General features: G+C 68.8%; 55 protein-coding genes, 1 tRNA gene and 1 pseudogene (1 of these 57 running past the window's edge). 22 read left to right on the top strand and 35 right to left on the bottom strand.

The annotated features are described in order from the left end of the window. Positions 1-35: 35 nt before the first annotated feature. The 3 genes from ASG37_RS06370 to purD all read right to left on the bottom strand — a co-directional run bounded on the left by ASG37_RS06370 (position 36) and on the right by purD (position 2,888). Positions 36-860 (bottom strand): serine aminopeptidase domain-containing protein, encoded by an 825-nt coding sequence (locus ASG37_RS06370; RefSeq protein WP_055757066.1) that lies wholly within the window; start codon positions 858-860, stop codon positions 36-38. Between the two features lie 69 nt (positions 861-929). Beyond that, positions 930-1,610, bottom strand: a complete 681-nt coding sequence (locus ASG37_RS17890; RefSeq protein ID WP_055757064.1) for a hypothetical protein — start codon at positions 1,608-1,610, stop codon at positions 930-932. A 9-nt stretch (positions 1,611-1,619) separates the two neighbouring features. Then, positions 1,620-2,888 (bottom strand): phosphoribosylamine--glycine ligase, encoded by a 1,269-nt coding sequence (purD, locus tag ASG37_RS06360; RefSeq protein WP_055757062.1) that lies wholly within the window; start codon positions 2,886-2,888, stop codon positions 1,620-1,622. Here purD and xseA point away from each other — a divergent pair. The 5 genes from xseA to ASG37_RS06335 all read left to right on the top strand — a co-directional run bounded on the left by xseA (position 2,887) and on the right by ASG37_RS06335 (position 7,227). Then, entirely contained in the window at positions 2,887-4,383 is a 1,497-nt protein-coding gene (gene xseA / locus ASG37_RS06355; protein WP_055757060.1) for an exodeoxyribonuclease VII large subunit, read from the top strand. The two genes, purD and xseA, sit on opposite strands and share 2 nt — an antisense overlap. A gap of 163 nt (positions 4,384-4,546) precedes the next feature. Then, on the top strand, positions 4,547-4,744 hold the full coding sequence (locus ASG37_RS06350; RefSeq protein WP_055757058.1) for a DUF2093 domain-containing protein: 198 nt from the start codon (positions 4,547-4,549) through the stop codon (positions 4,742-4,744). Next, entirely contained in the window at positions 4,741-5,556 is an 816-nt protein-coding gene (locus tag ASG37_RS06345; RefSeq protein ID WP_055757056.1) for a M23 family metallopeptidase, read from the top strand. The genes ASG37_RS06350 and ASG37_RS06345 overlap by 4 nt, the downstream gene beginning before the upstream one ends. Positions 5,557-5,593: 37 nt before the next feature. Beyond that, positions 5,594-6,112: a superoxide dismutase family protein gene (locus tag ASG37_RS06340; protein WP_082448614.1), complete on the top strand. Its 519-nt coding sequence runs from the start codon at positions 5,594-5,596 to the stop codon at positions 6,110-6,112. 35 nt (positions 6,113-6,147) lie between these two features. Beyond that, complete coding sequence (locus ASG37_RS06335) at positions 6,148-7,227, top strand: lactonase family protein (protein WP_055757055.1); 1,080 nt, start codon at positions 6,148-6,150, stop codon at positions 7,225-7,227. A gap of 117 nt (positions 7,228-7,344) precedes the next feature. Here ASG37_RS06335 and ASG37_RS06330 read toward each other — a convergent pair whose 3' ends face one another. Then, positions 7,345-7,950, bottom strand: coding sequence for a 5'-methylthioadenosine/S-adenosylhomocysteine nucleosidase (locus ASG37_RS06330; protein WP_055757054.1), 606 nt, complete (start codon positions 7,948-7,950; stop codon positions 7,345-7,347). Positions 7,951-8,295: 345 nt separating this feature from the next. On the opposite strand from ASG37_RS06330, the gene acnA reads away from it, so the two are divergent. Then, positions 8,296-10,971 (top strand): aconitate hydratase AcnA, encoded by a 2,676-nt coding sequence (gene acnA, locus ASG37_RS06325; protein WP_055757053.1) that lies wholly within the window; start codon positions 8,296-8,298, stop codon positions 10,969-10,971. 328 nt (positions 10,972-11,299) lie between these two features. Here acnA and ASG37_RS06320 read toward each other — a convergent pair whose 3' ends face one another. From ASG37_RS06320 to ASG37_RS06310, 3 genes are read right to left on the bottom strand one after another with little or no spacing between them, the layout of a single operon-like run. Beyond that, a complete protein-coding gene (locus ASG37_RS06320) occupies positions 11,300-12,046 on the bottom strand; it encodes an HAD-IIB family hydrolase (protein WP_055757051.1) in 747 nt (248 codons plus the stop codon). A 58-nt stretch (positions 12,047-12,104) separates the two neighbouring features. After that, a complete protein-coding gene (locus ASG37_RS06315; RefSeq protein ID WP_055757049.1) occupies positions 12,105-12,476 on the bottom strand; it encodes a hypothetical protein in 372 nt (123 codons plus the stop codon). Further along, positions 12,443-13,168 (bottom strand): EI24 domain-containing protein, encoded by a 726-nt coding sequence (locus ASG37_RS06310; protein WP_055757047.1) that lies wholly within the window; start codon positions 13,166-13,168, stop codon positions 12,443-12,445. Before ASG37_RS06310 ends, ASG37_RS06315 begins: the two co-directional genes overlap by 34 nt. A 133-nt stretch (positions 13,169-13,301) precedes the next feature. Here ASG37_RS06310 and ASG37_RS06305 point away from each other — a divergent pair, with 133 nt between their 5' ends. Then, positions 13,302-14,300 (top strand): adenosine kinase, encoded by a 999-nt coding sequence (locus ASG37_RS06305; RefSeq protein WP_055757045.1) that lies wholly within the window; start codon positions 13,302-13,304, stop codon positions 14,298-14,300. A gap of 162 nt (positions 14,301-14,462) precedes the next feature. On the opposite strand, the pseudogene ASG37_RS06300 reads toward ASG37_RS06305, so the two are convergent. The 9 genes and pseudogenes from ASG37_RS06300 to hisB form a co-directional block, all read right to left on the bottom strand. Next, positions 14,463-15,985 (bottom strand): annotated as a pseudogene (locus ASG37_RS06300) (amino acid permease); the annotation flags it as partial. A gap of 107 nt (positions 15,986-16,092) precedes the next feature. Continuing rightward, positions 16,093-16,470 carry a histidine triad nucleotide-binding protein gene (locus ASG37_RS06295; RefSeq protein ID WP_055757415.1) on the bottom strand — a complete coding sequence of 126 codons (378 nt, stop codon included), beginning with the start codon at positions 16,468-16,470 and terminating at the stop codon, positions 16,093-16,095. Positions 16,471-16,475: 5 nt separating this feature from the next. Beyond that, positions 16,476-16,793, bottom strand: a complete 318-nt coding sequence (locus tag ASG37_RS06290; RefSeq protein ID WP_055757042.1) for a phosphoribosyl-ATP diphosphatase — start codon at positions 16,791-16,793, stop codon at positions 16,476-16,478. A 2-nt stretch (positions 16,794-16,795) separates the two neighbouring features. Further along, positions 16,796-16,942: a hypothetical protein gene (locus ASG37_RS17885; RefSeq protein ID WP_200909856.1), complete on the bottom strand. Its 147-nt coding sequence runs from the start codon at positions 16,940-16,942 to the stop codon at positions 16,796-16,798. Further along, positions 16,939-17,703 (bottom strand): imidazole glycerol phosphate synthase subunit HisF, encoded by a 765-nt coding sequence (gene hisF / locus ASG37_RS06285; RefSeq protein ID WP_055757040.1) that lies wholly within the window; start codon positions 17,701-17,703, stop codon positions 16,939-16,941. Before hisF ends, ASG37_RS17885 begins: the two co-directional genes overlap by 4 nt. Further along, entirely contained in the window at positions 17,700-18,428 is a 729-nt protein-coding gene (hisA, locus tag ASG37_RS06280) for a 1-(5-phosphoribosyl)-5-[(5-phosphoribosylamino)methylideneamino]imidazole-4-carboxamide isomerase (protein WP_055757038.1), read from the bottom strand. Before hisA ends, hisF begins: the two co-directional genes overlap by 4 nt. Beyond that, positions 18,416-19,015, bottom strand: coding sequence for an imidazole glycerol phosphate synthase subunit HisH (hisH, locus tag ASG37_RS06275; RefSeq protein ID WP_055757036.1), 600 nt, complete (start codon positions 19,013-19,015; stop codon positions 18,416-18,418). Before hisH ends, hisA begins: the two co-directional genes overlap by 13 nt. Then, complete coding sequence (locus ASG37_RS06270) at positions 19,012-19,317, bottom strand: YciI family protein (protein WP_055757034.1); 306 nt, start codon at positions 19,315-19,317, stop codon at positions 19,012-19,014. Before ASG37_RS06270 ends, hisH begins: the two co-directional genes overlap by 4 nt. Before the next feature lie 2 nt (positions 19,318-19,319). After that, positions 19,320-19,907 carry an imidazoleglycerol-phosphate dehydratase HisB gene (gene hisB, locus ASG37_RS06265; RefSeq protein WP_055757032.1) on the bottom strand — a complete coding sequence of 196 codons (588 nt, stop codon included), beginning with the start codon at positions 19,905-19,907 and terminating at the stop codon, positions 19,320-19,322. A gap of 81 nt (positions 19,908-19,988) precedes the next feature. Here hisB and ASG37_RS06260 point away from each other — a divergent pair, with 81 nt between their 5' ends. The 6 genes from ASG37_RS06260 to gmk all read left to right on the top strand — a co-directional run bounded on the left by ASG37_RS06260 (position 19,989) and on the right by gmk (position 23,526). Then, positions 19,989-20,471, top strand: a complete 483-nt coding sequence (locus ASG37_RS06260; RefSeq protein ID WP_055757030.1) for an SspB family protein — start codon at positions 19,989-19,991, stop codon at positions 20,469-20,471. Further along, positions 20,468-20,884 carry a GNAT family N-acetyltransferase gene (locus tag ASG37_RS06255; protein ID WP_055757028.1) on the top strand — a complete coding sequence of 139 codons (417 nt, stop codon included), beginning with the start codon at positions 20,468-20,470 and terminating at the stop codon, positions 20,882-20,884. The genes ASG37_RS06260 and ASG37_RS06255 overlap by 4 nt, the downstream gene beginning before the upstream one ends. 23 nt (positions 20,885-20,907) lie before the next feature. Further along, complete coding sequence (gene fumC, locus ASG37_RS06250; protein WP_055757026.1) at positions 20,908-22,293, top strand: class II fumarate hydratase; 1,386 nt, start codon at positions 20,908-20,910, stop codon at positions 22,291-22,293. A gap of 56 nt (positions 22,294-22,349) precedes the next feature. Then, positions 22,350-22,565, top strand: coding sequence for a hypothetical protein (locus tag ASG37_RS06245; protein WP_055757024.1), 216 nt, complete (start codon positions 22,350-22,352; stop codon positions 22,563-22,565). Further along, entirely contained in the window at positions 22,562-22,768 is a 207-nt protein-coding gene (locus tag ASG37_RS06240; RefSeq protein ID WP_055757022.1) for a hypothetical protein, read from the top strand. Before ASG37_RS06245 ends, ASG37_RS06240 begins: the two co-directional genes overlap by 4 nt. 98 nt (positions 22,769-22,866) lie before the next feature. After that, a complete protein-coding gene (gene gmk / locus ASG37_RS06235) occupies positions 22,867-23,526 on the top strand; it encodes a guanylate kinase (protein WP_055757021.1) in 660 nt (219 codons plus the stop codon). 206 nt (positions 23,527-23,732) lie between these two features. Here gmk and ASG37_RS06230 read toward each other — a convergent pair whose 3' ends face one another. The 4 genes from ASG37_RS06230 to ASG37_RS06215 all read right to left on the bottom strand — a co-directional run bounded on the left by ASG37_RS06230 (position 23,733) and on the right by ASG37_RS06215 (position 27,238). Beyond that, complete coding sequence (locus ASG37_RS06230) at positions 23,733-24,971, bottom strand: SDR family oxidoreductase (protein WP_055757019.1); 1,239 nt, start codon at positions 24,969-24,971, stop codon at positions 23,733-23,735. A 65-nt stretch (positions 24,972-25,036) separates the two neighbouring features. Then, complete coding sequence (locus ASG37_RS06225; protein ID WP_055757017.1) at positions 25,037-25,246, bottom strand: DUF1289 domain-containing protein; 210 nt, start codon at positions 25,244-25,246, stop codon at positions 25,037-25,039. Between the two features lie 4 nt (positions 25,247-25,250). Next, positions 25,251-26,657 (bottom strand): DEAD/DEAH box helicase, encoded by a 1,407-nt coding sequence (locus ASG37_RS06220; protein ID WP_055757015.1) that lies wholly within the window; start codon positions 26,655-26,657, stop codon positions 25,251-25,253. Between the two features lie 92 nt (positions 26,658-26,749). Continuing rightward, the gene (locus ASG37_RS06215; protein WP_055757014.1) at positions 26,750-27,238 is read right to left on the bottom strand and encodes a hypothetical protein; all 489 of its coding nucleotides are present in this window, start codon (positions 27,236-27,238) and stop codon (positions 26,750-26,752) included. 75 nt (positions 27,239-27,313) lie between these two features. Between ASG37_RS06215 and ASG37_RS06210 the strand changes: the two genes are divergently transcribed. From ASG37_RS06210 to ASG37_RS06200, 3 genes are all read left to right on the top strand, one after another. Beyond that, positions 27,314-28,756: an FAD-binding oxidoreductase gene (locus tag ASG37_RS06210; protein ID WP_055757013.1), complete on the top strand. Its 1,443-nt coding sequence runs from the start codon at positions 27,314-27,316 to the stop codon at positions 28,754-28,756. A 79-nt stretch (positions 28,757-28,835) separates the two neighbouring features. Further along, on the top strand, positions 28,836-29,621 hold the full coding sequence (locus tag ASG37_RS06205) for a SapC family protein (protein WP_055757012.1): 786 nt from the start codon (positions 28,836-28,838) through the stop codon (positions 29,619-29,621). Then, on the top strand, positions 29,621-30,139 hold the full coding sequence (locus ASG37_RS06200; protein ID WP_055757011.1) for a cytochrome b: 519 nt from the start codon (positions 29,621-29,623) through the stop codon (positions 30,137-30,139). Before ASG37_RS06205 ends, ASG37_RS06200 begins: the two co-directional genes overlap by 1 nt. Positions 30,140-30,313: 174 nt before the next feature. On the opposite strand, the gene ASG37_RS06195 is transcribed toward ASG37_RS06200, so the two are convergent. Next, positions 30,314-31,162, bottom strand: coding sequence for an N-formylglutamate amidohydrolase (locus ASG37_RS06195; protein ID WP_055757010.1), 849 nt, complete (start codon positions 31,160-31,162; stop codon positions 30,314-30,316). Positions 31,163-31,264: 102 nt separating this feature from the next. On the opposite strand from ASG37_RS06195, the gene cpdR reads away from it, so the two are divergent. The 3 genes from cpdR to ASG37_RS06180 all read left to right on the top strand — a co-directional run bounded on the left by cpdR (position 31,265) and on the right by ASG37_RS06180 (position 33,071). Beyond that, positions 31,265-31,642 carry a cell cycle two-component system response regulator CpdR gene (gene cpdR / locus ASG37_RS06190; RefSeq protein ID WP_055757008.1) on the top strand — a complete coding sequence of 126 codons (378 nt, stop codon included), beginning with the start codon at positions 31,265-31,267 and terminating at the stop codon, positions 31,640-31,642. A 74-nt stretch (positions 31,643-31,716) separates the two neighbouring features. After that, a tRNA-Val gene (locus tag ASG37_RS06185) sits at positions 31,717-31,791 on the top strand. A gap of 113 nt (positions 31,792-31,904) precedes the next feature. Continuing rightward, positions 31,905-33,071 carry a nucleotide sugar dehydrogenase gene (locus tag ASG37_RS06180; RefSeq protein ID WP_055757006.1) on the top strand — a complete coding sequence of 389 codons (1,167 nt, stop codon included), beginning with the start codon at positions 31,905-31,907 and terminating at the stop codon, positions 33,069-33,071. Here the strand turns inward: ASG37_RS06180 and ASG37_RS06175 are convergent. The 12 genes from ASG37_RS06175 to ASG37_RS06120 all read right to left on the bottom strand — a co-directional run bounded on the left by ASG37_RS06175 (position 33,043) and on the right by ASG37_RS06120 (position 48,529). After that, on the bottom strand, positions 33,043-34,257 hold the full coding sequence (locus tag ASG37_RS06175) for a glycosyltransferase (protein ID WP_055757005.1): 1,215 nt from the start codon (positions 34,255-34,257) through the stop codon (positions 33,043-33,045). The genes ASG37_RS06180 and ASG37_RS06175 overlap by 29 nt on opposite strands. Continuing rightward, a complete protein-coding gene (locus tag ASG37_RS17610; protein WP_156349265.1) occupies positions 34,257-35,264 on the bottom strand; it encodes a glycosyltransferase family 2 protein in 1,008 nt (335 codons plus the stop codon). Before ASG37_RS17610 ends, ASG37_RS06175 begins: the two co-directional genes overlap by 1 nt. Next, complete coding sequence (locus tag ASG37_RS06165; protein WP_082448608.1) at positions 35,264-36,469, bottom strand: Coenzyme F420 hydrogenase/dehydrogenase, beta subunit C-terminal domain; 1,206 nt, start codon at positions 36,467-36,469, stop codon at positions 35,264-35,266. Before ASG37_RS06165 ends, ASG37_RS17610 begins: the two co-directional genes overlap by 1 nt. Next, positions 36,466-37,629, bottom strand: coding sequence for a polysaccharide pyruvyl transferase family protein (locus tag ASG37_RS06160; RefSeq protein WP_082448606.1), 1,164 nt, complete (start codon positions 37,627-37,629; stop codon positions 36,466-36,468). Before ASG37_RS06160 ends, ASG37_RS06165 begins: the two co-directional genes overlap by 4 nt. Further along, positions 37,626-38,237 (bottom strand): CatB-related O-acetyltransferase, encoded by a 612-nt coding sequence (locus ASG37_RS18225; RefSeq protein WP_055756999.1) that lies wholly within the window; start codon positions 38,235-38,237, stop codon positions 37,626-37,628. Before ASG37_RS18225 ends, ASG37_RS06160 begins: the two co-directional genes overlap by 4 nt. Next, the gene (locus ASG37_RS06150) at positions 38,234-39,541 is read right to left on the bottom strand and encodes a lipopolysaccharide biosynthesis protein (protein ID WP_162233485.1); all 1,308 of its coding nucleotides are present in this window, start codon (positions 39,539-39,541) and stop codon (positions 38,234-38,236) included. The genes ASG37_RS18225 and ASG37_RS06150 overlap by 4 nt, the downstream gene beginning before the upstream one ends. Next, a complete protein-coding gene (locus ASG37_RS06145) occupies positions 39,528-40,826 on the bottom strand; it encodes an O-antigen ligase family protein (RefSeq protein WP_055756995.1) in 1,299 nt (432 codons plus the stop codon). The genes ASG37_RS06150 and ASG37_RS06145 overlap by 14 nt, the downstream gene beginning before the upstream one ends. A 10-nt stretch (positions 40,827-40,836) precedes the next feature. Further along, entirely contained in the window at positions 40,837-42,006 is a 1,170-nt protein-coding gene (locus ASG37_RS06140) for a glycosyltransferase family 4 protein (protein ID WP_055756993.1), read from the bottom strand. Positions 42,007-42,064: 58 nt separating this feature from the next. Continuing rightward, positions 42,065-43,372, bottom strand: coding sequence for an SGNH/GDSL hydrolase family protein (locus tag ASG37_RS06135; protein ID WP_055756991.1), 1,308 nt, complete (start codon positions 43,370-43,372; stop codon positions 42,065-42,067). After that, positions 43,369-43,794: a hypothetical protein gene (locus ASG37_RS06130; protein ID WP_055756990.1), complete on the bottom strand. Its 426-nt coding sequence runs from the start codon at positions 43,792-43,794 to the stop codon at positions 43,369-43,371. Before ASG37_RS06130 ends, ASG37_RS06135 begins: the two co-directional genes overlap by 4 nt. Positions 43,795-43,896: 102 nt before the next feature. Then, on the bottom strand, positions 43,897-46,353 hold the full coding sequence (locus tag ASG37_RS06125; RefSeq protein WP_055756988.1) for a PepSY domain-containing protein: 2,457 nt from the start codon (positions 46,351-46,353) through the stop codon (positions 43,897-43,899). A gap of 16 nt (positions 46,354-46,369) precedes the next feature. Further along, positions 46,370-48,529: a TonB-dependent siderophore receptor gene (locus ASG37_RS06120; RefSeq protein ID WP_235525313.1), complete on the bottom strand. Its 2,160-nt coding sequence runs from the start codon at positions 48,527-48,529 to the stop codon at positions 46,370-46,372. Positions 48,530-48,924: 395 nt separating this feature from the next. Here ASG37_RS06120 and ASG37_RS06115 point away from each other — a divergent pair, with 395 nt between their 5' ends. Next, complete coding sequence (locus ASG37_RS06115; RefSeq protein WP_082448596.1) at positions 48,925-53,226, top strand: beta strand repeat-containing protein; 4,302 nt, start codon at positions 48,925-48,927, stop codon at positions 53,224-53,226. A 55-nt stretch (positions 53,227-53,281) separates the two neighbouring features. Beyond that, the gene (locus ASG37_RS06110; protein ID WP_055756983.1) at positions 53,282-53,524 is read left to right on the top strand and encodes a hypothetical protein; all 243 of its coding nucleotides are present in this window, start codon (positions 53,282-53,284) and stop codon (positions 53,522-53,524) included. Between the two features lie 133 nt (positions 53,525-53,657). Here the strand turns inward: ASG37_RS06110 and ASG37_RS06105 are convergent, their stop codons facing one another. Further along, positions 53,658-53,903 (bottom strand): hypothetical protein, encoded by a 246-nt coding sequence (locus tag ASG37_RS06105; RefSeq protein ID WP_055756981.1) that lies wholly within the window; start codon positions 53,901-53,903, stop codon positions 53,658-53,660. A gap of 171 nt (positions 53,904-54,074) precedes the next feature. Next, the gene (locus ASG37_RS06100) at positions 54,075-55,442 is read right to left on the bottom strand and encodes a M20/M25/M40 family metallo-hydrolase (RefSeq protein ID WP_156349264.1); all 1,368 of its coding nucleotides are present in this window, start codon (positions 55,440-55,442) and stop codon (positions 54,075-54,077) included. A 178-nt stretch (positions 55,443-55,620) separates the two neighbouring features. Here ASG37_RS06100 and ettA point away from each other — a divergent pair, with 178 nt between their 5' ends. After that, positions 55,621-56,648, top strand: the 5' portion of a protein-coding gene (ettA, locus tag ASG37_RS06095) for an energy-dependent translational throttle protein EttA (RefSeq protein ID WP_055756979.1). 652 nt of this gene lie beyond the right edge of the window; 1,028 of the gene's 1,680 nt are visible here — the first part of the coding sequence; its start codon is at positions 55,621-55,623; the stop codon falls past the right edge of the window.

Raw genomic sequence — 56,648 nt, 5'->3', positions numbered from 1 at the left:
GGAACCCGCCTGCGTGCGGGTCCCGGAGGCTCCTACTACCGCCGCGTCCACGCCTCCTGCGCGGTGTCGGCTTTCCGCGCCAGCGTGCGCTTCGCCGCCTTGTCGTCCAGACCATATGCTTTCAGGAACAGCACGCTGTTGGCGATCGCGGCGGCATGGCCCGGCGCATCGGCCTTGCCGACCAGTTCATGGCCGCCGCCGCGATAGACCACCGCGAACTTGTCGCCCGCCGGCGCGCTCTGCACCGGGAACAGGTGATCGTGCCAGTCGGTGACGAAGCCCGGCACGACATCGGTATCGCCGGTGATGACCATCATCGGCAGCGCATCGGTGGCATAGGCGGTGGGGGTGATGAGGCCGGGGATGCGGCCGGGCGAGGAAAAGCCCAGCACCGCCTTCACCGCCGGTTCGCGGAACGGCGCGATATGCGCCAGCCCGCCGCCCATGCACAGCGCGATCAGCGTGCCGAAGCTGTGCCCGGCCGCGACCACCGGCTTGCCCGGCCATGTCCGCGCGGCATAGGCCGCCGCCGCGCGCTGGTCGGCGATGCGCTCCATGAAGCTGGCCTGCATCGTGAACTTCGCGCGATCGGGATAGTGCATCGAATCGACATGCACCGGCGCGATCACCGCGAAGCCGGCATTGCGCCACGCAGCGGCCGCCTCCTCATAGCGTTCGGGCCACGACCCATGCCCGGTCGACAGCAGCACGACACCGCGCACCCGGTCGGGCACCCATGTCACCATCGTCGTCGACCGGGTCGGCGATACCGTGAGCGGCACGGTGGCCGATGGCGCGGCGAGCGCCGGCGCGGCGGTCGCCATCACCGCGACGGCAAGGGCGGTGATGATCGGTGACATGGTTCGGTTCTCCCCGGTACGATCCGCCGGGGATAGGCGGTCGCGGGACAAACCGCCAGCCGCTCCGGGTCAGAGCTTGCCGAACACCGCCTCGAACCCGGCCTTGTCCCCCGCCGCCAGATAGCGCGCCTGCTCGACCCAGCGATCGCGCGCCATGCGCGGCGCGAAGGTGCCGAGCGTCGCGGCGACATCGTCCGCCTGCGCATCGTCGAGCCGGGCGAGCGCCGCGATGTCGGCGATGCCCCGATCCACCAGCATCGCCGCGACCTTCGGCCCCAGACCTTTCAGCAGCGTCAGGTCGGTCGCCTCCGTCACTGGCGCCCCGGGAGCGGCAACCGGCGCCGCGACCGGCACGGCTACCGGCGCAGGGGCAGGGGCAGGGGCAGGGGCAGGGGCAGGGGCAGGGGCAGGGGCAGGGGCAGGGGCAGGGGCAGGGGCAACCGTCCGGGCCTCCTCGCGCACCGGCTCGGCCACTTGCACCACGTCCGCGCTTGCCGGCACCGCATCACGTGCCGCCACCGCTTCGCCTGGCGCATCGGGATCGTCGACCGCGCCGTCGCCGGTGCGTTCCAGATGCCCGGCCTCTTCCAGTTCGCGCGTGCCCTCGCGCCGCCGGCGCGCCAGCTTCATGCCGTACGCGATGCCGACGATCGTCAGCACCATCAGCACCGCGATCAGCACGAAATGCGCGGTCGTCAGCACGCCGAGCACGCCCGGCGACTGGAGAGGAGTGGTGCCGCTGTCCTGCATGATCCGTCCTTATCCCTGTCCGTTCTCGCGAGCGATCTCGCGCCAGCCGATGTCGCGCCGGCAGAAACCGGGGAAATCGAGCGCGTCGACCCCGCGATACGCCGCCGCCTGCGCTGCCGCGACGCTGGCCCCGCGCCCCGTCACCGCCAGCACCCGGCCGCCCGCGGTCACAACGCCCGTGTCGCCGCTTCGGGTTCCGGCATGGAACACCGTCGTCCCCGCCGCTTCTGCCGTATCGATCCCGCCGATCGGCCGGCCCGTCTCGGGCGTGCCGGGATAGCCCGGCGCGGCCATCACCACGGTCAGGGCGACGTCATCGCCGAACACCGGCGCCGCCGCCTCGCCCAGCCGCCCCTCGGCCACCGCCAGCAGGATCGGCAACAGGTCGCTGTCCAGTCGCGCCATCAGCACCTGCGCCTCGGGATCGCCGAAGCGCGCATTATATTCGATCAGCTTCGGACCGCGCTCGGTCAGCATCAGCCCGGCATAGAGCACCCCGGAATAGGGCGTGCCCCGCGCTGCCATCGCCCGGACCGTCGGCGCGACGATCGTGTCGATCGCCAGTCGCTCCAGCGCCGGAGTCAGCACCGGGGCGGGGGAATAGGCCCCCATGCCGCCGGTGTTCGGGCCGACATCGCCGTCGCCGACCCGCTTGTGGTCCTGCGCCGATCCGAACGGCATCAGCGACACGCCATCGGTCAGCACGAACAGGCTGGCTTCCTCGCCCGACAGGAACTCCTCGATCACCGCCTCGCCGCCGGGCTGTTCAAAGATCGCGGCGAGCGCGGCTTCCGCCTCGGCGCGGTCCATCGCAATCGTCACGCCCTTGCCCGCCGCGAGGCCATCGGCCTTGATGACCACCGGCAGCGAAAAGGGCGACAGTGCCGCGACCCCCTCGTCCAGTGTCCTGACCCGGACATAGCCGGCGGTCGGAATATCGGCCTCGCGGCACAGGTCCTTGGTGAACCCCTTCGATCCTTCGAGCTGCGCCGCCGCCGACGACGGCCCGAACACCGGGATCGCGGCGGCGCGCAGATCGTCGGCCAGTCCCGCGACCAGCGGCGCTTCCGGCCCCACCACCACCAGCCCGACCGACGCCTCGCCGCAGAAGCGCACCACCGCATCGTGATCGGTCACGTCGATCGGCACCAGCTTGGCGCAGCGGCCGATGCCGGGGTTGCCGGGCGCGGCATAAAGCGTATCGAGGGCATCCGACTGCGCCAGTTTCCATGCCAGCGCATGTTCGCGCCCACCCGATCCGATCAACAGGACATTCATGGACGATCGCTTCCCCGATTTCACAACCAGCCGGCTCGTAGCCGAGCCGCGCGCCAACGACAACGCTGCCCCCGAAAGCGTGTCGGAACTCGCCGGTCGGCTTAAACGCATGGTCGAGGGCGAATTTGGCCGCGTCCGCCTGCGCGGCGAGATATCGGGCTACAAGCGCGCGACCTCGGGCCATGTCTATCTGGCGCTCAAGGACGATGCCGCGCTGATCGACGGCGTGCTGTGGCGCGGATCTGCCAGCAAACTCGCCTTCACGCCGCAGGACGGCGTCGAGGTGATCGCCACCGGCAAGCTCACCACCTATCCCGGCCGCTCGCGCTACCAGATCGTGATCGATCACCTCGAACTGGCCGGCGAAGGCGCGCTGATGGCGCTGTTCGAGAAATTGAAGGCCAAGCTCGCCGGCGAAGGGCTGTTCGCGGCGGAGAAGAAGCGCGCGCTGCCGTTCCTGCCGCGTACCATCGGTATCGTCACCTCGCCGACCGGCGCGGTGATCCGCGACATCCTCCACCGTCTGGCGGACCGCTGCCCCAGCCATGTGCTGGTCTGGCCATGCAAGGTGCAGGGCGAAGGCTCGGCCGCCGAGATCGCCGCCGCCATACGCGGCTTCGGCGCATTGCCGCCACGCCCCCCCCTTCGTCACCCCGGACCTGTTCCGGGGTCCACCGATCCGCAAACGCCGCAGCCGTTGCTCCTGCCGAACGGTGGACCCCGGAACGAGCCAGGGGTGACGGAAGCGGAAGCCGACTCCCGCACCGTCTACCGCCCCGACCTCCTCATCGTCGCGCGCGGCGGCGGCTCGATCGAGGACCTCTGGTCGTTCAACGAGGAGATCGTCGTCCGCGCGGTCGCCGCCTCGCCGATCCCGATCATCTCGGCGGTCGGCCACGAGACCGACACCACGCTGTGCGACTTCGCCGCCGATCTGCGCGCGCCGACGCCGACCGCCGCCGCCGAAATGGCGGTGCCGGTCCGTGCCGACCTCGCCAACACCATCGCCAGCCTGTCGCTGCGCACCGAACGCTATGTCCGCCGCTATCACGAACGCGGCAGCGAGCGCCTCGCCGCGCTGGTCCGCGTGATGCCCCGCCGCGACGCGCTGCTCGGGCCGCAGCGCCAGCGGCTCGACGATGTCAGCGCCCGGCTGTCGCTGGCGCTCGAACGGCGGCTGGCCGGCGCGCGCCGCGACCTCGACCGGCGCGGCGGCGCGCTGCGCCCTGCGATGCTCACTCAGGCACTGGCCCGCGCCCGCGCCCGCTTCGACGGCACCGCGCGGATGCTCGACAGCGTGAATCCCGACAATCTATTGCAAAAAGGCTATGTCCGCGTCGTCGCCCGCACCAGTGGCAAGACGATCGCGTCGGCCGCCGAGGCGCGCGCGGCGGGTGGGCTGCAACTCCACTTCCGCGACGGCATCCTCGACGCAAAGGTTGAGCGCGCGGGCACCAAAGCCTATGTCGAACCGACCCAGCCGAGCCTGTTGTAAGGCCGAAGCGAACCACTCCCCTCCCTGACAAGGGAGGGGGCGGGTCGGCCTGCGAGGAAATGCCACGCCCGCCACCGGCCGACCCACCCCAACCCCTCCCTGTCAGGGAGGGGCAAGAAAGTGCCATTGGACGCCCGCCCGTCCCACAACACCGGAACGCCCCATGTTGAAGCCCGACGCCCGCCCCGCCAAGCTCCAGTATCTCACCAACAATTTCCGCGTGCTGGTCGACGGCGACTACGTCACCTGCGCGGTCAGCCAAACGCGCATCCCGCTCGACGACCTGAAATACTGGAACGCCCCGCGACAGGAAGCCTATGCCACCGCCGAGGCGGCGACCGAGGCGCTGGCGCCGAAGTGATCGCGTTCCCCCCGCCCGCGATCGTTCAGCCCGCGCCGGTTCCCGCGATCGACCTCACCGGCACCCCGGGGCAGGGGGCGGTGTTGACCGGCCGGGCACCCGCCGGCACCACCGCGCTGACGCTCGACGGCACGCCGGTACGGCTCGCCCCCGACCGCGCCTTCGTGATCGCGTTCGATCGCGACGCCGGCCCCGCCGCCACGCTGATCGCGACGCTCGCCGATGGCCGCCGAATCACCCGCACCCTCGCCGTGGCCCCGCGCACGTGGCGGATCGAACGGCTGCCCACGCTCCCGCGCGTCTCGCAACCGTCCGCCGAGTTCCAGCGTCGCCGCGCTCCCGAACTGGCGCAGATCGCCGCCGCGCGCACCCGCGCCAGTGACGCGGCAGGCTGGCGGCAGCGCTTCGTCTGGCCCGCGACCGGCCGCATCTCCGGCCTGTTCGGGTCGCAGCGGGTCTATGCCGGCGAACCCGGTGCCTATCATTCGGGGGTCGACGTCGCGCGCCCGACCGGCACGCCCGTCGTCGCCCCCGCCGATGGCGTCGTGATCCTCGCCGCGCCCGCGCCGTTCACGCTGGAGGGTAATTTGCTGATGATCGACCATGGCATGGGGCTGAACTCGGCGTTCCTCCACCTTTCGCGGATCGACGTGAAACCGGGCGAGCGCGTGCGGCAGGGCCAGCCGGTCGGCGCGATCGGCGCGACCGGCCGCGCCACGGGTCCGCATCTTCACTGGGGCATGAAATGGAACGACGCGCGGATCGATCCGCTGCTGCTGGCCGGGCCGATGCCGGAACCCGAACGCCGCTGAACCATTGCGTTCCATAACCAACGGGGAGTCCTGAACGATGCTGCGCGCCACCCTTCTGACCAGCCTTGCCGCCACCGCGCTCGCCGGTTGCGCCACCACCACCGGCGAAACCGCCGGACGCAGCGCCACCGCGCCGTTGCGCACCGCCGCCGGAGCCGATGTCGGCACCGTCACCGCGACGCAGATCGGCGACGGCATCCGCGTCCGCATCGTCGCGCGGAACATGCCGGCGGGAACCCACGGCGCGCACGTCCACACCACCGGTCGCTGCGACGGCCCCGATTTCACCACCGCCGGCGGCCACTGGAACCCGACCCAGCGCCAGCACGGGACCAGCAACCCCGCCGGCCCGCACGGCGGCGACGCCCCCAATCTGACGATCGGCGCGGACGGCAGCGGCTCGCTCGACATCACGCTGCCCTCGGGCACGATGGACGGCCTGCTCGACGCCGATGGCGCGGCGTTCGTCATCCACGCCAATGCCGACGATTATCGCACCGATCCGTCGGGCAATTCGGGCGGCCGCATCGCCTGCGGCGTGTTCGCCGCCGCCTGATTGCGTGAACGCCCGGTCGGGGGCATGGTGCGGGGATGACCACCCGCCGCCATGTCCTCGCCGGGGCTGGAGCCGCCTCCGCGCTCGCCATCCTGCCCGCCGCCGCCCGCACGACCCGCCCGGCGCTGGTTGCTGGCACCTATGCGGCGCGCGGCGGGGCAGGGCTCTACCCGATCGAACCGACCACCACCGGCTGGCAGGTCGCCGAACCGATCGGCAAGCTGACCGACCTGTCGTTCGGCGTGTCGCGCGGCGACAAGGCGTATTTCGTCCATGAAAGCGCGAAGGGCCGGCTGATCGCCACCGACCGCGCCGGCGGCATCCTCGCCGACCTGCCCAGCGGCGGCGACGATCCGTGCCATGTCGCGATCGACCGCGCGGGCAGGATGCTCGCCGTCGCCAACTATTCCTCGGGTACGGTCGCGGTCTATCCGCTGAACCGCGCCGGCATCCCCGCCGCGCCCGTCGTCCGCCAGCAGGCGGGCACCGGCCCGAATGTCGATCGTCAGGCCGGCCCGCACGCCCATTGGGTCGGCTTCACCGCCGATGGCCGCTATCTCCACGCGGTCGACCTCGGCGCCGACGCGGTCTTCGCCTACACGATGCAGGGCACGACGCCGTCGCAGCCCCGCCTCGCGTGGCAGGCCCCCGCCGGCTCCGGCCCCCGCCACCTCGCGCGCCATCCCCGGTTGCCGGTCGCTTATGTCGTGACCGAACTCGCCAACACCCTCGTCACGCTCGACGCGAAACCGGACGGCAGCTTCACCACCCGCGCGTCGCAGTCGCTGCTCCCGCCCGGCTTCACCGGCGCGTCCGCCGCCGCGCATCTCTGGATCGACCGCACCGGCCGCCGCCTCTACGCCTCGAACCGGGGGCACGACAGCATCGCGGTCTTCGCCCTTGATGCGAAGGGCGACGCTCGCCCGATCCAGCACATCGCCTGCGGCGGCCACTGGCCGCGCTTCTTCCTCGCGCTGGAGGATGCCCGCCGGTTCCTCGTCGCCAACGAACGCAGCGGCACCGTCACCGTGTTCGCAATCGAGGCCGACGGCCGCCTCACCACCACGCCCGAACGCCTCGCCATCCCCGGCGTGGTGTTCCTCGATCTGGCCTGACCCAAATTGTCGCCCCAGCGAAGGCTGGGGCCTCAACCGGCTCCTGCCGTCCGTCATCACCGGGAGATCCCGGCCTTCGCCGGGATGACGTTCGTGGCGAACCAGTCAGCGCGGTCGCTAACCTAACCGGTCCACCGCCGCCGCCAGCCGCTCGTCGAGCACCCCCAGCATCGCGGTCCACCCGCCGAGCGTCTCCAGCTCGCCCGGCCCGTCCGAAATCCCGCGCAACCCCATCACCGCCACGCCGAAGCGCTGGCACGCGCGCAGCACCGCGAAGGTCTCCATATCGACCATGTCGGCATCGATCGCGTCATACTCATCGCCCCCGACGATGTTCGCGCCGGTCGACAGCCGCGCCACCGGCCAGCCGGCGATCGGCGTCGCCAGCGGCAGTTCGGCGGCATGGTCGCTGAACGGCGTCACCCCCTTCGGCACGCCGATCCGCGTCGCGTCCATGTCGCGCCACGACACGCTCGCCACCTGCCACACCGATCCCAGCGGCAGCGTGCGCGATCCCGCCGACCCGATCGACACGACCAGATCGGGCAACGCCCCGGTGGCCGCCAGCGCGCACAGCGCCTGCGTCACCCCGATCGCCGCCTCGACCGGGCCGACCCCCGTCACCAGCGGCACGAAGCGCGCTTCAAGAAAAGGTCCATATTCATGGTCCGTCGCCATGACGAACATCACCCGCCGTCCCCCGATCGTCGCCATCCGCATCATCGCCTCCCCGTATCCTGCCCATCCCTGCGCGCGGCGTCGGGCGCGGGCAAGACCCTTGCCGCCTCGCGATCACGCCTCGCGCACCCGGTTCCTTCCACCCCGGCACCGCGCGTTCCTGCGCCGCCGGTGCAACCCACAATTGCTATTGCAAATCGCGATCAATTACGCTATGCAATGATACCGCTACCAGTGCCCGAAACCCCGGATTCACCCACTTCCCCCGGCACGTCCACGTTGCTAAGGCGCGGCGGTAAGCTACGCATTCGCGACCGCGGCGCGCCCATGGGCACTCCTCCCGAACCGGCGGTGTCCATCCCCGCCGCGTCACCCATGGGAAGGACCCGCATGACCGCAATTGGCCAGGACACGCTCGGCACTCGCGACACGCTCGATGTCGGCGGCAAGACTTATTCCTATTATTCGCTGGCCAAGGCCGCGGCAAAGCTCGGCGACGTGTCGCGGCTGCCCTTCTCGATGAAGGTGCTGCTCGAAAACATGCTCCGCTTCGAGGATGGCGTCACCGTCACCGGCGAAGACGCTCAAGCGATCGTCGACTGGCAAAAGGATGCCCGCAGCGACCGCGAAATCCAGTATCGCCCGGCGCGCGTGCTGATGCAGGATTTCACCGGCGTTCCCTGCGTCGTCGATCTCGCGGCGATGCGCGACGCGATCACCGGCCTTGGCGGCGACGCGGCCAAGATCAACCCGCAGGTGCCGGTCCACCTCGTCATCGACCACTCGGTCATGGTCGACGAATTCGGCACGCCTAAGGCCGCCGAACAGAACGTCGAGCTGGAATATCAGCGCAACATCGAACGCTATGAGTTCCTGAAGTGGGGCTCCAAGGCGCTCGACAATTTCTCGGTCGTGCCGCCGGGCACCGGCATCTGCCACCAGGTGAACCTTGAGTATGTCGCTCAGGCGGTCTGGTCGTCGGAATCGACCGACGGCTCGGGCACGATCGCCTATCCCGACACGCTGGTCGGCACCGACAGCCACACGACGATGGTCAACGGCTTGGGCGTGCTCGGCTGGGGCGTCGGCGGGATCGAGGCGGAAGCGGCGATGCTCGGCCAGCCGGTGTCGATGCTCATCCCCGAAGTCGTCGGCTTCAAGCTGACCGGCAAGCTCGGTGAGGGCATCACCGCCACCGATCTGGTGCTCACCGTCACGCAGATGCTGCGCGCCAAGGGCGTGGTCGGCCGCTTCGTCGAGTTTTTCGGCCCCGGCCTGTCGTCGATGACGCTCGCCGACCGCGCGACCATCGCCAACATGGCCCCCGAATATGGCGCGACCTGCGGCTTCTTCCCAGTCGACGACAAGACGATCGATTACATGCGCCTCACCGCGCGCCCCGAGGAAGTCATCGCGCTCACCGAAGCCTATGCCAAGGCCAACGGCTTCTGGCGTGACGAGAATGCGGTCGACCCGATCTTCACCGACACGCTCGAACTCGACATGTCGTCGGTCGTCCCCTCGCTCGCCGGCCCGAAGCGTCCGCAGGACCGCGTCGAACTGCCGAACGTCGACGACGTGTTCAACGCCGATCTGACCAAGGTCTACAAGAAGGACGCTGCCGTCCGCGTCGCGGTCGAGGGCGAGACGCATGACATCGGCGACGGCGACGTCGTCATCGCCGCGATCACGTCCTGCACCAACACCTCGAACCCCTCGGTGCTGGTCGCCGCCGGTCTCGTCGCGCGCAAGGCCAATGCACTGGGCCTCAAGCCCAAGCCATGGGTCAAGACCAGCCTCGCGCCGGGTTCGCAGGTCGTCACCGACTATCTCGACAAGGCCGGTCTGACCGAGGATCTGAACGCGGTCGGCTTCAACCTCGTCGGCTATGGCTGCACCACCTGCATCGGCAACTCGGGTCCGCTCGCGGCTCCGATCTCGGCGGCGATCAACGGCAACGACATCGTCGCCGCCTCGGTCCTGTCGGGCAACCGCAACTTCGAAGGCCGCGTGTCGGCCGACGTGCGCGCCAACTTCCTCGCCTCGCCGCCGCTCGTCGTCGCCTATGCGCTGAAGGGCACCGTAACCGAAGACATGGTCAGCACGCCGATCGGTCAGGGCACCGATGGGCAGGACGTGTACCTCAAGGACATCTGGCCGACGAACGAAGAGGTCGCCGACCTCATGGCCGCCAACATCGACGACGGCATGTTCCGCTCGCGCTATGGCAACGTCTATGCCGGCGACAAGCACTGGGCCGGCATCGAGGTCGAAGGATCGGACACCTACAACTGGCCGACGTCGAGCACCTATATCGCCAACCCACCGTATTTCGACGGGCTGACGATGACGCCGGCCCCGGTCGCCGACATCATTGAGGCGAAGCCGCTGGCGATCCTCGGCGATTCGATCACCACCGACCACATCTCGCCGGCGGGTTCGATCAAGGCCGACAGCCCGGCCGGCGCATGGCTGATGGAACGGCAGGTCGCCCGTGCCGACTTCAACAGCTATGGCGCGCGTCGCGGCAACGACAACGTCATGGTGCGCGGCACCTTCGCCAACATCCGCATTAAGAACGAGATGGTCCCCGGCGTCGAGGGCGGCATGAGCCGCTACGAGGGCGAGGTCATGCCGATCTATGACGCCGCCATGCGCCACAAGGCCGACGGCACGCCGCTGGTCGTGATCGCGGGCAAGGAATATGGCACCGGATCGTCGCGCGACTGGGCGGCCAAGGGCACCAACCTGCTCGGCGTCCGCGCGGTCATCACCGAAAGCTTCGAGCGTATCCACCGCTCGAACCTCGTCGGCATGGGCGTGCTGCCGCTCCAGTTCGCCGAGGGCGTCACCCGTCAGACGCTGGGCCTGACCGGCGATGAAACCTTTACGATCCAGAACGTGGCCGCCATCCGCCCGCGTCAGGACGTGGAGGTCATCATGGTCCGCGCCGACGGCACGACCGAGAGCTTCCAGACCCGTTGCCGGATCGATACCGTCAACGAACTGGAATATTTCCTCAACGGCGGCATCCTCCAGTACGTGCTGCGCAAGCTCGCCGCGTAAGCGGCCGCAACCGGACGTCTCGCCGTCCACGAACGTCATCCCGGCGGAGGCCGGAATCTCCTGCGGCTCCTGCCTGACCGGAGCCGCGAGAGGCCCCAGCCTTCGCTGGGGCGACGAGCGGGACAACAGAAAAGGGCCGCGTCTCCGAGGAGGCGCGGCCCTTTTCATTGTCCTACACCTGCCAGGTCATGCGAGGACCGGATCGCTCCTTGAACCGTTCGATCTCAATGGCTTGCCACCGGACACGCACGGCGCGCACGAAACGCGCGCAAGTGTAAACTTTGTAAACTTTGGACCCGCCCCGCACGACGCGGGGCAGGGGAAACGATCACTTCTGGCAGGCGATGATCGCCTCGATCACGGCCAATGTTTCCTGCGGGTCGCGGATCTTCACCGTGTCCATCCCCGCCGCCTTCGGCGCATAGTCATTGCCGCCGGGGAAGATCGCATCGCCGATGAACAGCATCGCGTCGGTGGCGATGCCGCTGATGTCGGCCAGTTTGGCAAGGCCGGTCGCCTTGTCGACGCCTTCCTTGGTGATGTCGATTGACGTCGCGCCGCCCATGTTGATCGACAGGCCGGGCAACCGCTGCCTCAGGTCCGCCTGGATGATCTTGCGCTTGGCGAAATCGGGGTCCCAATGTTCCTTGGCGTCGATCGGCGCCTGCTGGCCGAGCGCCGAAAAGGTGATCTGGCTCCCGCGATCCTCGATCCGCGGCCCCCATGTCTGTTCGGGGGTGAAGCCGGTCGCCTCCAGCGCGGCGTCGAACGCGCTCAGGATATTCGCCTTGGTCGCATCGTCGAACAGGTCGGCATAGACCGTGTTCCAGCGACCGTCGCCATAGGTGTACAGCTTGGTCCCGCTGGTCGGCATCATCCACAGCCGGTTGAGGTCGGCGCGCTCGGGCAGGTGCCCCGCGACCTGCTTCTCGAACTGCGGCCAGTCGCCGCCCGAAATGATCGCGACATGCGCGACGCCGAGCAGATCGGCCAGCGCCTCCGCCATCGGCGCGCCCATCTGCTGCTTGCTCTCGGCAAGCGTTCCATCGAGGTCGAAGGCGACCAACTGCTTCATCGTCTGGCTCCGGTAGAAAGCGTCACCGGGCACGATGCCCGGCCGCAGGGAAAGGGGTTCAGCGCCCGCCGCGCGCGCGGGTCAGCGCGGCAACGCAGCTCGCCCGGTCGATCGGCGCGCCGCTGCGCTGCCGGGCATCGACATGGCGCACCACCGGCACGCCGCCGGCGGCGGGGGGATAGAGATAGGCGTCGAGCACGCAGATGTCCGACCCATATTGCAGCTTGCGCCCCGGCCCTTCGCTCAGGTCGAGCAGCGGCTGGCCGAACAACTGGCCGATCGTCGTGGCATTCTGCCCCATCACCCGCTCCAGCCCGATCGTGCCATAGGCGGGGGCAGGGGGCGTCGGCAGCGCGTTCTGGCGCACGACCGGGCCGGTCGCGCAGGCCGAAAGCGTCAGTCCCGCAAAGAGCGCGGCGGTGCGTCGCATGGTGTCATCCCCCTTGGGCGCATCCGATGGAACCGGTGCGTCGCCATCGCCGCGCCGACCAACGGCGCGACGAAATTGACGAACGGAATCATCAGCAGTCCGGTTCCCGCCAGCCCCAGTATAAACCGCCGGGTCCGCGTCGCCTTCCGTTCGGTCCGCAGCTCGGCACGGGTCAGGTGCCGCACCGCCACCATGTCGAACAGGTCGCGCCCCAGCAGCCAGCCATTGACCACCAGCAGCGCGATCGGCGTGCCGATCCCGGTCGGCAGCAACAGCAGATACAGCGGTGCGCACAGCAGGTTCACGCCCAGCGTCCGCAGGCCCGATCGCACCCCCATCATCGCCGATCGCGCGAACGGCACCGGCCGCGCGCTCGCCAGCGCCTCCGGGTAATGCCGCGCCTCGACCGCCTCGACGACATCGTCGGCGAACACGCCCACGACCGCGATCGCGACGATGCGGAACAACAGCCACGCCAGCGCGACCGCCGCCAGCGTCGCCGCCACCGCCGCCAGTGCCCCGGCACCGTCACCCAGCGCGAAGCCGTCGCGCGCCACCCAATGCGCGCCCCATGCCATCGCCGCGCCGACGCCCAGCAGCAGGATCAGCGTCACGGTCAGCGACTTGGCCAGCACCTTCAGAAAGGCCCGGTCGCCAAGCTGCGCCACCGACAGGAAAAAGGCATCGACCATCGGGAGCGGTCATGCGGGGCGCGAAGGCCGGCGTCAACGCCCGACCCTTGCCTGTCCCCGCCACGCTGGCTAACGCGCGGCCATCGCCGCTCCGGCCCTTCGGTCGCGGCCCATGACTTTCCGGAGAGCCAGCTTGACCGAACCCACCCTCGACGTCGTCGCCATCGGCAACGCCATCGTCGATATTCTCGCCCAGTCCGACGATGCGTTCCTCGCCGCCGAGGGGATGACCAAGGGCTCGATGCAGCTCGTCTTCTCCCCCGCCGACGCCGACGCGCTCTATGCCAAGATGGGGCCGGGCCGCGAAGTGTCGGGCGGATCGGCCGCCAACACCGTCGCCGCCATCGCCGCGCTGGGCGGCAAGACCGGCTTCATCGGTCAGGTCGCCGACGACCAGTTGGGCGCGGTGTTCGCGCACGACGTCCGCGCCGCCGGGGTCCGCTTTGATACCGCCGTCCGCGCCGGCGAGCCGACCACCGCGCGCTGCCTGATCTTCGTAACGCCCGATGGGCAGCGCACGATGAACACCTTCCTCGGCGCATCGCAGTTCCTGCCCGAAGCTGCCCTCGACGCCGATCTGATCGCCAGCGGCGCGATCCTGTATCTCGAAGGCTATCTGTGGGATCCGGAAGAACCCCGCGCGGCGATGCGTGCCGGCATCCGTATCGCGCGTGACGCGGGCCGCAAGGTCGCCTTCACTCTTTCGGACACCTTCTGCATCTCGCGCCACGGCGACGATTTCCGCGCGCTGATCGCCGAAGGGCAGATCGACATCCTGTTCGCCAACGAGAACGAGCTGCTGGCGCTGGCCGAGGTCGAGGATTTCGACGCGGCGGTCGACAAGGTCGCAGGCCAGGCGCCGCTACTGGTCGTGACGCGCGGCGAACACGGCGCGATCGCGGTGACGGCGGGCAAGCGCACCAGCGTCGCCGCCGAGCAGATCGCGCGGGTGGTCGACACCACCGGCGCGGGCGATCTGTTCGCCGCCGGCTTCCTGCATGGGCAGGCGCAGGGCCATGACGTCGAACGCTCGCTGAAGCTGGGTGCGCTGTGCGCCGCCGAAATCCTGTCGCACTATGGCGCGCGGCCCGAAGTCGACCTGAAGACGCTGGCGGCGACGAAGCTCGGCTGAACCGACCGATGGCGGGGTCGGCTTTTCCGGTCCTGCAGTCGCCCGCCGCATGTCGGCTCAACGCCGATGATGCCGGGAACGTCCGGGCATCCGATAGCGCAAAAAGGAAAGGGTCCGGGAGTTGCCTCCCGGACCCTTTCCTTTTGCGCTTCGAGCATCGTCAGGCGTCGGGGTCCGCGGTAGCGGCGGCGTACCGCTGCCGGTTTCCGGCGTATCCGTCAGAGACCACGTCCGACATGGCTGTGCGAACGGCTGTAACCGAAATACACGACCAGTCCGAGCGCCGCCCATCCGAAGAACAGCGCCAGCGTGTAGAACGACAGGCTGAAGAACAGGTACAGGCATCCGGCCACCGCCAACGGCGCGACGAGAATCACTGCCGGGGTACGGAACGGACGACGCCGACCCGGATCGGTCCGCCGCAGCACCAGTACCGCGATCGCGACCATCGCGAAGGCGAACAACGTTCCCGAATTGGAGATGTCAGCGAGCGCACCGACCGGAAACAATGCCGCGAAGAACGCGACGAACACGCCGGTGATGATCGTGACGACATGCGGGGTGCCGTATTTCGGATGCACCTGCGACAGCTTCTCCGGCAGCAGGCCGTCCCGGCTCATCACGAAGAAGATGCGCGTCTGGCCGAACATCATCATCAGCACGACGCTGGGCAGGGCAAGGCCGGCGGCAAGGCCGACCAGATTGCCGACCTGACGCCAGCCGATTTCACGCAGCGTCCATGCCAAAGCTTCCTTGGAACATACGACGGCCTGCGAACCGATATTCGCGCAGGCAGCGGCCAGCTCGGTGCTGCCCGGCGCAATGCCGTTGCCGTTCGCGTCCAGCATCGGCTGCGCACCGACCGTGCCGATGACCCCGGCGGCCACGAGGATGTAGAAGACCGTGCAGATGGCAAGGCTGCCGATCAGGCCGATCGGCATGTTGCGTTGCGGGTTCTTGGTTTCCTCGGCCGCGGTCGAGACTGCATCGAACCCGACATAGGCGAAGAAGATCGACGCTGCCGCCGCCGATATGCCGCCAAAGCCCAGCGGCGCGAACGGTTCGAAATTGGCCGATTTCATGACCGGCAGCGCGAGGACGCAGAACAGGACGAGCGCAGCGATCTTCACCGCGACGAGGATGGCATTGATAAATGCCGATTCCTTGGTCCCGATCACCAGCAGCCACGTCACCAGCAACGCGATGATGAACGCCGGCAGGTTAATGATCCCGCCATCGATCGGCCCCAGGGTCAGCGCTGCGGGCAGGTCGATACCCGCGAACTCGCGCAGCAAACCGACGAAATACCCCGACCAGCCGACGGATACCGCGCCAGCGGCGACCGCATATTCAAGCACCAGTGCCCAGCCGACCATCCATGCCAGCAATTCGCCCATGACGGCGTAGCTGTAGGTATATGCCGATCCCGATACCGGGACCATCGACGACATCTCGGCATAGCACAGCGCGGCTACGGCGCAGACGAATCCAGCGATGATGAAGGCGATCATCATGCCCGGCCCGGCCTTTTGCGCAGCCTCCGCGGTCAGGACGAAGATGCCGGTGCCGATGATCGCACCGACCCCCAGCATCGTAAGCTGGAACGCGCCGAGCGTGCGCGCGAGCGACTTTTTTTCCGCGGTCGCGAGGATCGCGTCCAGCGACTTGATACGGCCGAAGATCATGCAGGCCCCCCATAGGTGGTCGCAACCGACGCGCCACCGGAATTATGATGCGTGAAACCTACCCGCAAATCCGCCCGGTGCAATTCCTTTCGTGTAATAAAGCTGTCCTATCGCGACAGCATCGGTCCCAACGGCTGCCCACCGAACAGGTGAACGTGCAGGTGCGGCACCTCCTGTCCGCCATGTCCGCCGACGTTGGCGAGCAGGCGATAGCCCGGTTCGACCAGCCCGTGTTCGCGCGCGACATGGCCGACTGCGCGGACGAATCCGGCGATCTCGTTATCGCTCGCCCGGCCTGAGAAATCGTCCCACGACACATAGGCACCCTTGGGGATCACCAGCACATGCACCGGGGCCTGCGGGGTGATGTCGTGGAAGGCGAGCGCGTACTCGTCCTCATAGACCCGCTTCGCCGGAATCTCGCCGCGCAGGATGCGGGCGAAGATGTTGGTGTCGTCATAGGGGAGGGTGGCGTCGATCGGCACGGGCTTCACTCCTTGGGGCGGGCGGCTTTCTCGGCGATGCCCGACAGGCCGTCGCGCCGCGTCAGCTCGGCGCGGACCTCGTCCAGCGTGATTCGCTTCTCAGCGAGCAGCACTAGCAGGTGGAACAGCAGGTCGGCGGCCTCGCCGATCAGCCCGGCGCGATCGTCGGCCATCGCCGCGATGACGCACTCGACCGCCTCCTCGCCGACCTTCTGCGCGATCTTCGGCACGCCCCGCACATGGAGCTTCGCGACATAGGATTGTGCCGGATCGCCGTGCAGCCGGGCAGCGATCACCGATTCGAGATGGTCGAGCGCGTCCATGGTCAATCCTTGCGGTTGCGGTTGCGGATCGCCCGCCGCGCCAGCACCACCATCAGCGCGACCGCGACGAAGGTCGCCACGTCGGACAGCGCGAAGCCGGTGCGCGGGGGCACGGTGCCCGAATGGGCGGCGAGGACCACGGGTATCATGCGGGCGACCGCACCGGCACGCCCGCCCTCGCCAGCGCGGCATGCGCATCGGCGATCGACGCCTCGCCGAAATGAAAGATCGAGGCGGCCAGAACCGCGCTCGCATGGCCCTGCGTCACCCCCGCGACCAGATGGTCGAGGTTCCCGACGCCGCCCGATGCGACGACCGGCACCGATACCGCATCAGCGATGTTGCGGATCAGGTCGAGGTCATAGCCGTCGCGCGTGCCGTCGCGGTCCATCGACGTCACCAGCAGTTCGCCCGCGCCCAGCTCGGCAAGGCGCAGCGCATGCTCCACCGCGTCGATGCCGGTCGCCCGCCTGCCGCCATGGGTGAACACCTCCCACCGGTCGCCGACCCGCCGCGCGTCGACCGAGGCAGTGACGCACTGGCTGCCGAAGCGCGCGGCAATATCGGCCACCAGTTCGGGCCGCGCCACGGCGGCGGAATTGACCGCGACCTTGTCCGCACCGGCCAGCAGCAGCGCACGAGCATCCTCGGGCGTGCGCACCCCGCCACCGACGGTCAGCGGCATGAAGCACACCTCGGCAGTGCGGCGCACCACGTCGATGATCGTGTCGCGCCCTTCGTGGCTGGCGCCGATGTCGAGGAAGGTCAGTTCATCGGCGCCCGCCGCGTCATAGGCTCGCGCCTGTTCCACCGGATCGCCGGCATCGCGCAGCTCGACGAAATTCACGCCCTTGACCACCCGCCCGGCATGGACGTCGAGACAGGGGATGACGCGGACGCGGACGCTCACGCGCGCGCCACCGCGATCGCCTCGGCCAGATCGAGGCGCCCGTCGTACAGCGCGCGGCCGGTTATGACGCCTTCGATTCCCGCCTTGCCTTTCAGCGCATGGATATCGCCGATATCGGCCACGCCGCCGCTGGCGATGACCGGAATCGATACGGCAGCCGCCAGCGCGGTCGTCGCCTCGACATTGCAGCCTTTCAGCATCCCGTCACGCCCGACGTCGGTGAACAGAACTGCTGCGACGCCGGCATCCTCGAACCGGCGGGCGAGGTCGACCACCGACACGTCGGACACATCGGCCCAGCCACGCGTCGCGACCATGCCGTCCCACGCATCGACCGCAACGACGATCCGGCCCGGACAGGCGCGGGCCGCCTCGCGCACGAAATCGGGGTCCTCCAGCGCGGCGGTGCCGATCACCACCCGCGCGACGCCGAGGTCGAGCCAGCGATCGACGTTGGCGCGGTTGCGGATGCCGCCACCCAGTTGCACCCGGCCGGGAAAGGCGTTCAGGATGCCCGCCACCGCATCGCCGTTGACCGACTGGCCGGCGAAGGCTCCGTCGAGGTCGACGACGTGCAGATGATCCGCCCCGGCATCGGCGAACACCGACGCCTGATGCGCCGGATCGTCGCCATAGACGGTGGCGCGGGCCATATCGCCTTCGGCCAGTCGGACGATCTGCCCACCCTTCAGATCGATGGCGGGGAAGACGATCAAGGACGCCATTCGAGAAACCTCTCCAGCAGCGCGAGGCCGTAGCGCTGGCTCTTTTCGGGGTGGAACTGCACGCCCAGCAGATTGTCGCGGCCGATCGCGGCACTCACCGGCCCGCCATGATCGGTCGTGGCGAGCACGCCATCGCCCTCGAACGCATAGCTGTGCAGGAAATAGGCTTCGCCCGGCACCAGCAGCGGGTGATCGGCCACCGGCACCACGTCGTTCCAGCCCATGTGCGGTACGGTGACGCCGGGCGCGGGATCGATCCGGCGGACGGTGCCGTCGATCCAGCCGAGGCCGGCGTGGGTGCCGAATTCCTCGCCGGTCGTGGCCAGCAACTGCATGCCCACACACACGCCGAGGAAGGGCACGCCGCCGTCCAGCGCCCGTGCGCGCAGCGTCTCGATCATGCCGGGGATCGCGGCAAGCCCGCCCATGCACGCGGCGAACGCGCCGACGCCGGGCAGCACGATGCGATCGGCGCGCAGCACCACGTCGGGGTCGGCGGTGATTGCCAGATCGCGCGAACCCGCTGCCTTCAATGCGTTGGCAACCGAATGGAGGTTGCCCGCGCCATAATCGATCAGCGCGATCACAGTGCGGCGGCCACCGCGTCGACGGCAAGGGTGGCGGTGAAGGCGACGACCTCGACCGTGGCGACGCCGTTCAGCACGAACGGATCGGTTTCGGCCAGCGCTTGCACCGTCTCCGCATCGCCACGGAACAGCAGCACGCCACCGGTCGGCGGATTGCGCCGCCCGGCCAGCAGCATCTCGCCCGCCGCCATCCGCGCCTCGATCCACGCGACATGCGCCGCGCGGTGCGTGTCGACTTCTTCCAACGGCTTCACATAGCTCAGCATGGCGAGGCTCAGCGGCTGCATCGGACGGGCGACCATCGTTACAATACTCCCTTGGTCGAGGGGATGGCATCGGCCTTGCGCGGGTCGATCTCGGTCGCCATGCGCAAGGCTCGCGCCAGTCCCTTGAAGACGCTTTCGACGATATGATGATTGTTGGTGCCGTACAGCGTTTCGATGTGCAGCGTGATGCCCGCCGCCTGCGCGAAACTGTGGCAGAAATGCTCGAACATCTCGGTATCCATCGTGCCGAGCGACTGCTGGCTGAACGCGACCTTCCACACCGTCCACGGCCGCCCCGAAATGTCGAGGGCGACGCGGGTCAGCGTCTCGTCCATTGGCGACAGCGCCTCGCCATAGCGGGCGATGCCGCGCTTGTCGCCGAGGGCTTTCGCGAACGCCTCGCCGATCGCGATGCCGGTGTCCTCGACGGTGTGGTGCGCGTCGATATGCAGGTCGCCCTTGGTGCGGACGGTCAGGTCGATCAGCGAATGACGGCTGAGCTGCTCCAGCATGTGATCGAAGAAGCCGACTCCGGTCGACACGTCGTAGGTGCCGGTGCCGTCGAGGTTGACGGTGACGTCGACCGACGTCTCGCTGGTGTGGCGGGCGATGGTGGCGGTGCGCATGGGCGTCCCATAGCGCGGTGTCGGCCCGGTGCAACGTAACGAATCTTGACCGGGCACGAAACCCCGCTACCCAAGGTCGCCATGAACCAGATCATCGCCGACAGCCTGATCCCGTATGACGAGATCGTCCAGGAAGCCCTGCGCGCGGTGGTCGGCCGCGTGCTGGGGCAGGTGTCCGCCACCGGGGCGCTGCCCGGCGAGCATCATTTCTACATCACCTTCAAGACGCAGGCCCCCGGCGTCGACATTCCCAAGCGGTTGATCGAACGCTTCCCGGACGAGATGACGATCGTCATCCAGCATCGCTTCTGGGACCTGACCGTCGACGATACCCGCTTTTCGGTGGGCCTGAGCTTCGGCGGCATTCCGTCGACGCTCATCATTCCCCATGCGGCGATCACCGGCTTTCACGATCCGGCGGTCAATTTCGAGCTGCGTTTTCAGGCGACCGAGGATGGCGGGATCGATTCCGAACCGCACGACCAGCCGGAAAACGATGCGCCGATTGCAACGAGCGAGGACGGGTCGAACGTCGTCGCGGTGGATTTCAAACGCAAGAAGTGACGATCGAGGTCGTCGCCGCGCCGGGTGATGCCGAACGCGACGCGATCCTGCGCGTGCTCGTCGCGCATAACGACGCGGCGGTCGGGCCGACCGGACGGCGGCAGGTCGCGATCGTCCTGCGCGACGAGGGCGGCGCAATCCTCGGCGGGCTGTGGGGCAGGATCGGCTATCGCTGGCTGTTCGTCGAATATCTGGCGGTGCCGCCATCGCACAAGGGGCGCGGGATTGGCCGCGACCTGATGCAGCGGGCGGAAGCGGAAGCGCGGGCCGACGGGTGCATCGGCATCTGGCTCGACACGTTCAGTTTCCAGGCGCGGGGCTTCTACGAGAAGCTGGGCTTCGCTGTATACGGCGACATTCCCGATTTCCCGCCGGGCGAGACGCGCTTCTTCCTGTCGAAACGGATCGACTGAACCGCTGACGGGTTCTCGCGGGTATGAGCAACACCCGCACCGAAACCGATTCGATCGGCCCGATCGAGGTTCCTTCGCAAGCCTATTGGGGAGCGCAGACCGAGCGATCGATCGAGAATTTCCCCTTCGCCGCCAGCGAACGCATGCCGATCGGCATCGTCCACGCACTGGCGATCGTGAAGCAGGCGGCGGCGCGCGTGAACCGTACGCACGGCCTTCCCGACAACATCGCCGATGCGATCGATTCGGCGGCGGGAGAGGTGATCGTCGGCAAGCTCGACGACCAGTTCCCGCTGGTCATCTGGCAGACCGGCAGCGGCACCCAATCGAACATGAACGTCAACGAAGTGATCGCCGGCCGCGCCAACGAGGTGTTGGGCGGAACCCGCGGCGGCAAGGTGCCGGTGCATCCCAACGATCACGTCAACATGGGGCAATCGTCGAACGACAGTTTCCCGACCGCGCTGCATGTCGCCGCCGTCATCGCGCTCAACCGCGACCTGCTGCCCGCGCTCGACCGGCTGGCGGGATCGCTGGAGGCGAAGGCCCGGGACTGGGCGGAGATCGTCAAGATCGGCCGCACCCATTTGCAGGACGCGACGCCGCTCACGCTGGGGCAGGAGTTTTCCGCTTACGTCGCGCAACTGCGCGATGCCGACCGCCGGTTGCGCTCTGCCGAGGACGATCTGCTGCGGTTGGCACAGGGCGGCACGGCGGTCGGCACCGGCCTGAACGCCGCGCCCGGTTTCGCTGAAGCGGTCGCAGCGGAGATCGCCTCGATCACCGGGCATGTCTTCGTCACTGCGCCCAACAAGTTCGAGGCGCTGGCATCGAACGATCCGCTGGTGCAACTGTCGGGCACGCTCAACACGCTGGCGGTGGCGCTGACCAAGATCGCCAACGATATTCGCCTGCTCGGTTCGGGGCCGAGGTCGGGGCTGGGGGAGATCGATCTTCCCGCCAACGAACCGGGCAGCTCGATCATGCCGGGCAAGGTCAACCCGACCCAGTGCGAGATGCTGACGATGGTGTCGGCGCAGGTGATCGGCAATCACCTGTCGGTGACGGTGGGCGGGATGCAGGGGCATCTCGAACTCAACGTCTTCAAGCCGTTGATCGGCGCGGCGGTGCTGCGGTCGATCGATCTGCTGAGCGTCGGCATGGTCAGCTTCGCCACGCGCTGCGTCGACGGGATCGAGCCGAACCGGCAGCGGATCGGCGAACTAGTCGAACGATCGCTGATGCTGGTGACGGCGCTGGCCCCCGAGATCGGCTATGACAATGCCGCGAAGATCGCCAAGCATGCCCATGCCGCAGGGCAGACGCTGCGCGAAGCCGGCCTCGCGCTCGGGCTGGTCGACGAAGCGACGTTCGACCGGCTGGTCCGGCCCGAATCGATGGTCGGGTAAGGGAACCGACGCGCGTTTCCCGCGCTATACCGGCGTAACGACATGCAGGTGACAACATGGGTGCGACAACTATCGGCGCGCTGGTCGGCGGCTTCATCGACAGTCTCGACGGCGGTGACGATTCGAACGTCGATGGTGCGATCAAAGGTGCGATCGTCGCCAATGTTCTGAAAGTCGTGATTCCCGTCACCATCACCTATGCCATCGGCTGGGCGGTATTGCGTGGCGCGGGCGAACTGAAGGCACAACTCTTTGAGGAGACGGCAGCATGATCGGACGTATTATCGGAGCGCTGGTCGGACGCCAGATTGATCGTCGTGACGGTCGCGGCGGTGCTAAGGGCGCGGCGATGGGCTGGCTCGCGGGCAGCGCGATGCGGCGGATGGGGCCGCTCGGCATGATCTTGGGCGGCGGCTATGCCGCAAAGAAGGCGTACGACCGTCGCAAGGGGGATCGCTTGCGACGCGGCTACTGATCTCGACACCAGGCTAATCCAAATACGGGCAAGGGGCGACGGTTTCACGACCGTCGCCCCTTGACGTTGTGGCAGGCCGCGCGCCATCAGGCGGCCCCATGACCCAAGTGCCAGACCCCGACCTCCACGGCTTCAAGCGCCGCGGGGTGTTGTTCGTCCTGTCGTCGCCTTCGGGCGCGGGCAAATCGACGATCGCGCGCAAGCTGCTGACCGCCGAAGCCGATCTGTCGATGTCGGTGTCCGCTACCACCCGTGCCCCGCGCCCCGGGGAGGTCGACGGCAAGGACTATCACTTCGTCGATCTGGAAGAATTCCGGCGCATGGCGACGGCGCACGAATTCCTCGAATGGGCGCATGTGTTCGGCAATCGCTATGGTACGCCGCGCGAGGCGGTCGATGCGATGCTGAGCGCGGGCAAGGACGTGCTGTTCGACATCGACTGGCAGGGCGCGCAGCAACTGTTCCAGATCGCCGGCGGCGACGTGGTGCGGGTGTTCATCCTGCCGCCGTCGATGGCCGAACTGCATCAGCGGCTGATCGCGCGGAACACCGATTCGGCGCAAGTGATCGACGGCCGTATGGCCCGCGCTGCTGCCGAAGTCAGCCATTGGGACGGCTATGATTACGTCCTCGTCAACGACGATGTCGACGCCTGCTTCCGCAAGGTGCAGACTATCCTCGCGGCGGAACGGTTGCGCCGTTCGCGGCAGACCGGCCTGATCGGGTTCATCCGCAAGCTGATGAACCCGGCACCGTAGGGCCGATCGACCTTCCTTCGCGCGTCGTCACCCCGGACTTGTTCCGGGGTCCACCTGTACGCAAACGCTGTCGATACAGCCTCAAGGCGCACCGATCGCCGAGCCGTGGACCCCGGAACAAGTTCGGGGTGACGAAGATCGGTCGGCAATGCTGAAGGTCGATCGGCCCTAAGCCCCTCCCCGCGAAGGGGGAGGGGTACGACGGATCAGGCGGTCGCGACCGTGATGTCCGCCGCATTGGGGGCGACCGGGCTGCCCAGCGGCTTTTCCGAAAAGCGTTCGCCGGCCACGGTGCTGGCGATGCCCGAGGGTTCGGGAATGGTGTTTTCGTCGGCGATCGCTGCGGCGAACGATGCCGGCGAATCGGTGCCGTCCACTTGATGCGCCTTCGGTTCGGGCGCGGGCAGCAGCTTCGGCGCAGCCTTGCGCGGGGTCGATCCGCGCAGCGACAGCAACATGCCGGCGACCGCACCGACCGCGCCAAGGATCGCGAGCGTGGTCAGCGGACGCATCTGCGCTTCGAGGGCGAGGCTCTGCTTGCGGACATGGATGTCCTGGTTCGACCGTTCGCGGCCGTCCTTGCGTGGCTGGTAGAGATTGTCCTTCGCACCCGGTTCGGCCGGAGTATCGATCGTCTGCGCCGCTTCCCCGAAAAACGCCTCCATGAAGCGGTCGGCGCTGCGCGGCAGCAGGTTGCTCATCTTGGTCATCACCATGCCGGTGCCGCCGACCGTCAGGTCGCGCTTGGGATTGGCGACCGCAAAACAGATCGCCTTGGCGACCAGTTCGGGATCATAGACCACCGGCGGCACCCGCGCGGGCTTGTTCATGCGGTTGCGAGCATGTTCGGGGTACGGGGTGTTGATCGCCGCCGGCTTGATGAGCGTGACCGACACCGGCTTGCCGTCTGCTTCCAACTCCATGCGCAGCGCTTCGGTAAAGCCCTGCACCGCATGTTTCATCGCGCTGTACGCGCCCTGCAACGGGACCGAGCGGTCCGACAGGATCGAACCGACGTTGACGATCGCGCCGCCGCCGCGTGCGGTCAGTTCGCGCGCGGCGTAGAGCGAGCCGGCGACCATCGCGAAATAGCCGACGTCGAACGCGCGGCGCTGTTCGTCGAGACCGGTGTCGAGCAGCGGCGCGTAGAGTGCGACAGCGGCATCGTTGACCCATGCGTCGAAGCCGCCGAACGCCTCGCGCGCCTTTTCGCCGATTCGCTCGGACGCGTCGGCGGCGGTCACGTCGATCGCGAGATGGGTGGCGCGGCCGCCCTTGTTGCGGATCGATTCGACCGCTTCGGCCAGTGCGTCCTCGTTGCGGGCGACCAGCACGACGCGCGCGCCTTCGCGCGCGGCACGGCGGGCGGTGGCGAGGCCGATGCCCGACGAAGCTCCGGTGATGACAATCGTCTGTTGTGACAAGGGTTTAAGGCTGACGGCCATGATGAATCTCCCGACTGGGTTTGCACCGGCGCTGAACGCGCAGGAAACCAGTCGGGGTCCGACCGTCAGCCGTCGAGGATCGCCATCCGTTCGGGCAGCGTCGCCATCACCTGCCGCCGGGCGGCGGGATCGATGCTGGTCCAGCAGGCGATCTCGTCGCGGGTGCGGCCGCAGCCGAAGCACCAGCCGGTGGCGCTGTCGATCGAGCAGACCAGCGTGCAGGGGCTTTCGATCGCGACGGGGGCCACCGCCTCGAACGGATCATCGGCGTCCATCGCCTCAGCCGGTCAGCCGCACCGAAAGGAATGCCGGGACCGGGCCGTTCCAGCCGCCATCCTCGATCGCGTCCTGCTGGACATAGCGGGCCGGGCGCTCGTCGCGCACCGGTTCACGCCGTTGGGGTTCCTCGCGCCGGGGGGCTTCCTCGCGGCGTTGCGGTTCCTCGCGACGGCGGCGGGGCTGGGGCGCGGCTTCCTCGGGCGCGGCGGCGGCACGGGGACGGCGCGCGCGGCGGGGAGCCTCCTCCTCGGCCTTCGCAGCGGCTTCTGGGACGTCGTCGGCGGGAGCGGAGGTGCCCATGTCGAGGATGGGGATCGTCTGGCCGGTCAGCTTTTGGATGTTGGCGATGTTTTCGGCATCGTCCTCGGTAATCAGCGTCCACGCGGTGCCGGTGGCACCACCGCGCCCGGTGCGGCCGATGCGATGGACGTAATCATCGGGGTGCCACGGCGCGTCGAAGTTGACGACATGGCTGACCCCCTTCACGTCCAGCCCGCGTGCCGCCACGTCGGAGGCGACGAGGATGCTCACGTCGCCGCGCTTGAAGCGTTCCAGTTCGGCGATGCGCGCGGCCTGTTCCATGTCGCCATGGATTTCGGCCGAGCTGAAGCCGGCGCGTTGCAGGCTCTTGTTCAGTTCGCGCACCGTCGTCTTGCGGTTGCAGAACACGATCGCGTTGCGAAGATCGGCGCTGCCGAGCAGCTTGCGCAGCACGTCGCGCTTCTTTGCCGCGCTCACCGGCACCAGATGCTGGGTAATGTTGGTGTTGGTCGTCGCCGGCCGGGCGACCTCGATCGTCTTGGGATTGTCGAGGAACTTGTCGGCCAGCTTCTTGATCGGCGGCGGCATGGTGGCCGAGAACAGCAAGGTCTGCCGCTGCTTGGGCAGCTTGGTGCAGATTTCCTCGATGTCGGGGATGAACCCCATGTCGAGCATCCGGTCGGCCTCGTCGATCACCAGCATCGAACAGCCGTTGAGCAGGATCTTGCCGCGGGTGAACAGGTCCATCAGCCGACCCGGCGTCGCGATCAGCACGTCGACGCCTTTTTCGAGCGCGGCCAACTGGTCGCCCATCGACACACCGCCGATGAGGAGCGCCATCGAGAGCTTGTGGTTCGCGCCATATTTCTCGAAATTCTCGGCGACCTGCGCCGCCAGTTCGCGCGTCGGTTCGAGGATCAGCGAGCGCGGCATGCGGGCGCGGCTGCGGCCGTGCGCGAGGATGTCGATCATCGGCAGCACGAACGATGCGGTCTTGCCGGTGCCGGTCTGCGCGACGGCGACCAGATCGCGCATCATCAGCACCGAAGGGATTGCCGCCGCCTGAATCGGGGTGGGCTCGCTATAGCCCGAATCGGTGACGGAACGCAGCAGTTCGTCGGACAGGCCGAGATCGGCGAAGGTCATGCAGTTTCCAGCTTATGGAAGGGCAACGAAACAGCGCCGCCAAATGGGGTTGCCGCTGCAGGAAATCCGGTGAAAAGTCAAGGAGGCCGCGCCTAGCGCGCCGGGACCAGCGTGCGAAACTGGGCGATGCGGCACTGGCCGCCCGAACGCGAGCGCAACACATCGCGCGCGGCGCACATCTGCCCGTCGCCGCTGGGCTTGAAATACAGGCCCGCGTAGAAATCGAGCGCGGCGCAATCATCGGCGAGGCGGGCGCGCAACCGCTTGCCCCCGGCGAGCAGCAGGTCGACGCTGTCAGGGCGGCTGACGGTGACGGCGGCAAGGTCCTGCACGGGCACGCAGCGGTCGGCGCGCTTTTCGACCCACTGGATCGGCGGCAGCGGACGCGGCGTGCTGAACGATGCCGGCGCGATCGGCGCGCGGGGCACGCGGATGATGACGCGCTGGATTCGCATTTCGGTCCTGACCGTCGTCACCCCGCCGGGCGGCAGCGGATTGTCGACCAGCCGCCGCTGCGCCGACCCCGGCAGCGCCAGCATCAGCAGCGCCGTGGCGGCGACAGGGAACGGCAGGGCACTCACGCGACAAACATTCACCCCGACGTTTTAACCTGCGATGAACTGGCGGCAAGGGGGCGGTGGTGATAGCGCGTGCCCATGCGTACCGATGCCGTCGCCGCGATGGTCGCCGATGCCCGCGAATTGCTGGGCGAGCGCGCCGTCTCCACCGATCCCGAACGGATCGCCCCGTGGCTAACCGACTGGCGCGGCCGGTTCCACGGGGCCAGCGCCGCACTGTTCGAGCCGGCGAATACCGCCGGGGTCGCCGGAATCGTGACGCTGGCGGCACGGCATGGCGTCGCGCTCGTGCCGCAGGGGGGCAATACGTCGATGGTCGGCGGGGCGACGCCGCCGGCCGACGGATCGGCGGTGATCGTCTCGCTCCGCCGGATGAACCGGATTCGCGCGGTCGCAGGGGGCCAAGCGGTGGCGGAAAGCGGGGTGATCCTCCAGCATCTCCACGATGCCGCCGCGCAGGCCGGGCGGCGGTTTCCGCTGACGCTGGGCGCGCGGGGGAGCGCCACGATCGGCGGCCTCGTCTCGACCAACGCCGGGGGCACGCAGGTGCTGCGCTGGGGCACGATGCGCCGGCTGGTGCTGGGCGTCGAAGCGGTGTTGCCCGACGGATCGGTCCACGACGGGCTGGCGGCATTGCCCAAGGACAATCGCGGCTATGACCTGACGCAATTGCTGGTGGGGGCGGAGGGGACGCTGGGCATCGTCACCGCCGCGACGCTGCGGCTGGTGCCGGCGATCGGCGCGCGAGCGGTGGCGTGGGCCGGAATCGCCGATCCGCAGGCGGGGCTGACGCTGCTGCGCCGGATGCAGGCGGCGACCGACTCGATCGAGAGCTTCGAGATCATTCCGGCCGATTCGCTGGCGCTGGCGGTGGCGCATCTGCCCGGTGCCCGCCCGCCGCTCGCCGGGCCGCACCCGTGGCATCTGCTGATCGAGGCGGTGGCGGGCACCGGCGAGGCGTCGCCCGATGCGCTGCTCGTCCGCCTGCTCGGCGATGCGCTGGCCGACGGGGTGGTCGGCGATGCGGTGCTCGCCACGTCGGAGGCGCAGGCCCAAGCGTTCTGGGCCTTGCGCGATTCGCTGTCGGCGGCGGAGAAGGCGGCGGGGCCGGCGGTGCAGCATGATATTTCGGTGCCGGTGGATGCGATGCCGCGCTTCATGGTGGAGACGGCCGCCGCCGCCGAGGCGCGCTTCGCCGGGACCCATGCCACCGCCTTCGGCCATTTGGGCGACGGCAACGTGCATTTCCATGTCCGCGCACCCGCTGGGGCCGATCCCGCTCACTGGTATGCGCAGGATGCGCCGGTTGTCACCCGCTTCGTCCATGATGCGGTGGTCGCCGCCGGCGGATCGATCTCGGCGGAACATGGCATCGGCCAGATGAAGCTCGGCGAACTGGCGCGCACCGCGCCGCCCGCGCGGCTGGCGGCGCTGCGCGCGGTGAAGGCCGGGCTGGACCCGCGCGGATTGTTCAATCCGGGGAAGCTCGTACCGCTTGCGCCCGCGCCACCCAGCAAATAGACGAAAGTCCCAAGTTCGCCGGGGGGCGGACGTCCGGCGGGTACTGCCGGACAGGGTATGATTACTTGGAGATCCTGAAATGGCCAGCGCGCCGCAGAACCAGTCGCTTCCGCTTTTCTACAACCAGCTCGAACCGCTTTCGAGCCAGACGCATGCCGACTGGAAGGTCCGCAGCACCGATCGCGCGCCGTTCCTGGTCGGCCAGCATGCCGTGCCGGTGACGGTCGAGGAATTCCCGCTGGTACAGCGGCGGATGCCGATCGTGTTCTCGGTCGGTGACGATCCCGTGCCGCTGGCGCTGATGGGCCTGAACGAAGGCGTCAACACCTTCCTCGACGACGAAGGCCGGCTGATCGATCCCGAGACCTATGTCCCGGCCTATATCCGCCGCTATCCCTATCTGCTCGCGCGGCTGCGCCCCGAATCGGAAGAGCTGTCGCTGTGCTTCGACCCGACGTCGGACGTGATCGGCCAGTTCGACGAGGGCGATGCGCTGTTCGACGGCGACAAGCCCAGCGAAGTGACCCAGCAGATCCTCGCCTTCAACGAGCAGTTCGAGCAGGCCGGCCAGAAGACCGGCATGTTCATGAAGGAATTGAAGGAGCTTGGCCTGCTAATGGACGGCGAAGTGTCGATCCAGCAGGACGGCAACGACCAGCCGTTCGTCTATCGCGGCTTCCAGATGGTATCGGAAGAAAAGCTGATGGAACTGCGCGGCGACCAGCTTCGCAAGATGCAGCAGTCGGGCATGCTGCCGCTGGTGTTCGCGCACCTGTTCTCGCTGTCGCTGATGCGTGACGTGTTCGCGCGGCAGATGCGGCAGGGCAAGGTACAGGCGCAGCCGGTCGGCGTGCCGACTTTCTGATGGCGCGGGCCGTCCCGGGCGCACGCTATTCGCGGGTCGCGATCGCCTTTCACTGGGTGATCGCCTTCCTCGTCGTCGTGAACCTGTGGATCGGCCTGATCGGCGGGTCGATGGGGCTGCACAAGTCGATCGGCCTGACCGTGCTGGTGCTGACGATCGGGCGGATCGGCTGGCGAATCGCCAATCCGCCCCCGCCGTTGCCCGTCTCCACGTCCGCGTGGGAACGGGCGGCGGCGCATCTGACGCATGTCATCTTCTACCTGTTCCTGATCGTCCTGCCGATGAGCGGCTGGGCGATGGCGTCGGGCGCGACCCGGCGGCCGCTCGAATGGTTCGGGCTGTTCGCCGTGCCCTATCTGCCGATTTCACCCGCCGCGGCAGGGGCGGGGCATGAGGTCCATGAGATCGTCGGCATCACCATGGCCGTGCTGGTCGCGCTGCATGTCGGCGCGGCGTTGCGGCATCATTTCGTGCTGCGCGACGCGGTATTGGCGAGGATGCTGCCGGGCGTGCGATGAGTCGTTACAAACGGATACAATTTCGCTCTTGAAGCCTGCCGACGCCTTTCCTAGATTGTTGATACACGGTTCGATGTTCCCCCCTTTCGTCGGGCCGTGCGGCGCGTTTTACGCGCCTCCTCCCTGAACCTTGGCCACTCCGTGCTTCATGCACGGGGTGGTTTTTTTATGTGCTTATTCCGCAGCGCGGCGGAGCGGATCGGCAAGCGTCGCCAGCGTGTCGAGCACGGCGCGAACCGTCTTCGCGGTGCGGGCCAGCCCCTCGCCCGGCTGATCGAGCGTCGCATCGAGATACAGCGTCCGGTCGAGTTCGAGCTGGAGCGCATAGACGCCGCCGCGCGGATCGGCATGGGCGTCGAGAATGTGGCCGCCGGCATAGGGCCGGTCGATCGCGACCGGGCACCCGTGGCCCCGCACAACCCCGGCGATTCGCGCGGTGACATGGCCGGGGCAGCTTCGCCCGAACCGGTCGCCGAGCACGACCTGCGCCGGATCGGGGCCGGGGAGCGGCGGCATCGAATGCAGGTCGAGCAGGATCGCCGTACCGAACGCCGCGCGGGCGGCGGCGAGCGCCTGCCCGAGTGCTGCATGATACGGCGCATGGGTTTCGACGATCCGCGCCCGCACTTCCGCGTCGGTCAGCTTGCGCCGCCACATATTGTCGGCACCGCCGGCGCGGCGTGGGATCAGGCCGATGCCGCTCTTCACCTTGTCCGACCGGGCGAGGGCGGCCGGGCGGGCGCCCTCGTCGATCCACGGATCGCGATCGGCGTCGGGCGAGCGGTTGAGGTCGATCCATGCCCGGGCATGGCTGGCGACGAGCATCGTTTCGTCCCCCCGCGCGGCATGGGCGACGGCATCGACGTGGCGGTCCTCCAGCGGGACCAGCGCGGCCATCGGCACGCTGACGAGATCGGCGAGCGCTTGAGGATAATATCGCCCGGCGTGCGGCACCGATACGACCACCGGCGACCGTGGCGGACCCATGCCGAAGCGATGGAACGGGGGCGGGGCGGTGTCCATTTTTGCCACAGACCATGTCGTCCCCGGTGTGTCGAGGCGGGACGTCTGGAATTTCTTAACCGCTCCCGGCATATGCGGAGCCATGACGGCCAAGGGGTGCCCATGTTCAAAATTCTGCTGGCCGAGGACGATCAGGTGATGCGCGAGTATCTGGCGCGCGCGCTGGAACGTGCCGGCTATCATGTCAGCGCGGTTGATCGCGGTACGGCGGCGGTGCCGCTGCTGGAGCGCGAGCCGTTCGACCTGCTGCTGACCGACATCGTCATGCCCGAGATGGACGGCATCGAACTGGCGCAGCGCGCCGGCGAGATCGCGCCCGACCTGCGCGTCATGTTTATCACCGGCTTCGCCGCCGTCACGCTGAAGGCCGGCAAGACGGTGCCGCAGGCGCGCATCCTGTCCAAGCCGTTCCACCTGCGCGAGCTGGTGGCCGAGGTCGACCGGATGTTCGAGGGAGAAAAATTGCCTGCGGGCAATTAGGCTCTTGTCAGCCCGAAACGACGCCGCTAACAGCGCCACTCCGGTTTCGCTCTCCCCTTACGGGGAACAGCGCCGGGCGCGTAGCTCAGTGGTAGAGCACTGTGTTGACATCGCAGGGGTCGCAAGTTCAATCCTTGCCGCGCCCACCATTTCGAAAAGCCGTCGGTCCCACCGGACCGGCGGCTTTTTGCTGTTTGCAGCACGGCATCACAGACCCTAAGCGAACGCGGCCGGGTCAGCCGGCGACATACGGGACACGCGCATGAAGATCGTCGTTTTCGGGCTGGGCTATGTCGGCATGTCGAACGCGGTGCTGCTGGCACAGCACCACCATGTCGTCGCGGTCGACATTTCGGCCGAGCGGGTCGCGCTGGTCGAGGCGCGCCAGTCGCCGATCATCGACAAGGAACTGGACGAATTCCTGCGCGACCGTCCGCTCGACCTGACCGCGACGCTCGACGGACAGGCGGCGCTGGCCGGCGCGGACTATGTGATCGTCGCGACGCCGACCAACTATGACGAGCAGACCAACAAGTTCAACACGACCTCAGTCGAGGACGTCATCGCGCTGGCGAGCCGGACCGCTCCGCAAGCCACGATCGTCGTCAAGTCGACCGTGCCGGTCGGCTTCGTCGACGATGTGCGCGCGCGGCTGAACGCGCCGCAGGTGATCTTCAGCCCCGAATTCCTGCGCGAAGGGCGCGCGCTGCACGACAATCTCCACCCGTCGCGGATCATCGTCGGCGAACGCTCGCAGCGCGCGAAAATCTTCGCCGACCTGCTGGTCGAGGGGGCCGAAAAGACCGACATCCCGGTGCTGTTCACCGATTCGCGCGAGGCCGAGGCGATCAAGCTGTTCGCCAACACCTATCTCGCGATGCGGGTCGCCTTCTTCAACGAACTCGACAGCTATGCGATCGCCGGCGGGCTCGACACGCGGCAGATCATCGAGGGGGTCGGCCTCGATCCGCGGGTCGGCATGCACTACAACAACCCGAGCTTCGGCTATGGCGGCTATTGTTTGCCCAAGGACACCAAGCAGCTCCTCGCCAATTATTCCGAGGTGCCGCAGAATTTGATCCGCGCGATCGTCGACGCCAACCGGACACGCAAGGATTTCCTCGCCGACCAGATTCTTGCCCGCAAGCCGGGCAAGGTCGGTATCTTCCGCCTGACGATGAAGGCGGGATCGGACAATTTCCGCCAGTCGTCGATCCAGGGGATCATGAAGCGGATCAAGGCGAAGGGGATCGAGGTCGTCGTCTACGAACCGACGCTGGCCGACGACCAGTTCTTCGGGTCGCGCGTCGTCCGCGATCTGGCGGGGTTCAAGGACGCGTGCGACGTCATCATCGCCAATCGCAACGACCCCGAGCTGGCCGATGTCGCCGCCAAGGTCTTTACCCGCGACGTGTTCGGCGCGGACTGAGCGCGGCCATCCCCTCGGCCAGTGCCCGCGCGATGGTGGCGTGGCCGAAATGGGTTTCGATCAGCGCGCGGCGGTCGTGGGGTCGTTCTCCGCTGCGGGCCGCACGGATCGCGGCCACCAGCGCGGCGGCGAAGCCTGACGGGTCGTCGGCGAGGATCAGGTGATCGACGACGGCGGGCGGCAGGCCGCGCGCGCCCTTGGCGGTCGTGACGACCGGGCGACCGCTCGCCAGCATGTCGATCGTCTTGATGTTGACGCCGCTGCCGTGGTGGATCGGGTTCATCAACACATGCGCCCGCCCGACCAGCGGCGCGACCGCCGCCGGATCGGGCAGGGTGTCGATTCCCGCATCGCCCAGTTGGCCCAGCAGCGCGGACGGCGGCGAGCGGCCGGCGATCACTACCCGTACATCGGGCAGCGCGTCGCGGACGAGCGGGTGGACATGGCCCAGATACCACGCCAGCCCCGCCTGATTATTGGGGCTCGACAGGCTGCCGACGAAGAACAGGTCGATGCTGCGCGAGCCATCGGCACTATGGCTGGCGATCATCGGGTCGGGCTGCGGCGGCAGCCAGCGATTGTGCGCGATGCCCCGGCCACGCCACCAGTCGCGGTCGTCGGCCGAAATCTCGAACACCTGCGCGGCATCGCGTTGCAGCGCGGTTTCGAACCGGCGCATCCCCAGCACATTGGCGGCGATGCGCCAGCGGGTCCGGCCGCGCGCCAGCCGCGCCTGTTCGGCAAGATAGCGGTGCTCGATATTGTGTGAGCGATAGAGCAGCGGCACCCCCAATGCCCGTGCCAGCCAGCGGCCGAGCGCCCCGGCGTGGATGCCGTCGACCCAGACACAGTCGGGTGCCGCCACCCGCGCCCGCAACCGGTCGAGCAGCGCGTGGCGATCCCCTGCGGTCGGCCAGCGCCCGGCGACCTGCGACGGGAAACGGGCAAGGTTGGCGACCCGCCGCCAGCCCCGGTCGATCGGCAGCACCTCCAGCGAGGCGGTGCGCCGCGCCGCCGCCGCCACGTCCGCGTCGCGCAGCACCGGATCGAGCCGGCCGCCGGTCCATGCGATGGCGTGGACCTCATGCCCCAAAGCGTGGAGCGTCGCGAGCCGGCGCGAAATGTCCGATCGCATGCCGTTGTTGGCGGGAAACGGAAATTCCTGAAACAGCGCAACGATCCGCATCAGCGCGGCGCCCGCACCCGGCCGGTCAGCGCCCGCACGGCACCGATCGCCCGCCCGGTCCGGCCGCGCAGCAGCGCGCGACCGGCTTCGCTCAGGATGCAGGCGGCGACCCATGGCACGCGGCGCTGCGCGAACCGGCGCGCGCAGGCGAGGCGGCTGCGATAGAGGAAGCCGGTCGACTGTGCGGACAGCCCCTGCGGCGTCGATCCGGCGGATGCGCCGATCTTGTGATACACGATGCTGTCGGCGGCGATGGCGACGCGGTAGCGCGGATGGCCGCGCAATGCCCAGTCGGCTTCTTCATAATAGAGGAAATAGCGCTCCTCCATCAGCCCGACATCGCGCAGGAAAGCGGCGGTGACGAGCATCGACGCGCCGATCGGGTAGCAGCGTTCGTGTGGCCGAACCGGATCGACCAGCATCGCCGCCGCCGGGTCCGATGCGGCGACACCGATGCCGAGATGTCGCCCCTTGAAGCTGCGCAGGTCGAGCGCGCCGGCATAGCCCTGTAGCCGGCCGGGGCGGTGATATTCGACCAGCACCGATCCGACGAGGCCGATCGCGGGATCGCTGTCGGCAAGACGGACCAGCGCGCCCAGCGCGTCTGCGGCCACGACGGTGTCGTTGTTGAGCAGCCACGCATGGGTGCAGCCGCGCGTCAGTGCCCAGCGCAGGCCGACATTGTTGCCGCCGGCGAAGCCGAGGTTGCCGCCGGTGCGGATCAGCAGCAGCTCGGCATCGCCGCCCTCGCCCCGTTCGGCGGCGGCCCGGTCGAGGATCGCCACCCCATGCGGGCGACGCTCGCTGAGCGACACCGGACTGTCGGGCACGTCGGGGGTGGGGGTTTCGCCGCGTGCCCATGCGGCGATCCGCTCGACCGATCCGTCGTGCGAGGCGTTGTCGCACACCACAATGCGCGCGGGATGATCGAGCGCGAGACAGGCGCGGATGCAGGCGATGCTGTCGCGCCAGCCGTTCCAGTTGACGAGGATGACCGGGACCATCATCAGCCCGGTTGCCCGCGACGCGCTCGGCGGAAGGTGCCGATCAGGTTGCGCACCAGTTCGAGCGGCGATGTCGACAGCGTCAGCCGGAGCAGCGCCAAGCGGGCGAAGCGCGGCCCCCGGCCACGCGCCGCCCAGAGTGCCACGCTGCGCACCAGCGCATTGCGTTTGCGCGTCGCCTGATAGGGCTGCATCCGCGCGATCTCGCGCACATCCAGCGCTTCGGTCGCGACCGTGCCGGCGGCCACCGCCTGCGCCAGCAGCGCCACACCGGTGGCGGTGCGCGCGACGATCAGGCTGCGGCCATCGCGTTCCGAAAAATCGGGATAGCCCGAATCGCCGACCCATGCATCGGCGCAGGCGATGTCGGCGAACTCGCCGGTGCCGTCGGGGCAGATCTTGCAACGGAACTGGAGATGCTGGTTGAGGATGCCACCCCAGCTTTCGGCATAGGTCATGCTCGCCTCGCTGCCGTCGTGGCGGCGGGCGCGGGTCAGGCCGGGCCAGCCGTCACCGCGATACTGGAAGCGCGCCACCGCTTCTTTCGCGACGTCCAGCGCCGCGAGGACGGCCTGCGTGCCCCGCCGGCTGGGGACACCGGCGCAGAAGAAGGCGAACATCACCGGGATCAGCCGGTCGATGCGCGGGTCGCGGGTGGCCATGCGGCGCAAGGTCGCGACGTCGCACGGCTTGCCGATGAACGCGAAGCGACGCCCGGCGGCCAGATGCCGTTCGAGATCGGCGAGCGGCGCGGACGGCGCATAGCGCGACCCGGCGGCGGCGAGGATCGCGTCGCGGTCGTCGCGCGGCGCGGTGCGGTTGCCGATCGGATCGTCGGGATCGGCGGCGGTGGCGAGGACGAAATCGACCGCGCCGCTTGCCACCAGATGGATCGCCAGCGCCGACAGCACCCCGCCCGACGACCCGCGAAAACGCACCTCGGGATCGGTCGCATGGCCGGTCGCCAGCGCGCGGATCGGTCCCCATAGCGGGTGATAATCGGCCGGGCGCGGGTCGTGCGACAGCGCTCGTCCGGCACAAACCCGGTCGAGCGTGGCACACTGCGCCGGCGCGAGCGGCACGACGGTCGGGCGGAGAAAGCCGGCGGGATCGAACGCCATCGCCAGCCCCGGCGTATCGATCGCCGCGACGCAGCCGCCGCAACCGGTACACAGCCCGCTCCCGACGATCGCATCGATGCTGCTCATGGCAGTTCGCCGAGGATCACCGCCAGTCGCGCCTCATAGGCGTCGAGCCGCTCGGCGGCCAGCGTGAGGCCGGGCCGGATCGCGGCGGCCAGCGCGTCGCGCCCGGCAAAGCCGGCGAGGATCGTGGTAAAGGCGTGGTCGGTATCGGCTACGCGGCCGTCGACGAAATGCGGATAGCCGAGCGTGCCGAACAGCCCGTTGAACTTGCGGCTATAGGCGATCGGCACCACCGGCACCCCGGCCGAAAACGCACCGATGCAGGCGTGCATCCGCCCGCCGACCACGAAATCCAGCCCCGCCATCCACGACTTGGCGGCGCTGGCATCGGTGAAGCGCGGCGGCGCGACGATCGCCGGATAGCGTGCTTTCAGCGGCACGATGAGGCTGACATCATCGTCGTTGCCAGCCGGCGCAGCGACATGCGGGATCAGATGAATTTCCACCCCCGCCGCCAGCCAATGCTCGATCAGCCGGTGGGTGAGCGCGGCATAGTCGAGCGTCAGCGCGAAATCATTGCCGCCGCGATAGCCGCCACGATAGAGCAGGCCCGAGACGTTCAGCCCGACGCGCGGCGCGCCATCGCTGCGGACGGGACGGGCGAAAGGCAGGCGGAAGGCGACGTCGATGAACGTGCCCGTCTCGCAAGCCAGACCACGACCGGCGAGATACCCGGCCGAGAGCGTATCGCGCGCATAGACCGCCCGCGCGCGGCGCATGATCGTATCGGCCAGCCGCCGCCGCCATGGCGAGGCGAAAGGGCCGATCGTCTGCGGGGCCAGTACCAGCGGCTTGCCCAGCGCCAGCGTGGCGAGCTTGGTCCCGGCGTGGAAGGCGAAGCGGCGGCCGCCGTACAGGTCGGTCCAGCTATCGCCCTCGCCGATGTCGACCACCAGATCGGCGTCGCGCAGTACGCTCAGGAACGGCGAACGCCCGGTCAGCGCCGCGCGCGGGCTGGGCATCGGCCCGATCGTCACGTCGTCGGGCAGGACCACACCGTCACCCGGCGCGGCGCAAAGCGTGGTGAAGCGGACCTCGCGCCCAATCCGTGTGGCGGCGGCGCGCAGGATGGCGATATTCGACAGGGTCAGCGCATCGATGCCGAGGTTGCCATGGCCAATCGCATGCCATGGCAGCGCGATGTGGAGCGGACGGGCCATCATGCCCCTCCCGCAAAATAACGGGCGGGATCGAACGCAAGGCCGGGCTGCTTGCGGACCAGCCGGCGCAGGTCGTCGGGCGTGCCCTCCCACCAGCGGGTCGCCTCGACCGCGGCGATGGTCGCGGCGTCGAAGCGCATCCGCAGCAGCCGCGCCGGGTTGCCGGCGACGATGGCATAGGCCGGGACCGGGCGGGTGACGACCGCGCCGGCGCCGATCACCGCACCGCGCCCGACGCTGCCGACGCCGGGCAGCAGGATCGCGTCATGACCAATCCAGACATCGTCGCCGATGGTCAGGGTTGCGGGCGCAAGGGTGCTGTCGTCAACGACGCCCAGTGCCTCGTTGTAGAAGTACGGGGTGAGACCGAGAAAGCCGAGCCCATGGTTGCGCAGGAACATCCGCGCGCCCGACGCGACCGAACAATAACGCCCGATGGTGACGCCCGGCGGCACCCGCGCGAGATCGAAACAGCCGTAGCTGTAGAGGCCGACCGTGACGCCGCGTGCCGCGAACCGCTTACGCAGCGCGCTGCCGGTCAGTTGCTCGGCCAGCGTCGGCTGGCCACGCCAGAGACGGCGCAGATCGTCGATCCATCGTGCGATGCTCATCCCCCGACCCACGCCCCCCATGCCAGCCCCCCGGCGACGGGCGGCACCATCAGCAGCACCGCCGCCACGGCGCGATCCGCCCGGCCGCTCCGCCACAGGACCGCCCCCAGCCCAATGAACGTCCCGCCGCCGATCGCCGCCAGCGCCCATGCCGTTACGCCAAGTCCGTGCCCCGGCACCAGCAGGATGATGGCGATCGTATATCCCAACAGCGTCGCGATCTGGACGAGGATGCGCGGACCGATCCGGCCGAGTGCTGCAAGCTGGATACCGAAGCCCGCCGCCGCGAACCGCAGCATCGCATAGGCGGCGAACCCCGGCCACAGCGGCAGCAGCGGATCGAACGCCGGTCCATAGAGGTGGCGCGTGACGAACGGCCCGAGCAGCGCGAAGCCGATCCCGCCGATCAGCCCGAAGCCCGCGAACTCGATAGTGATCCGGCGTGACTGGCGACGAAAGGCGTCGTCGTCGCCGCGCAGCGCGTTCGCCGAGAGCGCGGGCAGGTGGACGCTCGACAGCACGACCGCGAACGGCACGATCACCTGCACCAGCCGCCCGCCCGCCTGATAGATGCCGAGGTCGTGCGCCGACAGCAGCAGCGCGAGCAGCAGCACGTCGACCTGCCCGGTCAGGACGGTCAGGATATTGTCGACGGCATAGGGCGCAGCCTGGCGCAGCGTGGCACGGATAGCGTGCTGGCCGGGGCGATGGTCACGGTGGAACAGCGCGCGCAGCCGCAACCGGGTAGCGACCAGATACGCAAGGCGGGTCAGCGCGAAGGCAGCGGCAGTGGCGAGCGTGTCGTGCGTCACCATCGCGACCGTCGCGGTGATGGCGAGGATGCCGATGCTGGTGGTGACGACCAGCCCCGCTTCGGTGGCGAAGCGGCGGTGCGCCCGCGCGGCGACCAACGTCAGATCGGCGAAGGAATAGGCAAGCGTGCCGATGAAGACGAGGAGATAGACGCCGGTATCCCCCGCCGGCACCGTCCACAACGTCAGCGCCGCGCCGGCGGGAAAGGCAAGCGCGACCAGTATCGCCTTGGTCCTGAGCGCATCGCCGACGATCTCGCCCGACCGCGCCGGATCGGCCGCCGCCAGCCGCAATGCCGAGGTGGCGAGGCCATAGTCGGTCGCAAGCGCCACCAGCGTCGCATAGGCGGCGGCGGCGGCGAACCCGCCGAACCCGGCGGGGCCGAGCGCGCGGGCCAGCACCATGAAGGTCAGCAGGCCGACGCCCATCCGCGCCAGCGTGGCGGCGAGCATCAGCGCCCGGTCGCGCCGGTCCGGTTCAGCCTGGCGCATGTGGCGGCCGCCCGGCATGGGCGACGAACACCCCCGCCGCGAGATAGGTGAAGGTCAGCATGTCGTCGATCGCGACGATCGAGAGGCCGGCGGCATTGCCGCAGACCAGCGCGGTCCAGAAGCCGAGGATGCTGCGCCGTCCGGGATCGCGCGCGCCGATCGCCAGCCGCGCGCCGGTAAGCACGATCGCCAGCGTCATCAGCGCGTAGAGCGCGAGGCCGACCAGTCCGTGATCGACGGCCAGCACGAGATACTGGCTGTCGACCGTCAGCACGTCGTTGCGGCCGACGACGCCGGCATGATATTTGGCCTGCCCCCCGCCATATCCGGCGAGCGCACGCTGGTCGAGCGCGGTGCGGGCACGCTGGAACTGAAGCGCGCGGACCTGCGTGCTGGCGACCTCGCGGCCGTCGGTTCCGGCGATCAGGTCCTGTGCGGCGTCCACCACGACCGGCAGCGCGATCAGCGCGCCGACGCCCGCCACGTTCAGCACCAGCAGCCGGGCCGGACGCCGCACGTCGAACTGGCGCAGGACGCCATAGACGATCAGCGCCACGCCGAACACGATCAGCGGCGAGCGCGATCCGCACAGGACCAGCGCCACCACGATCGCCACCGCCAGCAGCGTACCGCCCAGCCGCCGCGCCATGCCACGGCTCAGCAGGTAATGCAGCGACAGCGGGGCGAGCACCGCCATCGCCTGGCCATAGACGATCGGATGGGCGAAGCTGGCCTTGATGCGGAACCCCGACGCGGCGTCGGACGAGGCGGAGGCGATCGCGCGGAGCTGGTTGGCGTCGCCCGCCGCGATGCGGTTCAGTCCAAGCGCGGCAAGCAACGGCTGGCCGCTGGCATATTCGATCAGACCGAAGCCGGTGGCGGCGATGCCGGCGATCAGCAGCACGGTGGGGAACCGCGCCATCGCCACCGGATCGGCGAGGAACACCATCCCGATCCACAGCCAGCCGGTGGTGAAGACGAGGTCTTGCACCGTCTCCATCAGCGATGCCGCCGGGGTGAGGCCGGTCAGGTCGGTCAGGATGCGCCATGCCGACCACGCAACGACCGCGAGCAGCATCGGCAGGGTATGCGCCATGCCGCGCGCGACGATCGCACGGGTCGCCCCCGAACCGAGCAGCGCGACGACGGCGCCGACCAGCATCGGCAGGGTGATCGCGGTATAGCCGCTCACGCCCTTGCCCGCGACGTTCACGAAAAAATAGCGCGGCCACAGCAACGCGACCGTGGTCGCGAGCAGAAAGCCGTTCCTGCCGATGTCCCCCACGGCCGCGATCCTACGCCTGGTCGCGGCGCATGTCGCGGGCGCTTTGTGGTGGCAACCATGATGCGATCGTCGTGCGCAGCGCGGTATCCATGATCGCGGTCGCGAAGTGGGTGCCGAACCGGTCGAGCGCTTCCGCACCGCGCCGGGCGATCTCGGCCGGATCGTCCTGCGCGGCGGCGATCGCCCGGGCCAGTGCCGCCGGATCGTTCGGGGTAACCAGCCAGCCCGAATCGCCATCGGTGACGATCTCGATCAGGCCGCCGTGCGCGGCGGCGATGACCGGGCGGCCATGCGCCATCGCCTCGATCGCGACTCGCCCGAACGGTTCGGGCAGGCGCGAGGGCACGATGCACAGGTCGGCCCAGCCATAGACCCCGCCCGGATCGTCGCGGAACGGCTCCAGCGTGACGCTGTCCTCCAGCCCGTGCGCGGCGATGGCGGCGGTCAGCGCGGCGACGGGTTGGGGGGTGTCGCGGTAGCTGCCGCCGACGATGCGCAGGCGGATCGCCGCCGTCCGCCCGGCGGGCAGACGGCCAAGCGCCTCGATCAACAGGTCCTGCCCCTTCCAGTCGCTGATCCGGCCGAGCATCGCGAGCCGCAGCGGGCGTTCTGGGGTGAAACGGGGCGGCAGGTCTGGTGCCGTTGCGCCCTCCATCGGATCGACGCCGTTATGGATGACGGCGTGACGCTGGTCGGCAAGGGTCGCGAAGATGGCGCGGGTCGCCGCCGAATTGAAGATCAGCCCGGCGCGGCTCCAGCGCAGCAGGCCGCGGAGAATCGGCAGCGCGCGCGGCTTGGGAATTTCGCGGACATGAATCACGCTGCGCCCCGGCATCATCCGGGCGGCGGCGGTGAAATCGGCAATGACGATGGTATTGATATAGACCAGATCGGCGCGCGCCATGTCATAGGCGGCGGCGGCCAGATACCATGGCGCGGCGACCGTCGCCTTGCCCAGCGTGCGGACGGGCGTGGCGAGGCGCAGGACGCACAGGTCGCGCACGCGGACCCGGTCGGCGACATCGGCGAGCGCGGTGCCAAGCGGCCCGTCGACCGCAAGCAGCACGTCGATGCGCGCATCGGGCCAGCCGTCGCGCAGGCTCCGCACCGCCTGCAGGAAGCTCCGGTCCGATCCGTAGAGTTCGGCGCCCTGATGGACGCAGAGAAACCGCTTCGCCATCCATGCCCCCCAGCTTGCGATGCGATACCGTATCCTATCGCGCCGCAAGCCTCCGGGATCAAGCGGCGCGATAGCCGGGGCGGCAATCGGCCATGCGATCGAGCGCGGCGCGCAGCAGGTTGGCGAGGATGGCGTTGCCCGCGTCGCCGGGGTGGATGCCATCGGGCATCAGATTTGCCGGCGGCACGCTCTGCCCCTGCGCGTCGGGCGGGCCGGACAGCGCCTCGGCGAAGTCGCACACCATGCCGCCGCCACGCGCCATCGCCGCCGCATCGGCGCCATAGGCGCGGCGCAGCGCGTCGCTGGCGCCATAGGCGCGGACACGCGGGTCGGTCGGCGCCCATGTGAATGGCAGGACGGGCACGCCGGCGCGTTCCAGCGCGGCGGTCGCCTCCGCCGCCTGCAACCGCATCGCGCCGACCTGCGCCGGGGTGATCGCCCCGCCAGAGGCATTGTTCGGCGATCCGAGGGGCACGACCGCCAGCGACGGGCGCAGGCCGAAGGCGATCGCCGCCTGCACCTGTTCGGTGGTCTGCGCCATCGCATGGCCCGACCAGCCGAGGTTCGACCATTCGAACGCGATCCCGCCCGGATTGCGCGACGCGGCGACACAGGCGGGCAGGCCGAACCCCTCGTTCAGATAGGTGCCGCGCCCTTCGGCGATGCTGTCGCCGAAGCCCATCACGCTCACCACCTTGCCGCGCGCCAGATATTCGAGGCCGACGACCGGCGATCCGGTGGCGGCGATGCTGTTCGCATCGGTCATCCCCGCCCAGTTGGTCGCCGACACGCCGATCTTGGAGCGCATCCGGAACAACCGGCCCGAGGGGTGCGCGTCCCAATTGTCGAACCGGTCGGTGCCGTTGCCGAGCAGCACGACGTTCCCGCTGCCATCGGCGAGCGACAGTGAGGTGCGCACGGCATAGAGCGCGCCGCCATGACCGTCACCGCGCGGCACCGAGGGCAGCGACACCCACGCGCTGCGATAGAACACCCGCCGGCCTGCCGCCCCTGCGGGCGCGAACTGCGGGATGGTCCCGCCGGACGGCACGCAGTCGGGCACCGGCACCAGCACCGTCTCACCCGCCGGGATCTGCGCGATCGAGGCGACGCTGGCGGCGGTGACGGTGGCGCGCGGCGTCACCGCATCGCCCGACACCGTCTGGCCGAACGCAAACAGCACGCGGATCGCCTCGGCCGGCGCGGCGAGCGCGATCAGCGTTTCATAGGTGACGACATCGGTCGTGACCGGCCGGACGTTATAGATGCGACCGCCGAAGATGCGGGTGGCGACCCGCTGCGGCCGGACGAGTGCCGGCATGGCGGCACGGACAGCGAGCGCGCGGGCAAGGCTGTCGATGCTCATTGGCGCACCTCATAGCCCAGCGTGCCGCCGGTCCGTTCGAACTGCAGCCACCATGCCGCGCCCGCGACGCTCTCCTCGCCGACCGGTTCCTGCGCGTTGGCGGTGAACACGCCCCAGTCGCTGCCGCCGATCGTCAGTGGCAGCGGGGTGGCAGCGGAGTCGCTCGCCCGCAGTACGCGCACGGTGCCGCGCCAGTCACCGGTCAGCGCGATCCAGATCGTCCGCCCGGGCTCGGGCAGGAACGGGCCGATCAGCCCGGTATCGCTCGCTTGCCCGACCAGTGCGACGGTATCCGCCGGGGGCAGGGTCGTGCGCACCGGCAGCGGCGTCGCGCGCGTCACCGCTGCCGGTGCGCCGCCGCGATTCCCGAAACTGAGCGCCAGTTGAGGGACGAACCCCCCGGGAGCTTCGATCGTCGTCATGCCTTCCTCCTCGATGTTCGCTGTATGTTCCAGCGAACGTCGCGTGTAGGAAAGTGGTTTTTAGGGAGCGGCATTTTCTTTCCGCTCCCACGATGAGTCCGATCAATACACGTCGCGGCGGTAGCGGCCTTCCTGCGCCATCGTCTCCAGCACCTCGTCGCCGAGGATCGCCCGCAGCGCGGCGTCGACCGCGCCGGCCATGCCGCTCAGGCTGCCGCAGACGTAGATCGCCGCCCCCCGCGCCGCCCAGTCGGCGATCCCGTCGGCCGCCTCGGCGACGAGATGCTGGACGTAGCGGCCGCACTCCGCATCGCGCGAGAAGGCGAGATCGAGGCGGGTAAGCGTGCCTTGCGCCTGCAACGAATCGAGTTCGGCGGCATAGGGCCGGTCGTGGGCGCGGGTCCGTTCGCCATAGAGCAGCCATGCCGGCGCACCCCCAATCCGCGCACGGGCACGCAGATGTGCCATCAGCCCGGCGATGCCGGTGCCGTTGCCGATCAGCACGATCGGCACATCGTCCGCCGCCGGCGCGAAGCCGGGGTTGTCGCGGACGCGCAGCGCGATCGTCCCGCCGAGCGGGGCGACCCGCGTCAGCCAGCCCGATCCGAGGCCGAGGCCGCCGTCGGGGGCAGGGCAGGCGCGCACCAGCAGTTCGGCCGCGCCCGATTCGGCGATCGAGGCGACCGAATAGTCGCGGTGCGCCAGCGGGCGGAGCGGGGCGGCCGGATCGTCGGGCAGGACCTTGTCGACAAGCGATGCGCGCAACGTGGCATCGTCGTCCCGTCCGGCCGTGGCGAGCCAGCGGTCGACCCGTGCCGGATCGTGTCGCGGCATCACTTCGGCGATCGCGCCGGGTTGCCAGGCGACCGGCACCTCCGGGGTCAGGATGACGCGGAACACCGGCGCGCCGGGGCTGCCGGGATTGACCTGCTCGCGCGCGGTGAGCGTCCAGCGGCCATAATCGGCACGCTGCCAGTCGGGCTGGATCGCATGGCCGGCAATCGCGGCCAGTTGCTGCTGCCAATGGCGTTCGGCGTCATTGTCGGCGCCGTCCACCTCGACCCGGTCGAACAGGCGTCGCCCGCCACTTCGGTGCAGCCACGCATCAACCCGCTGACCGAACGCGCAAAACTCGGGATATTGCCGGTCGCCCAATGCCAGCACCGCATAGTCGAGCTGCGCGAGATCGGCGGGCGCTGCCATTACGCGCCCCTCGAAGCGGCGGGCGCGGTCGGGGGCGTGGCCCTCGCCATAGGTCGCGACGACGAACAGCGCGCGGCGCGCCTGTGCCAGCGTGGCGGGATCGAGATCGCCCAGCGCGGCGATTTGCGCGCCGGGAAAGGCGGCGGCGGACAGGCGGGCAAGCCGTTCGGCATTGCCGGTCTGCGAGGCGTGGACCACCAGCAGGTCGTGTCCGTCGCCCCCGGTCGCGACGGGCAGGCTCGCCGCGACCGCCGCCAGCGCGCGCTTGCTCCGCCGCCGCGCCAGATAGAGCAACAGCCCGGTGATCGTGAACAGCGGCATCGTCAGGCTGGTCAGCAGCATCACGATCCGGCCGGGCAGGCCGAAGAACGATCCGGTGTGCAGCGCGTAGAAGTTCGCGGCGATCGTCTCGCCTGCCCCACGCGCCGCATAGCGTTCGGCCTTCACCAGCGCGCCGGTCGCCACGTCGAAGCGCAGTTCGTCGGTCATCCGGTCGAAGCGCGCGCCGCGTGGCAGCATCCGCATCGTGACCGGCGCATCGCCGCTGGGCACGGTGATGGTGACGCGGTCGTAGCGCGCGCCGTCGCTCCCGAGGAACGTCGCCCATGCCGGGGCGAGCGCGGGGGCGGGGCCGTCCGCCTCCGCCCCACGCCGCTCGCGCTCGTTGCCGGCCTTGCCGGTCAGGACATAGCGTGCGCCCTGCTTGTACCAGTCGTACGACCAGGTAAGCCCGGTCAGCGCGCTCAACAGGTAAAAGACCAGCACCCAGCCACCGACGACGGCATGCAGCGCGCGGTAGAGGTTGCGCCCGGTCTTGCGCAGGTCGAGCACCAGCCACGCCCGCCAATCGAGCGCGCGGCGTGGCCAACGCAGATATAGGCCGGACAGCGCGAAGAAGATCAGCGCGATCGCCGAAAAGCCGGTGATCTGTCGTCCGATCCCGTTTGCCCCGCCGGGCAGCGCCAGCCAGCGGTGCAGATCCTCGACGAAGCGGAAGAAGCCTTCGCCCACGGGATGGGGCAGCAGCGCTCCGCTGCGCGGATCGATATAGCGCGTCTCGCCGCGCCGTTGCCCCTTGGGCGGGGCGAAGGTGACTTTTGCCGCCAGCGTCGGATCGCGCTGGAGCGTCAAGCGCGTCACCTTCCCGCCATGCGCACGCAACGCTGCGGCGACCAGTGCGTCGGGCGCAAGCGGTGGGGCGGCGGCGGGCGCGAGGGTGACGATGCCGGGATTGAGCGCGGCGACGATCTCGTCCTCGAACGCGATCGTCGCGCCGGTGACACCCATCACCGCCAGCACGAAGCCGGCGGTGATGCCGAGGAACCAGTGGATCTGGAACAGTACGCGGCGGGTCATCGGGTACGGTCTCCGGTCACAGGCGGAAGCGCAGCGTGCCGATCGCCCGGCGCGGGTCGCCGATCGCGACGCCATATTGGTTGATGGCGGAAGTGTAATAGGTCGTATCGAAGAGGTTGCGCAGGTTGAACTGGAGCGTTACCGCGCGTCCGCCGAGCCGCAGGTCGTAGCTGACGAACGCATCGGCGATCTGATAGGCCGGCAGGAAGAAGCTGTTGGCGCTGTCGCCCGCGCGCCGCCCGACATGGCGGCCACCGCCGCCGATGCGCAGGCCATCGCCGCCGGCAACCGGCCCGACGTCATAGACCAGCGACAGTGACGCGGTGTCGGGCGCGACATTGGCGAGCATATTGCCGGCGAACAACGGGTCCTCCGTCGTACGGGCGCGGGTATGGGCATAGCTGCCGATCAGGCTGAGCGCGTTCGTCACCTGTCCCGCGACATCCAGTTCCACCCCGCGCGACGCGGCGCGGCCGGCGGTGCGGAATTCGGTGAGTGCGGTCGCCGGGTTGAGCTGCGACACCAGCACGTTGCGCTTGTCGATGTCGTACAGCGCCAGCGTGGCGGTGATCCGGCCGGGCAGGTCGAGCTTCGCGCCCGCCTCCAGCGAACGGCCGCGTTCGGGGGCGAAGGCGGCGGTGATCGTCGTGCCCCCGGCCAGCGGCGCGATGGTCGAGGTCGGGCGGACCGAGCGGGTATAGCCGGCATAGAGCGAGAACACCGGCGTCGCGCGCCATACCAGCCCGGCCTGCGGCACCACGTCCCATCCCGACAGGTCGGTATTGGCGGTGAACGGCCGCCCGCGCCCGGCGCGCTGGTCATACCCCAGCAACCGCCCGCCGGCGATGACGATCAGGTCGCCGATCGTCACCGAATCCTGCGCGAACAACGAATAATTGTAGAGCGTATCGGTCTGGTCGCTGTCGCTGGCCGACACGGTCGACGGAAACGGCTCGCGGCCATACACCGGGTTCAGATAGCTGAACGCGCCGCCGCGCACCGCCTGGCGGATCAGGTCGCGGCGATAATAGCGGCGATATTCGCCCTCCGCGCCGATCAGGATCTTGTGTTCGACGCCCAGCGCGGTGAAGCCGCCGTCGACATAGGCTTGCGCATAGGCGTCGGTGCTGACCGAACCGATCGTCGCGTCGTTGCTGCGCGTCAGCGTGCCGCGCGCGGGATTGACCCCGGTGACGCGGAGCTGCCCGGCGTCATAGCGCTCGCTGTTGAAGCTGGTCGCGAGATGCGCGCTCCACCCGCCGCCCAGCCGATGGTCGACCGCAAGCTGCACCAACTGGCTGTCGCCGGTCATCCGGTTGTTCGGTTCGTCCAGCCGTCGCCGCCGGGGCACCGCCAGCGGGGTCAGCGTCACCGGATTGAGCGAGGTGCCGCGATCGAACGGCGTGTCGAATGTCCGCAGCTCGACCCACAGGATCGCCTGCGTGGCCCCGCCATACCAGCCGAGCGACGGCGCGATCAGCGTGTCGCGCCGCTCGCCGAAATTGCGCCAGTAATCCTCTTCCTGATGGTCGAGCACCAGCCGTCCGGCAAGATTGCCGGCGATCCGCCCCGTCACGTCGCCCATCGCCTCCAGCCCGACGCGCCCGGCGGCATGGGCCGACCCGGTCAGCGCGACGCTGCCCTGCGCGTCGAGCAGCGGCTTGCGGCTGACGAGGTTGATGACCCCGCCGGGGTCCATGATGCCATAGAGCAGCGAGGCGGGGCCTTTGAGCACCTCCACGCTCTGCGTCGCGGCGTTGAACGCGCGGCCCTGCACCACCGGCATGCCGTTGTGCATCACCGATCCGTCGCGATTCGCCCCGAACCCGCGCTTGAACACCGTATCCTGCGTCGCCGCCAACGTGTTGCCCTGGGTGATGCCGCTGACGTTGGCGAGCACGTCGTCGAGGAAGCGTGGGCGCTGGTCGACGATCACCTGCGCGGGAACGATAATGACCGCCTGCGGCACGGCGAGCGGCGAGGCGGCCGAGCGCAACGTCGAGGCATCGGGCACCGGCTGGTAGCGATCGTCCGCCGCCGCCGGGGCGGGGGAGGCGCGGCCGGTGACGACGATGTCGCGCTGCGCATCGGGCAGGTCGACCGGTCCGGCATGGCCGGGTGTCGCCACCGCCGTCAGCGCCAGCGCGAGCAACTGCTGCAAAGGAATATCGTACACCAAGTTCAAATCCCCCGAGCGCTGCCGCCTAGCGGACATGCGAAAGCTTCGCAATAGCAGGATTGCCGTGCGCTCGGGATCGATACGGATCGATAACGATTGGTCCGTATCGGAAGGGAAAGGGAGCGATAGCGGCGATATTCGCCCAGCGATCAATGTCTTGCGCGAACCGGTTCCCGCTTTGTCCGTCACCGGACCGTCCTGAGCGATTTACCCCGAATTTTCGCAAAGCGGCTGAACGGCCGGCGATTAATCCGGTCTCCAAAGTTCCCGTGCAGGGCAAGCCCCTCGCGTAAATACCGAAATTCGCGTATTTTTTCTGAAAAGCGAACGTTCGCCAACCGGGGAGCAGCATCCGTCCGACGAGATAGAAATCTCGGCACACAGGAGGATGTATGCACCCGGCCATTGCCCCAACCCGTCCCGCCGTCTCGCGCCTGTTCCTGCGCACGTTGATGGGAACCACGATGCTGATCGGCACCGGTATCGCCAGTCAGGCCGCCGCCCAGAACCGCGTCGTCAGCGCGTGCAGCGGCGTCCAGCTCCCGCGTTCGGTCGTCACCGATATTCTCTCGCCGGTCGTCACCGGCATCACCGGTCCGCTGGAAGGACGGGTCAACAGCATCCTCGGCATCCCGCTGCTCAGCGCCCTGCTGCCGCTGCCGCCGCTCAACACCAATGTCACCGGGTTGCTCAATCAGGCCGCGTCGGGCCAGCCGATCACGCTGCAGGTGCTCGATACCGGCGGCAACGTCGTCGGCCCGACCGACCAGTGCCAGCTCACGACCGATTCGATCAGCCTCGACACGCCGGCCGGCATCTCGATCGGCGGCAATCGCATCAGCGGGCTGGGCGCGGAGGGTGTCGCCTCGTTCGCCTCCGACATCAACGCCATCGCCTTTGGCAACAACGCCCGTGCCGAAGCCGGCGCGACCGGCAGCATCGCCTTTGGCACCAATGCGCAAGTCACCGCCGCCAACAGCGTGGCGCTCGGCGCCGGATCGCTCGCCACGCGCGGGGCGCTCGGCGGCTACACCGCGGTTGGCCTCGCCGGCACGCAGACCTCGGCCGGCGAAGTCTCGGTCGGTGCCGCCGGTGGCCTGCGTCAGATCACCAACGTCGCCGCCGGATCGGCCGCGACCGATGCCGCGACGGTCGGGCAGGTCGCGGGCGTCGCGGGGCAGGTCGACGCGCTTTCGGCGGTCGCGCTGCGCTACGACGACGCGACCCGCGCCCGCGCGACGCTGGCCGGGGCGGCGGGGACCGTGCTCGGCAATGTCGGCGCGGGTGCCGTGACCGCGACCTCGACCGAAGCGGTCAACGGATCGCAACTGTTCGCCACCAATACGCAGGTCGCCGCCAACACCGGCGCGATCACGACCGTGCAGGGCGATGTCACGGTGTTGCAGGGGCAGAGCGCCAATGCGGTCCGCTACGACACCGATGCCGCCGGGGTGCGGACCGGCGGCGTGACGCTTGCCGGGGTGACGCCGGGCGCCACCGTGACGCTCGGCAACGTCGCGCCGGCCGCCTTGAACGAGACCTCGACCGAGGCGGTCAACGGATCGCAACTGTTCGCGACCAGCACGCAGGTCGCAACGAACACCGCCGGGATCGGCGCGCTCGATACGCGCGTCACGACCAACACCACCGCGATCGGCGGCATCGACACCCGCGTGACCGACAACACGACCGCGATCGGCGGGCTCGATACCCGGACGACCGGCAACACGACCGCCATTGCCGGACTAGACACCCGCGTCACGACCAACACGCAGGATATTGTCACGCTTCAAGGCGGCGTTGCCAACTCCGTACGCTACGATACCGATGCGGCTGGTGCCCGGACCGGCGGGGTGACGCTGGTCGGCACCACCCCCGGCGCGACGGTGACGCTCGGCAACGTCGGTGCGGGCGCGTTGAGCGCAACCTCGACCGAGGCGGTCAACGGATCGCAACTGTTCGCGACCAATACGCAGGTCGCGACCAACACCGCCGGGATCGGCGCACTCGACACGCGGGTGACGACCAACACCACGGCCATCGGCGGCCTCGACACCCGCGTCACGACCAATACGCAGGATATTACCGCACTTCAGGGCGGTGTCGCCAATGCGGTGCGCTATGACACCGATGCGGCGGGCGTTCGCACCGGCGGCGTGACGTTGGTCGGCACCACCCCCGGCGCGACGGTGACGCTCGGCAACGTCGGTGCGGGTGCGTTGAGCGCAACCTCGACCGATGCGGTCAACGGATCGCAACTGTTCGCAACCAATACGCAGGTCGCGACGAACACCGCCGGGATCGGCGCACTTGACACGCGGGTGACGACCAACACCACCGCGATCGGCGGCCTCGACACCCGCGTGACCGACAACACCACCGCCATCGTCGGCAACACCACCGCCATCGTCGGCAATACCACCGCCATCGCCGGCCTCGACACCCGCGTCACGACCAATACGCAGGATATTGCGGCGCTTCAGGGCGGGGCGGTCAATGCGGTGCGCTACGACACCGACGCCAGTGGTGCCCGGACCGGCGGCGTGACCTTCATCGGCACCACCCCCGGCGCGACCGTGACCCTGGCCAACGTCGGCGCCGGAGCGCTCACCGCCACCTCGACCGAGGCGGTCAACGGCGCGCAGCTCTTCGCGACCAACACGCAGGTCGCCGGCCTCGACACCCGCGTGACGACCAACACCCAGCAGATCGCTTCGCTGCAAGGCGGGGTCGCCAACGCCGTGCGCTACGACGTCGATGCGGCGGGCAATCGCACCGGCGGGGTCACGCTGGTCGGCACGACGCCCGGTCAGGTGGTGACGATCGGCAATGTCGGCACGGGTGCGCTCAGCGCCACCTCGACCGAGGCGGTCAACGGGTCGCAACTCTATGCCACCAACCAGCGGCTCGACGGCGCGCTGACCTCGATCGGCGGGCTCGATACGCGCGTCCTCGCCAACACCGCCGGCCTTGCCGCGCTGAGCGCCAGCGCCGCGCAATACGACAATGTCGCGCGCGACCGGCTGACCTTTGGCGGCGCGAACGGCACGGTGCTGGGCAATGTCGCGGCGGGGGCGCTCTCCGCCACCTCGACCGAAGCAGTGAACGGGGCGCAGCTCTTCGCCACCAATACGCAGGTGGCGGCCAATACCGCGCTGATCGCCCAGATCGGCAGCGGATCGGCGGGGCCGGTGCGCTATTCGACCGCCGCGGCGCCGACGACGCCGAACGGCGGCACCGTGACCGACGAACTGACGCTGGTCGGCGCGAGCGGCGGCGCGGTGGCGCTCCACAACGTTCGCGGCGGCACCGTGGGAGCCGGGTCGACCGATGCGGTCAACGGCGATCAGCTCAACACCACCAACCAGGCGGTGGCCGCGCTCGACACCCGTGTGACCGGCACCGAAGGGCGGCTGACCACGGTCGAGGGCAATGTCGCCAACCTCGACACCCGCGTCACGAACAACACTACGCAGATCGCGAACAACACCACCGCGATCACCAATCTGCAAAGCAATATCGCGGGCACCGGCACCGCCGTCACCAACCTGACGACGCGGGTCGATGCGAACAGCACCGCGATCACCAACCTCCAGACGCAGGTCGGCAATTCCCCGATCAAATATGCCGATGCCGCCACGCCCACCACGCCCAACGGCGGCACCCCGACCGACGATACGACGCTGGTCGGCGCCAGCGGCGGTCCGGTGGGCCTGCGCAACGTGCGCGACGGCGCGCTGGTCGCCGGATCGACCGATGCGGTTAACGGCGGACAATTGGCGACGACCAATGCCCAGGTCGCGTCCAACACCTCGGCGATCACCACGATCCAGAACACGATCACCGGCAGCACGGTGGCGGCGATCCAGTACAGCAACCCCGGCAGCCCGACGACGCCCAACGGCGGCACGCGCACCAACGACGTGACATTGGTCGGCGCCAACACCGCCGCCCCGGTCGGGCTGCATAATGTCGCCAGCGGCACCGTCGCCGCCGGATCGACCGACGCGGTCAATGGCGGGCAGTTGTTCGCCGTCGCCCAGCAATCGTCGAACAGCCTGCAATATGATCGCAACGCCGCCGGGCAACGCACCAATCAGGTGACGCTCGCCGGGGGCAATGCGGCGGCGCCGGTCACGCTCGCCAATGTCGCGGCCGGCACGGTGTCGGCCACCTCGACCCAGGCGGTCAACGGGTCGCAGCTTTATGCCACCAACCAAACGGCACAGGCGGCGCTCGCGCTCGGCAGCAACTCGGTGCAATATGATCCGAGCGGCAACGTCAGCCTCGGTAACGGCAACACGCCCGTCGCTCTGCGCAACGTCGCGGCGGGCACGGCGGCGACCGACGCGGTCAATCTGGGGCAGCTCCAGTCGGGGATGCGCGACACGTTGTCGCAGGCGACCAGCTACATCGATGCCCGGCTGACCGACGTCGGCTTCGACCTCGGCACGATCCGCCGCGACATGAGCGCGGGATCGTCGGCGGCGATGGCGGTGGCGGCGCTGCCGCAGGCGATGGAGCCGGGTGCGACGATGGTCGCGGTCGGCGGCGGCACCTATCGCGGACAGTCGGCGATCGCCTTCGGAGCGTCGCGTGTCTTTAACGACGGGCGGGCGGTCGTGAAGGTCGGCGGCACCTATGACAGCCGGGGCTATGCCGGGGCGAATGCCGGTGTTGGCTTCCAGTTCTGAAACCTCGTGGCCGGGGTGCAACGACGCCCCGGCCATTCGCACGGGAGAAGATGCGATGTGGGGGTTGCGCAACTGGTGGCGGCCGACCGACCGGCCGACGGAGGACGACGAGGCCCGCGCCTATCACACCCGCCGGTTCGTGCAGGAACAGGCACTGGCCCGCGAAGCGCAATCGGGTGCTGCCCGCGATGCCCACCGCCGGCTGGCGGCGGCACACCGGGTGGCGATGGAACAAGGCGACGATGCGTTCGATCATGGCAGCGGCACGACGCAGGTCGACGCCCCAATCGTGCCATGATCGCGCCATCCGGTCACGGCTGACTTCGCACTTGCGAAGCCATCAGCCAGCCAAAAAAAGGGGCATCCCGTCGCCGGGGTGCCCCTTTTTTCGCATCCGGTTTCCGGCCGGGCGAACCCGGCCGGAAAGGGGATTACATGCCGTTCAGCTCGGCGGTGTTCTCGATCGCGTCCGAAGCGTCTTCGGCGTTCTCCGAAGCGTTCATCAGGTCGGCCGCAACGGCCTCGTTCGAGGTGTTCTCAGCCTGTGCTTCGAGGTTGTCGGCCATCATTTCCAGGTTGTCCGAAGCGGCATCCGCGGCGTTGTCGGCCGGGGTGTTCTTGCAAGCGGCGACCGAGAGGAGGCCGGCAGCAGCGGCGACGAGGAGGATCTTCTTCATGTGGGTGGCTCCCGAAAATTGACTTCGCGTTGGTCCGGCGAAACCGCCGCCGCGACACCAGCCGCAATAACGTATGCTGCGCCGCCGTCAATCTCCAATTGTGGCAGCAATGCGGCTTTGCGACCAATGGAGGACCGGTTCGGCAACAGTTCGGACACAAGTCGCCGCGTTTCAGCGTGGCCGGACGACCCGCCCGATCGGTTCGGGCGCATGGGCGACGACCGCCAGCATCGCGGTCCATGCCGCTACGTTCTGCTGGAGTTGCGCGGGGTCGATCTTGTCGAGCGTGTCGTCGGCGGTGTGATGTAGATCGAAATAGCGCAGGCCCGATTGGGACAGATCGACCCCCGCGACGTCCAGTGCCAGCGTCGGACCAATATCGGTGCCGTCGCCCGCGAACTTGTTGCCGCGCGTGATACCCAGTGGGGCGAGTGCGGTGGCGAGTCGGTCGCCCACCGCCGCCGCTTCCGCCGGCAGGCCGACGTCGAACTGCCACACCCGGTCGGCGCCGAAGTCGCTTTCCGACGCGGTGGCATGGATGTCGCCCTTGTGCGCCTCGGCATAGGCGCGCCCGCCGACGCCGCCCACTTCCTCCGCGCCGAACCAGACCAGACGGATCGTGCGGCGCGGCTGCCCCGCCGCCATGATCCGCTTGGCCGCCGCCGTGGTGATGCCAAGCCCCGCCGCGTCGTCGATCGCGCCGGTGCCCAGATCCCAACTATCGAGATGCCCGCCGATCAGCACGATGCCGGCGGAGGGATCGCTGCCCGGCACCTCGGCGATGACGTTGCCCGATTCGCGCGTGCCGGTCTGGCGCGGGGTCAGCAGCAGTTTCAGCCGCACCGGCTGGCCGCGCTTCAGGACCCGTTCGAGCTGTTCGGCATCGGGCACCGACAGCGCGCCCGCCGGAATCGCTGTCGTTCCCGCCGGAAAGACGGTGCTGCCGGTATGCGGCACCCGGTGCCGGTCGGTCCCGATCGAGCGGATGACGATTGCCGCCGCGCCCTTCTGCGCCGCGATCGCCGGGCCGGCGCGGCGCACCTGTCCGGCGGGGCCGTACGCCGATCCGTCCTGCGTCGCCGCCATCGCATGGCTGACGAACGCGATCCTGCCCTTGAGACTCCCGTCGGGCGCGGCCTTCAGATCGTCGAGCGTCGGGAAGAACACCACCTCCCCGATCAGCCCGTCGTTACCGGTTGATCCCGAATTGCCGAGCGCGGTGATCGCCAGCGGCTGCGGGAAGGGGGCTAGGATCGCCGCCTTCTCCTCGCCGCGCACCCACACCGCCATCGGGAACGGTTCGATCCGGACATTGCTGAACCCCAGCGCCTTCAACCGCGCCACCGCCCAGACGCGGGCGCGTGCCTCGTCGGGGGTGCCGGCGAGACGCGGGCCGATCTCGGTCGTCAGCCCTTCGGTGATGTCCCACGCCAGCGTATCGCCAAGCGCCGCATCGCGCAGGGCCGCGACCTGCGCGGTGGTCGGCTGGGCCAGTGCCGGCAAGGGCAGGAACAGGGCGGCAAGAAGCAGACGGCGCATGGAAATCCCCCGTGGAACTCGGTTCGCCTGCGTTCCATACGTTCGACAGCGATGCAAGGCGCGTGTGCGCGGGCACGCAAGCGTGCCGTCGCCCGCGTTGCCAACCCATCGCCCCGACGCTACATCGCGGAACAACACGTCTGACCATCCCCGACAATATGAAACGGAGCCTTCGGCAATGGCCGTGCAGTACAGCTATGTGATGAAGGGCCTGACCAAGACCTTCCCCGGCGCCAACAAGCCGGTGCTCAACAACATCCACCTGCAATTCCTGCCCGACGCGAAGATCGCGATCATCGGGCCGAACGGCGCGGGCAAGTCCACGCTGATGAAGATCATGGCGGGGATGGACACCGAATTCACCGGCGAGGCATGGGCCGCCGAGGGGATCAAGGTCGGCTATCTGGCGCAGGAGCCCAAGCTCGACAACACCAAGACGGTGATCGAAAACGTCAAGGACGGCGTGCGTCCGGTCGCCGATCTGGTCGATCGCTTCAACGCCATCTCGGCCGAAATGGGCGATCCGCAGGACGACACCGATTTCGACAAGCTGCTCGAGGAAATGGGCGATCTCCAGGCCAAGATCGACGCGGTCGACGGCTGGAGCCTCGACAACCAGCTCGAGATCGCCATGGAGGCGCTGCGCTGCCCGCCGGGCGACGCCTCGGTCGAAAACCTGTCGGGCGGTGAAAAGCGCCGCGTCGCGCTGTGCAAGCTGCTGCTCGAAAAGCCGCAGATCCTGCTGCTCGACGAACCGACCAACCACCTCGACGCCGAAAGCGTCGGCTGGCTGGAGAATTATCTCAAGGAATATACCGGCAACGTCATCCTCGTGACGCACGACCGCTACTTCCTCGACAATGTCGTCAATTGGGTGCTCGAACTCGATCGCGGGCGCTACTACACCTATGAATCGAACTATTCGGGCTATCTGGAAAAGAAGGCCAAGCGGCTCGAACAGGAAGAGCGCGACGAGGCCGGCAAGGCCAAGGCGATCCAGGACGAGCTGGCATGGATGCGCCAGACCCCCAAGGCGCGCCAGACCAAGTCGAAGGCCCGCATCCGCGCGTTCGACGAACTGGTCAAGAATCAGGAGAACCGCGTCGTCGGCAAGGCGCAGATCCTGATCCAGATTCCCGACCGTCTGGGCGGCAAGGTGATCGAGGCCGAAGGGCTGACCAAGGCCTATGGCGACAAGCTGCTGTT

It is taken from the genome of Sphingomonas sp. Leaf407, from assembly GCF_001425385.1.
Lineage (GTDB): Bacteria > Pseudomonadota > Alphaproteobacteria > Sphingomonadales > Sphingomonadaceae > Sphingomonas.
This window is presented reverse-complemented; position numbering and strand designations above follow the sequence as displayed.

Coding starts and splice junctions, on each gene's coding strand:
- ASG37_RS06320 (WP_055757051.1), bottom strand. CDS start 12,046: ATGAAGCAGTTGGTCGCCTTCGACCTCGATGGAACGCTTGCCGAGAGC.
- ASG37_RS06340 (WP_082448614.1), top strand. CDS start 5,594: ATGCTGCGCGCCACCCTTCTGACCAGCCTTGCCGCCACCGCGCTCGCC.
- ASG37_RS06115 (WP_082448596.1), top strand. CDS start 48,925: ATGCACCCGGCCATTGCCCCAACCCGTCCCGCCGTCTCGCGCCTGTTC.
- ASG37_RS06240 (WP_055757022.1), top strand. CDS start 22,562: ATGATCGGACGTATTATCGGAGCGCTGGTCGGACGCCAGATTGATCGT.
- ASG37_RS06225 (WP_055757017.1), bottom strand. CDS start 25,246: ATGGACGCCGATGATCCGTTCGAGGCGGTGGCCCCCGTCGCGATCGAA.
- ASG37_RS06335 (WP_055757055.1), top strand. CDS start 6,148: ATGACCACCCGCCGCCATGTCCTCGCCGGGGCTGGAGCCGCCTCCGCG.
- hisB (WP_055757032.1), bottom strand. CDS start 19,907: ATGCGCACCGCCACCATCGCCCGCCACACCAGCGAGACGTCGGTCGAC.
- ASG37_RS06330 (WP_055757054.1), bottom strand. CDS start 7,950: ATGATGCGGATGGCGACGATCGGGGGACGGCGGGTGATGTTCGTCATG.
- ASG37_RS06180 (WP_055757006.1), top strand. CDS start 31,905: ATGAAGATCGTCGTTTTCGGGCTGGGCTATGTCGGCATGTCGAACGCG.
- ASG37_RS06110 (WP_055756983.1), top strand. CDS start 53,282: ATGTGGGGGTTGCGCAACTGGTGGCGGCCGACCGACCGGCCGACGGAG.
- ASG37_RS06150 (WP_162233485.1), bottom strand. CDS start 39,541: ATGCGCCAGGCTGAACCGGACCGGCGCGACCGGGCGCTGATGCTCGCC.
- ASG37_RS06175 (WP_055757005.1), bottom strand. CDS start 34,257: ATGCGGATCGTTGCGCTGTTTCAGGAATTTCCGTTTCCCGCCAACAAC.
- fumC (WP_055757026.1), top strand. CDS start 20,908: ATGAGCAACACCCGCACCGAAACCGATTCGATCGGCCCGATCGAGGTT.
- ASG37_RS06210 (WP_055757013.1), top strand. CDS start 27,314: ATGCGTACCGATGCCGTCGCCGCGATGGTCGCCGATGCCCGCGAATTG.
- acnA (WP_055757053.1), top strand. CDS start 8,296: ATGACCGCAATTGGCCAGGACACGCTCGGCACTCGCGACACGCTCGAT.
- cpdR (WP_055757008.1), top strand. CDS start 31,265: ATGTTCAAAATTCTGCTGGCCGAGGACGATCAGGTGATGCGCGAGTAT.
- ASG37_RS06130 (WP_055756990.1), bottom strand. CDS start 43,794: ATGACGACGATCGAAGCTCCCGGGGGGTTCGTCCCTCAACTGGCGCTC.
- ASG37_RS06260 (WP_055757030.1), top strand. CDS start 19,989: ATGAACCAGATCATCGCCGACAGCCTGATCCCGTATGACGAGATCGTC.
- ASG37_RS06350 (WP_055757058.1), top strand. CDS start 4,547: ATGTTGAAGCCCGACGCCCGCCCCGCCAAGCTCCAGTATCTCACCAAC.
- hisA (WP_055757038.1), bottom strand. CDS start 18,428: ATGGCGTCCTTGATCGTCTTCCCCGCCATCGATCTGAAGGGTGGGCAG.
- purD (WP_055757062.1), bottom strand. CDS start 2,888: ATGAATGTCCTGTTGATCGGATCGGGTGGGCGCGAACATGCGCTGGCA.
- ASG37_RS06315 (WP_055757049.1), bottom strand. CDS start 12,476: ATGCGACGCACCGCCGCGCTCTTTGCGGGACTGACGCTTTCGGCCTGC.
- ASG37_RS06220 (WP_055757015.1), bottom strand. CDS start 26,657: ATGACCTTCGCCGATCTCGGCCTGTCCGACGAACTGCTGCGTTCCGTC.
- ASG37_RS06100 (WP_156349264.1), bottom strand. CDS start 55,442: ATGCGCCGTCTGCTTCTTGCCGCCCTGTTCCTGCCCTTGCCGGCACTG.
- ASG37_RS06205 (WP_055757012.1), top strand. CDS start 28,836: ATGGCCAGCGCGCCGCAGAACCAGTCGCTTCCGCTTTTCTACAACCAG.
- ASG37_RS06200 (WP_055757011.1), top strand. CDS start 29,621: ATGGCGCGGGCCGTCCCGGGCGCACGCTATTCGCGGGTCGCGATCGCC.
- ASG37_RS06230 (WP_055757019.1), bottom strand. CDS start 24,971: ATGGCCGTCAGCCTTAAACCCTTGTCACAACAGACGATTGTCATCACC.
- ASG37_RS06270 (WP_055757034.1), bottom strand. CDS start 19,317: ATGGTCGCCCGTCCGATGCAGCCGCTGAGCCTCGCCATGCTGAGCTAT.
- ASG37_RS06125 (WP_055756988.1), bottom strand. CDS start 46,353: ATGACCCGCCGCGTACTGTTCCAGATCCACTGGTTCCTCGGCATCACC.
- ASG37_RS06195 (WP_055757010.1), bottom strand. CDS start 31,162: ATGGACACCGCCCCGCCCCCGTTCCATCGCTTCGGCATGGGTCCGCCA.
- ASG37_RS17890 (WP_055757064.1), bottom strand. CDS start 1,610: ATGCAGGACAGCGGCACCACTCCTCTCCAGTCGCCGGGCGTGCTCGGC.
- ASG37_RS18225 (WP_055756999.1), bottom strand. CDS start 38,237: ATGAGCATCGCACGATGGATCGACGATCTGCGCCGTCTCTGGCGTGGC.
- ASG37_RS06140 (WP_055756993.1), bottom strand. CDS start 42,006: ATGGCGAAGCGGTTTCTCTGCGTCCATCAGGGCGCCGAACTCTACGGA.
- ASG37_RS06165 (WP_082448608.1), bottom strand. CDS start 36,469: ATGAGCAGCATCGATGCGATCGTCGGGAGCGGGCTGTGTACCGGTTGC.
- ASG37_RS06160 (WP_082448606.1), bottom strand. CDS start 37,629: ATGATGGCCCGTCCGCTCCACATCGCGCTGCCATGGCATGCGATTGGC.
- ASG37_RS06135 (WP_055756991.1), bottom strand. CDS start 43,372: ATGAGCATCGACAGCCTTGCCCGCGCGCTCGCTGTCCGTGCCGCCATG.
- ASG37_RS06245 (WP_055757024.1), top strand. CDS start 22,350: ATGGGTGCGACAACTATCGGCGCGCTGGTCGGCGGCTTCATCGACAGT.
- ASG37_RS17610 (WP_156349265.1), bottom strand. CDS start 35,264: ATGATGGTCCCGGTCATCCTCGTCAACTGGAACGGCTGGCGCGACAGC.
- gmk (WP_055757021.1), top strand. CDS start 22,867: ATGACCCAAGTGCCAGACCCCGACCTCCACGGCTTCAAGCGCCGCGGG.
- ASG37_RS06370 (WP_055757066.1), bottom strand. CDS start 860: ATGTCACCGATCATCACCGCCCTTGCCGTCGCGGTGATGGCGACCGCC.
- xseA (WP_055757060.1), top strand. CDS start 2,887: ATGGACGATCGCTTCCCCGATTTCACAACCAGCCGGCTCGTAGCCGAG.
- ASG37_RS06105 (WP_055756981.1), bottom strand. CDS start 53,903: ATGAAGAAGATCCTCCTCGTCGCCGCTGCTGCCGGCCTCCTCTCGGTC.
- ASG37_RS06310 (WP_055757047.1), bottom strand. CDS start 13,168: ATGGTCGATGCCTTTTTCCTGTCGGTGGCGCAGCTTGGCGACCGGGCC.
- ASG37_RS17885 (WP_200909856.1), bottom strand. CDS start 16,942: ATGATACCCGTGGTCCTCGCCGCCCATTCGGGCACCGTGCCCCCGCGC.
- ASG37_RS06290 (WP_055757042.1), bottom strand. CDS start 16,793: ATGGACGCGCTCGACCATCTCGAATCGGTGATCGCTGCCCGGCTGCAC.